The following is a 56666-nucleotide window of genomic DNA, read 5'->3' as shown; positions in this document are numbered from 1 at the left end:
GCGGGCCGGAGGCATCACCACCGTCAACGTGATGTCCGGCTCCGGGCATCTGCTCAGCGGCCAGACGGTCTACCTGAAACTCCGGAAGGGCCATACCATCGAAGACCTGCTCTACTGCAGGGATCCGCTGACGGAGGTCTGCGGCGGCCTGAAGATGGCCAACGGCACGAATCCGCAGGGCGATCCGCCGTTTCCGGGCACACGGGCCAAAGCGGCCGCGCTGGTCCGCCAGCAATTTCTGAAGGCACTGGCCTACCGGCGCAAGATCGAGCAGGCGAAGGGCGATCCCGAAAAGATGCCGGAGCGGGATCTGGACATGGAGGCGTTGCTGGAGGTGCTCGACGGCCGCCGCATTGTGCATTTCCACACGCATCGGCACGACGACATCCTGACCGTTTTGCGGCTCAAGCGGGAGTTCGGCTTCCGGGTCGTGCTGCACCATGTGAGCGAGGCCTGGAAGGTGGCCGACGAGATCGCCGCGGCCGGTGTGCCCTGCTCGATCATCATCCTGGATGCACCGGGCGGCAAGCTGGAGGCCGCCGAAATTCGCATGGAAAACGGGGCCGTGCTGGAGAAAGCGGGCGTCGATGTGGCCATTCACACGGACGACCTGATCACGGATTCGCGCTGGTTTCTGCGTTCGGCTGCGCTGGCCGTGCGGGCCGGCATGTCGCCCGAAAAAGCGCTGGAGGCGCTCACGCTGGCGGGCGCCCGGATGCTGGACCTGGCCGACCGGATCGGGTCGCTGGATCCCGGCAAGGACGCCGATTTCATCATTCTGTCGGGCGATCCTTTCAGCATCTACACGCACGTGGAGCAGACCTGGGTGGAAGGGCAAAAGGTGTTCGACCGGGCCGATCCGGAAGACCGCAGGTATGCGGTCGGTGGAACCGGTGTGTTCGATGATGGCGATACGTTCGTCCATGAAGCGCACTGAAAACAGCAGAAGTTGACCTATGAAGATCTGGAGCTTTTTGCTCACGCTGGGCCTGCTGGTTTCCTCGGCCCAGGCGCAGCTGGCCGTCCGGGCCGACACCCTCTACACGATGGCCGGCGCTCCAATCGAAAACGGCGTGGTGCTCATTCGTGATGGAAAAATCGAGCAGGTAGGGCCGGCGCAGGCGATTCGCATCCCGGAGGGCTATCGGGTGCTCGAAGCGGTGGTAGTGACGCCGGGGCTGATCGACGCGCACAGCGTGGTGGGCCTGGCCGGCATCCTGAACTACGACCACGATCAGGACCAGCTGGACACGTCCGATCCCATCCAGCCGGAACTCAGGGCCATCGATGCCTACAATGCGCGGGAACGGCTGGTCGAATGGGTGCGCAGCTTTGGCGTGACCACGCTGCACACCGGGCACGGCCCGGGCGCGGTCATCAGCGGCCAGACCATGCTGGTCAAAACGCGGGGCGAGACGGTCGAAGAAGCGCTCATCGATTCGGTGGCGACGGTGGCGGCCACGCTGGGACCCATGGTCGAACGCTACTTCCGCAGTCCGGGCACGCGGGCCAAGGCGGTGGCCATGCTCCGGGCCGAGCTGCTCAAGGCACAGGCCTATCGGCGCAAGTTGCAGGCTTCGGACCCGTCGCGGCGACCGGAGCCGGACCTGGGCATGGAAACGCTCGTGCGGGTGCTCGACGGCGAGATCCCGCTGATGATCACGGCGCAGCAGGTGCCCGAGATCATGGCCGCGCTGCGACTGCAGCGGGAATTTGGTTTCCGGTTGATTCTGGATGGTGCCGCCGAGGCCTACCTGGTGCTCGACGAGATCAAACAGGCCGGCGTGCCTGTGATCCTGCATCCGACAATGGTGCGACCGCGCGGCGAGACGGTCAACGCGACGCTGGAGACGGCCGCCCGCCTGCACGAGGCCGGCATTCCCTTCGCCTTCCAGAGTGGTTTTGAAAGCTATGTCCCGAAAACCCGGGTGGTGCTCTTCGAGGCGGCCATGGCTGTGGCGAACGGATTGCCCCGCACGGCCGCGCTGGAGGCGCTGACGATTCAGGCCGCCCGGATTCTGGGGATCGCCGACCGGGTGGGCTCGCTGGAGGCCGGCAAAGACGCCGACCTGGTGCTTTTCGACGGCGATCCCTTCGAGTACACCACGCACGTGTGCGGCGTGATCATCGAGGGTGAACTTGTTCACGAAACCTGTCGGTAACGATGCGCGCACTGGTTCTGTACAACGAAAACGGTTCGATTCAACCCCGTATCGAAACACTTCCGGAGGATCGTCTCCCGGAAGGCGATCTGCTGCTGGAGGTGCATTATTCCAGCCTGAATTACAAAGACGCGCTGGCGGTCACGGGCAAGGGAAAAATCATCCGGGGCGAATATCCCTTCGTGCCGGGCATCGACCTGGTGGGCACGGTGCTCGAATCGGAAAATCCGGACATCAAACCCGGGCAGACGGTAATCGTGACGGGCTGGGGGATTGGCGAGTCGCACTGGGGCGGCTATGCCACGCGGGCCCGGGTTCGTTCCGAGTGGGTGGTGCCGCTGCCGCGTCGCCTGACGCCGCTGGAGGCCATGGCCATCGGCACGGCCGGTTTTACGGCGATGCTTTCGGTGATGGCGCTCGAAGAGCATGGCCTGATCCCGGACCAGGGCGAGGTCGTGGTGACCGGTGCCAGCGGCGGGGTGGGCAGCCTGGCCGTGGCGATTCTGGCGCATCTGGGCTACGACGTGGTCGCCTCGACGGGCAAGACCTCGGCGCATGGGTTGCTGCAGGCGCTGGGAGCGGCCCGGGTGATCGACCGCCAGGAGCTGGGACAGGGGCCGAAGCGGCCGCTCGACTCAGGCCTATGGGCCGGCGCTGTCGATACGGTAGGCGGTCCGACGCTGGCGGCCCTGCTCAGCCAGCTCAAGCGCCACGGCAGTGTGGCTGCCTGTGGACTGGCGCAGAGCCATGAGTTCACGACTACCGTCTTCCCGTTCATCCTGCGCGGGATCAACCTGCTGGGCATCGACTCGAATACCTGTCCGCAGGAGCGGCGCCGCCGCGCCTGGCACCGCCTGACGCATGACCTGCCCAAAGACGCATTGCACCGGGTTACCCGGGTGATTCCGCTCTCCGAGGTGCCGGAGTGGAGCGAAGCCATGCTGGCCGGCAAAACGCAGGGACGGCTGGTGGTGGACGTGCAGACGTAACGAGCCGTGACGCGATCTTTCTGGCAACGGCGACATCAGGCGGCCGAACGCGCGGCCGACATCGCGATCGTCGGCGGCGGCGTGATCGGATGCGCCACGGCCTTCTGGTTGCACCGGCTGCGGCCGCAGCTGCGGCTGATCTTGCTGGAGGCCGGGGCGCTGGCCGACGGCGCCAGCGGGCGCAATGCGGGCTTTATTCTGCCCGGCGCCTCGGCCGACTTCCTGAAAGATTGTAGCCGCTATGGCGAGACCCGAGCACGTCGTCTCTGGCAGTTCACCCGGGAAAATCGCACACTGCTGGTGCGGGAGCTGGACCCGAGAGCCTTTGACTGGGAGGACAGCGGAGCGCTGATCGTGGCCGGCTCCGCCGAAGAGGAGAAGCGGCTGCAGGAGGCCGTCTCATGGCTTCGGAGCGACGGAGCCCCCGCGATTTTTCTATCCGCCGCCGAAATCAATCGTCGTCTCCACGCCCGCGGCTATCGGGGTGGTCTGTACCTGCCCGAGGGGGGCTGTCTGGATCCGGTAGCGCTGGTCCGCTACCTGGCCGACCGGAGCGAAGCGCTCGTACTGACGCATCACCCCGTACTGGCACTGGAGCCCTGCGGCGATGGCGTGCGTCTGGAGACGCCCTACGGCTCGGTGCGGGCCGGGCAGGTGCTGCTGGCCCTGAACGCCTACCTGCCGCGACTCCTGCCGGAGACGGCCGCCTACGTGCGGCCCGTACGGGCGCAGATGCTGGCCACCGAGCCGGCCGGCCGCCGCTGGGTGCCGTGCCCGGTCTATTCGCACGACGGCTTCTTTTACCTGCGTCAGCTCGCCGACGGCACCCTGCTGCTGGGCGGTGCCCGACACCTGCACCTGGAAGAAGAGGTGGGCTACGAGGACGCCACCACCGAGGCGCTGCAGGCCGACCTGGAACGCTACCTGCATGCCTACTTCCCCCAGACCGAAGGGCTCCGGATCCAATGTCGCTGGAGCGGCACGATGGGCTTTTCGCCGGACGGCCTGCCTGTCGTCGATCAGGTGCCGGGCCTGGACGGCAGCTACTGGGCGGCCGGATTCACCGGACACGGCATGGGCTACGGCTTTCGCATGGGACGCCTGCTGGCCGAACTCCTGCTGGGATACACCCCCGATGGCTACGATCTCTTTGCCCGAAGTCACCGTTCCGCTTTCGCACTGGAGCGCTTCGGGTGAAATACGCCGAAGAAGACGGAGGCGATGCGCCGGCAAGCGCATGACGATCGGCCGCTGGCCGGCGCTAATTTTCAAGCTAGTTGGTTTCCCTTCACGTAACAACAACGGACCATGCGGCGCTTCGCAGGACTGATCCTCTGGCTCATGCTGGTGCCTGGCGCCCGGGCACAGACGGCCTTTCAGGGCAGCGTCTATTTCCTGGCCGGCATTCCACAGGGAGAATTCCGGACGAACGTCGATAATGCCGGCTTCGGACTGGACTTCGACTTCGGCTGGCGGTTTCTGGAGGTGCCGGTGTTTCTGGGGGCAGAGGCCGGCTTCATGATCTATGGCGTGGAACGCCGCCGCGAGCCGTTCAGCCTGACGATCCCGGACGTGACGGTGGACGTCGAGACCGTCAACAACATGGCGATGGGGCACCTGCTGATGCGTCTGCAGCCAGGGCTGGACCGGCTCTGGCCGTTCGTGGAGGGGCTGATCGGCGGGCGCTACTTCTACACGCGCACCAAAATCGAAAGCGAGCAGCAACGAGAAATTGCCGCGTCCAACAACTACGAAGACGTGGCGCTGAGCTACGGCTACGGGGGTGGTCTGGAGATCGAACTCTATCGCAAGCCCACGCCGAAGCGTACGCAGCGGTTTTTGATCCACCTGGGCGGGCGCTACCTGTACGGTTCGGAGGCCGAGTATCTCCGAAAAGGCTCCATCCGACGCGAAAACGGCCGGGTAATGTACGACGTGTACCGCTCACGGACGAACGTGCTCATCTGGCGCTTTGGCGTGACGTTCCACTTCTGACGTTCAGTACCAGATCAAACCTTCGTCCGGGTCGCCCAGGCTGGCTGCCTGATGGTGGGCATAGCGCCAGGCGGTCCACCAGGCCAGCAGGGCGTCCACGTCGTGCCAGCTTGCCGGGGGCTCGGCGCAGGGCTGGGGCAGCAGGGGGAGCAGGTCGCGGGCGAAGGCCTCCGGGTCGTCGTGGCGGTAGCGGGCCTGGAGGTTTTCCGGCAGGCGGCGTTGCACCACGAGGCGGGGGTAGGTTTCCAGCACGGTGGCGCCGAGGCGACGGAGCCGGTGTGCCAGGGCAATGGCGCGGGCGGTCAGACCGCCCAGAAACAGCGGCGACATGGCACCGGCCAGGCGGTCGGCCGCGCGGAAGAAGAAGTCGGGCGCGTCGTCGGGGTTCGGGCCGCAGTAGGCGCGGGGCAGGCTGAGCGGCGCATCGATGGCGACGAGGCGGGGTGGGCGAGGCATTAGCAGGCCTTCGAGCCAGGCGTCGGCATCGGTCTGGCGCGGGCAGGCGCGCAGGTGGAGGCGGCCGTCGCGGCCGTTCCAGACCACCACGGTGGTGCCGGCGGTGCGGGCGCCGAAGTCGAGGCCGCAGAGGCTGTCGGCAGCGGGCGAGGGCATGGCGTTTCTGCAGGCGGTTTCGTAAGCTACACGATAATTTCGGAAGCAACCCACCGTCAAGTCGCCATGAGATCCGTTATTGCAACACTGATAACACTGGTCATCCTGAATGGCAGGGTAGGGCAGGCGCAGCCGCTGGCCGACACGCTCCGGGCACGCTACGAAGCCGTTGCGCAGCGCATTATCAAGGCGGCGCTGGCCGACAGCAGCGCCTTCGAGCGGCTGGCCTATCTGGTCGATACCTTCGGGCCGCGTTTCAGCGGCACGCCTCAGCTGGAGCGGGCCATCGACTGGGTGCTGGAAGCCATGCGGCAGGATGGCCTGGAAAACGTCCGGGGCGATACGGTGATGGTGCCCCGCTGGGTGCGGGGTAACGAAGCGCTGGAGCTGCGCCATCCCTATCGGAAGAAACTGGCCGTGCTGGGACTGGGCGGTAGCGTGGCCACCCCGCCGGAAGGCATCGAGGCCGAGGTGCTGGTCGTGCGCTCGTTCGACGAACTGGAGGCCCGGCGGGACGAGGCGCCCGGCCGTATTGTCGTCTTCAACGTGCCCTTCACCACCTACGGCGAGACAGTGCGCTACCGGGTGCTGGGGGCGGTAGCGGCGGCGCGGGCCGGTGCCGTGGCCAGTCTGGTCCGCTCGGTGACCCCGCACTCGCTCTACACGCCGCATACCGGCAGCATGCGCTACGAGGATGGCGTGCCGCGCATTCCGCACGCCGCGCTGACCGTCGAGGACGCCGAGCTGCTGCAACGCCTGCAGGATCGCGGCCAGCGACCCCGGCTCTGGCTCTACATGGAGGCGCAGACACTGCCCGACGTGCCCTCGCGCAACGTGGTGGCCGAGCTGGTGGGGCGGGAGCGTCCCGAAGAGATCGTGGTGGTGGGCGGACACATCGACTCCTGGGATGTGGGGCAGGGGGCCATGGACGACGCGGGCGGTTGTGTGGCCGCCTGGGAGGCCGTGCGGCTCCTGAAGCGCCTGGGTTTGCGGCCGCGCCGGACCATCCGCGTGGTGCTCTGGACCAACGAGGAGAACGGACTCCGGGGCGCGCTGGCCTACCGGGATCGCTACCGGGACGAACTGGATCGGCACGTGCTGGCCATCGAAACGGACGCCGGGGTTTTCAAGCCGGAAGGGTTCGGATTTACGGGATCGCCCGAAGCGCTCGCCATCGTTCGGGCCGTCGCCCGGCTGCTGGAGCCCATCGGGGCCGATCGGATCTGGGAAGGAGGTGGCGGCGCCGACATTTCACCACTTATGCGCGAAGGCGTGCCCGGCATGGGGCTTCGTGTGGATGGCACCCGCTACTTCTGGTACCACCACACCGACGCCGACACGATCGACAAGCTGGATCCCCACGAGCTGAACCTGTGCATTGCGGCCCTGGCCGTCATGGCCTACGTGATCGCCGACCTGCCCGAGCCGCTTCCGCGCGCCGCCGGAGGATGAATTTTTCATCCGGGGCACGATGCTTGCTCCTCCGGCTTAATCCCCACCGGTTCTGAACCGATACTTGAAGTAGTCTTCCGAGGAGTTCAAGCATCTGTTCCGGTATGAAAGCCGTCAACCCGCAGGCATCGGCCGGGAGCGCCGCCGAAAAAGAACCGATTCGGTCGTTGCTGAATGAGTTGCTGGCCGTGATCCAGCAGTTGCAGGTGCAGTTGCAAAAAGTACCTGTTGAGGAAAAAACCGCCGAGACGCTTCCGGTCGTGCAGCGCCTGCAGGTGTCCGATGCGCACTGGGTGGCTTCGCTCGTGGAGATCCACAGCGCGTTTTCCGGGCGGCTGCTGGTGCTGGAGGCCCGCCAGCCGCACCCGGACTGGACGCGCCTGATGCAGTTGCGACGGGAGTGGCCGCTGGCGGATGTGCCGCTGTTGGTCGTGCTTCAGGAAGACAATCCGCAGGTAATCGCCGAAGCCTATCAGATGGGCGCCGATGCCTGTCTGGTGCGGCCGGTGCATCCGGCCCATCTGCTTGGCATTGCGCTGTATCTGTTGCGCCAGGGACGCCGCCGCGCGGCGTAACGCTCAGTGTTCCAGATAGGTGGAAGTCCGGAAGACGCGCCGGTACAGCTCCAGCAATTCCACGCCTTCCCGTGGCCGCAGCGCGCCGGTTCGCACCTTTTCCTGAATGAGCCGGTTCATGCGACGCTCGAGGTCATTCGGGTAGTACTGCACCTGGGCGAGTTCTTCTTCGACGGTCGCGCCCGGCAGAATCAGTTCGACGTAGAAGTTTCCCGGCTCGTCTTCGTCCAGATAGATGTGTGCTTCGGTGACGCGCCCGAACAGGTTGTGCTGGTCGCCCATGATGTCCTGATAGGCACCCATCAGGAAAAAGCCCAGGTAGTAGGGCTCGCCCGGGCGCAGCGGATGGAGTTCGAGCGTGTGCTTTTCGCCGACCGGGGTGACGAAATCGCTGACCTGACCGTCGGAGTCGCAGGTCAGATCGATCAGGATGCCGTGACGCGTGGGCGGCTCATCCAGGCGATGAATGGGCATGATCGGGAAGTGCTGGCCGATGGCCCAGTGGTCGATCAGCGAGCGAAAGACGGAGAAGTTGCACAGATAATGATCGGCCAGTCGCGTGGGCAGCTGACGCAGGTTTTCAGGGAGAACCTCCAGGGCTTCGGGCGAGCGGGGCAGGCGTTCGCTCAGGCGGGCACAGGTAGCCCAGTAGAGCTGTTCAGCTTCTGCTTTCTGTTCCAGAGACAGGGCCCCTTCACGAAATGAGCGGTTGACCTGCTGCCGCACGGCTTCCAGCTGTTCGTACGTTGCGGACAGCGGCTCGGAGGCGGCCGCGTCGTAGAGCCGGCGCAATTCCTCCAGCAGGGGATGGATGCCTCCGTTGGCCCAGGCAGGCAATTCGTAATGGCGGGAGCGCGTGTCGAGCACTTCCGTCACGAAGATCGAGTGGTAGGCCGTCAGGGCCCGGCCGCTTTCGGAGATCAGAATGGGCGGGGGTACGCCTTCGGCTTCGCAGACTCGCTGCACCGTTGCCACGACTGTACGGGCATACTCGCCGAGCGAATAGTCGATGCTGCCGGGGGCGTCCGGGTTGCCCGCCTCGTAGGTGACGCCCAGGCCGCCGCCGATGTCCAGGTAGGTGATGCCCAGCCCACGCTTGCGCAGCCGGGCATAGATGCGCGCGGCCTCGGTGACCGCCTCGCGAATGTGCGCCAGATGGGCGATCTGGCTGCCCATGTGAAAGTGCAGCAGCTGCAGCGACACCCCCGAGTGACCGTCACCGATGCGGTCGAGCAGGCCCAGTAGCTCCGACAGCGACAGGCCGAACTTGGACGTCTCACCGCCGGACTCCGACCACAGGCCGGCGCCCGTCGCCGACAGCCGCAGGCGCACGCCAAAGATGGCCGGCACACTGGCCTGCGGTAGCGAGCGATCTTCCAGCGCCTCCAGCAGCAGCCGGAACTCAGCCATGCGTTCGATCACCGGGATCACCTTTTTGCCCAGGCGCTGCCCTGCCAGGATAAGCTGCATCATGGCCCGGTCTTTACAGCCGTTGCAGATCAGCAGCATGTCGTCCCGGTCCAGGTAGGGCAGTGTGGCCAGCAGTTCCGACTTGGAGCCGCATTCCAGCCCGAACGAGAAAGGCGCTCCGGCTTCGAGAATTTCTTCAACAACCTCGCGGAGCTGGTTTACCTTGATCGGATAGACGCCCCGGTAGGTGTTGGCGTAGCCCGTTTCGGCAATGGCACGACGGAAGGCCCGGTTGAGCTGCTGGACGCGGGTGCGCAGCAGATCCTGAAAGCGCAGCAGAACGGGCGGATGCACATGCTGCGCACGCAGGCGCTCGATCACTTCCAGCAGATCGATGGAGGGACCTTCCGGTCCCAGCGGGCGGACGGCTACGTGTCCGGCTTCGTTGACGTGGAAAAAGCCCGCGCCCCATGCCGGGACATGGTAGAGCACTTCGGCCGCCTGTGGCGTCCAGGCTTCGAGATCGATCTCCAGCGGTTGAGCCGTTTCGTCCAAGGATTTCCCGGCGGGTTTACGTGCCAGAATCGCGTTCCGAACGCAATGGATTTGGGAATAGTTTCGTGGCGGGAGGGCGCCCGGATTTTTTCAAAACGGGGTGGATGAAAACACTTCTTCAGGCGCGCGTACCCGGCGGATCGGACGAATGCCCTCGGCCGAGAAGCCGAACAGGTCGTCGGGGGAAAAAATGCGCCGGAAGTCGGCCGGGGTGAAGAAGGGCTCGAACTTGCGGGCAAATTCGTCCAGACGCCGCAGGTAGTACGCCGCGTTTTCGTCCGGATTGGCCGGATCCCATTCCTCGGCCAGGCGGCAGTTTTCGTAGGCGGCCACGTTGGGGTGCGTGCCCGTGATGTAGTAGGTGATGCGGTCTCCCTTGCGTACAGGACGTCCGGCTTCGCGCAGGCGAAGGGCCAGTTCGTAGGCGGCCGCGCGGGGACGCCGTCCGGCCGCCACATCGGCCAGGTAGTTGTCCAGCGTGTCTTTCAGCGTCTCGGTGCGGGCGAAGTCGTGGACGCTTTCCCAGTCGTGCTGCAGGATGCGGGCGCGGTAGCGCAGGTAGAGTTCGTGCAGTCCCTGAATATCTTCTTCCAGCAGCAGCGCAATGGCCTCGCGCACGAACTGGCGGCCGAAGCGCTCGACGGAGCGGGAAATCAGCGAGGAGCCTTTGAATTTCAGGCTGCCGTCGTAGCCCAGCAGCGCGTAGTTTTTCTTTTTGTAGGAAAGCATTTTTTTGAAACGGCCCTCGTAGCTCACGCGGATGCCGGATGGAAGGGCCTCGCCGAGCTGCTCGACGAAGGCGCGTTCGGCCGCTTCGTCCCGGACGTCCGGCGGGGGCACGAAGAGCACGCCGTCGGTATCCACTTCGACGACCTGTCCGCCGGCCTGCTGGATGGCCTGGATGAGCCGGCGCAACACCTCCTGACCGGTGGCCGCCACGCGATCGGCCGCCTCGAAGTCGTTGAACGCCGCCAGCGAAAAGCCCAGCATGCCGTAGAAGGAATTGATCAGGATCTTGTAGGAGTTCTGCCGGGCGTCGAGTTCGCGGCGCAGCGCTTCGGACTCGGCTTCACGCATCCGGCGCTTGGTTTCCAGGCGCAGCTCGGTCAGCCGACGCAACAGCTGCTGAAACAGCCCCAGCCGATCGGTGCGCGGCTGGATGCCGTAGGTGAGCATGATGGACGGGTAGAGGCTTTCGACGTCGGCATAGACGATGGGGCCGACCACGCCGGTCACGAAGACGTCCGTGTAGCCGCCCAGCGCCTGGCTGCCCCATTGGGGGCAGGGGATGCTGTGGCGACGCCGCAGGTACTCGCGCACCATGAGCGCTTCGATCTTGGCAGCGGGTCCCGTGCGCGCCACCTGTCCGTAGGGCATGGGCACCATTTGCGTCAGGTAGAAGGCCGAGCCCGAGAGCATGCGGGCCAGCCGCTCCGTTTCGATGGCGTCGTCGAGCACGTAAGCGCGCACGCGATCGGGATCTTCGCTCCAGGTGCGGGAAAGCTCGGTGCCGGCGATGTAGGTACGATCGCGCGTCGAAAGGCCGAAATAGCGGGCGACCGTCTTCAGCGTGTAGTCGGGAAGATCCCGCTTGAACACGTCGAAGGCCAGCACCTGAAAATACACGTCGATCACGTGCCGGCCGGCGATCTCGAAGGCCGTGTAGTCGATCGTGCGCTCGGCAAAGCGAATGCTGGCCGGAAACGTGCGGGGCTCGCTGCCGTCGCGGCCCAGTTGCAGGGGAATGTCGTAGCGCTGGCAACGCCGCTGCAGATAGGGCAGGTCGAAAGCCAGCAGGTTGTAGCCTTCCAGCACATCGGGGTCCCGCTCGCGCAGCACGTCCACAAACTGACGCAGCAGGGCCGCTTCGGAGCCTGCTTCGCGTACGTCCAGCACGCGATGCCAGCCGCGGTTGTCGTGCAACGCGATGAGCACGATCTGATCTTCGGGACGCTCCGCGTTCGGGAAACCCGATTCGGTGTAGACCTCGATGTCGAGCTGGAGGCGGTGCAGGTCGTCGAGCGTCATGCCTTTGAAGCAGGTGCGGCCCGACTGCATCAGGTACTGCTGGGCCGGGGTGTTGATCTGATAGACGGGCGGGCGCTCGGCACCGGCGGCCGCCTGCTCGATGTGCCGGAGCGCTTCGCGGTAGGCGGTCCAGCTTTCGAAGACGACCAGATAGCGGAAGTGCTCGCTTCCCGCCAGCGGGCGAAAGCGAAAACGCCGCCGCGGGTAGCCCCGGAGCAACCGAATGTCGGCCAGCAGGAAGAACGGATAGAACGGCTGCTCTTCGACGCACAGCGTACTGTCCGTGCTGCGCCAGTAAAGGCGCACGCGGGCCGGCGTGTCGGCGTCGCCGTCCAGCAGCGGCTGCACGTCCAGCAGACCCGGCGACGGATCCCGGCCGAACAGCGCGACGTCGTCGTACAGGTGCGTCGTCTCCGCCACGGCTGAAGTAAAACTTGAGCAAAAGGATATACCGCGGGAGCGGCGATGCGTTTCGGAGCGGTCCGGTTGCTTATCTTGCAGGCATGGACCGACTGGAAGTGATCGCGCTCGGCAAGCGCTTCGGTTACCGGCGTCTGTTTGCGGGGCTTTCGTTCACGATCGCGGCCGGCGAGACGCTGGCCGTGACGGGCCCGAACGGCTCGGGCAAGTCGACGCTTTTGCGCATACTGGCGGGCGTGCTGCGTCCCTCGGAGGGCGAGGTGCGGCTCCAGGTCAATGGCCGCCCGATCGAGCCTGCCGATCGTCCCTTCTACGTGGGACTGGCTGCACCCTACCTGCAGCTCTACGACGCTTTCACCGCGCGGGAGAACCTGACATTTATCGCCCGGGCCCGGGGCCTTTCTGACGGACGCCGGCGTGTGGAAAGCTGGCTGGAACGGGTGCAGCTCCGGGCGTTTGCCGACGAGCCCGTGGCGATTTTCTCCTCGGGCATGCGCCAGCGGCTCCGGCTGGCCGCCGCGCTGCTGGCCGATCCGCCGCTCTGGCTCCTGGACGAGCCGCGCTCGAACCTGGACGAGGCCGGCCGCCGGCTGGTTGAAGCATTGCTTGAAGAAGCCCGCGCGAAAGGCCGACTGGTGGTAGTGGCCACCAACGACGCCGACGAAGCGGCCGCCTGCATGCAGCAGGTGGATTTGCGGCGGTTTCGGTGAAGAAACTGATCGGGCTTATAAATCTTATAAATTTTGCAATTTAAAATCATGCAGCAAAGCATAGAAAAGTACCCAGGAGATGTATACTGAATCCGATAGCATACTTTATCACGATGAACAGGTGCTCAGCGACTGTTTTTGCCCGGGATGGAATCCTGACCAATCTGGAAGTGTTAAAAGAATGCATTTTTTTCATCCTGTCACAGCCGTACCTTCTGCATCGATCAAATAGCTTATGGATACGAATAAAACAAACGGCGCCAATCTGGGCTTTGAGAACAAGCTCTGGGAGATGGCCGACAAGTTACGCGGCCATATGGACGCCGCCGAGTACAAGCACGTGGTGCTGGGGCTGATTTTCCTCAAATACATTTCCGACGCCTTCGAGGAAAAGTACCAGGAGCTCAAGGCCAAGCAGGACACCGAGTTCACCGACCCCGAGGATCGCGACGAGTACCTGGCCGCCAACGTCTTCTGGGTGCCGCCCGAGGCGCGCTGGGAGAAAATTCAGGCGGCTGCGCCACAGCCCACCATCGGCCAGGTCATCGACGAGGCGATGGCGGCCATCGAGCGGGAGAACCCGTCGCTCAAGGGGGTGTTGCCCAAGGACTACGCCCGCCCGACGTTGGACAAGGTGCGCCTGGGTGAGCTGGTGAAGCTTGTCGGCGATATCAACCTGAAGGCGCAGGAATACGGCGTCCGAGACCCGCTTGGGCGGGTGTACGAATATTTTCTGGGCAAATTTGCCGAGAAGGAGGGCAAGCGCGGCGGCGAGTACTACACGCCCCAGTGCGTCGTGCAACTTCTGGTTGAGATGATCGAGCCGTACCGCGGGCGCGTGTACGACCCCTGTTGCGGCTCGGGTGGCATGTTCGTGCAGTCGGAGAAGTTCGTGGAAGCCCACGGGGGGAAGCTCGGCGACATCGCCATCTATGGCCAGGAGTCGAACCCCACCACCTGGCGGCTCTGCAAGATGAACCTGGCCATCCGCCGCATCGACGCCGACCTGGGCCCGCACCATGCCGACACCTTCCACAACGACCTGCACAAGGACCTGAAGGCCGACTACATCCTGGCCAATCCCCCCTTCAACATGAGCGACTGGGGCGGGGAGCGGCTCACGGACGACCCGCGCTGGAAATATGGCGTACCCCCTGCGAGCAACGCCAACTACGCCTGGATCCAGCACTTCATCTATCACCTGGCCCCCAACGGCATTGCCGGGTTCGTGATGGCCAACGGCTCGCTCTCTACATCCACGAAGGCCGAATTCGAGATTCGCAAGGGCATCATCGAGGACGACCTGGTGGATTGCATCGTCGCCCTGCCGGGACAGCTCTTCTACACCACGCAGATTCCGGTCTCGCTCTGGTTCCTCACCCGCAATAAGAAGGCCGACCCGAAGCGAGGCTATCGCGACCGCACCGGCGAAACCCTCTTCATCGACGCCCGGCGCATGGGCCGCCTGGTGGACCGTGTGCACCGGGAGCTGACCCAGGAGGAAATCCGCCAGATCGCAGACGTGTACCACGCCTGGAAGAAGGGCGAGGGTTACCAGGACAAACCCGGCTGGTGGAAGTCGGCCACCATCGAGGATATCCGCCAGCGCGACTACGTGCTCACGCCGGGACGCTACGTGGGCGTGGAGGAGCGAGAGGACGACGGCATTCCCTTTGAAGAGAAGATGGCCGAACTGACCGCCACGCTCTATGAGCAGTTCGAGGAAGCCCGCCGGCTGGAGGCGGAAATCAAGAAAAACCTGGAGGTGCTTGGATTCTATACGAAGGAGGATGAATTATGAAACTTGTAGCTTTTCGCGTCCAAAACTACAAGAAGATTCAAGATACAGGATGGGTTAGTGTCCGTGATCTCACCTGCTTCGTGGGAAAAAATGAAGCAGGTAAGTCAGCGTTGTTTCGAGGCCTCTCCAAGCTCAACCCATCCGACGGTGAAAGATACGATGGACTTAAAGAATTTCCACGACGGCGTTATACCGACGAATTCCAAAAGCAAGATTGGCCTGTAGCAAGCGGCAGGTTTGAGCTTGACGACATCGATCGCAAGAAGCTTGCCGAAATATGCTCTGCACTTGCGGACGTCAAGCAGGTGACATGTACGCGCCATTACTCTTGGGAATTGTCAGTAGAATTTGAACCCGCTCCTCCTACTTCTGTCTTGACTCGTACTGAATTCAAAACTGCCATTGGAGAGATTCGGCAAACGCTGAGTGATCTGACCGCCCCCGAAGGTAAGGGCGATGCTCTCGGTGCAATTAAGAATACCCTCCTTCAGACCCTCTATCAGCTTGAAAATCAACAATCCTCAACAAGGCCGGATGAAGTTGTACCGAAAGCCGAAGTTGAGAGACTCGTACACACCATCGCTACGCAATCAAACGAGCAATGGCAAAAAAAGCTTCTCCAGGATATAAGCAAAAAAGCCCAGAGCTTGCTTGAGCGCGCTTCCTTTGGTTATGAACTGGCGCAAGCCAAGCAATGGGTTGAAAACAATCTTCCAAAGTTCATCTACTTTGACCGCTACGACGTAATTGACAGCGCCGTTCATCTCCCAACTTTTGTGCAGCAGCTCAACCAAAATCCTACCGCGCCCCGCGTTCGCACAACGCGATGCTTATTTGAGCACGTGGGTCTCGATGTGGAAGAATTAGCAGCACTTGGGAAGAAGCACCAGCCAGGACAGCAAATGGATTCCCAGACTATTGAAAAGATCCGCCGTTACGTTGATGAGCGCGCTATAAAACTATCTTCAGCGTCAAATGCCATGACTACCAAATTCCAAGACTGGTGGGAGCAGCGCCGCCACAAGTTCCGCTATCAAGCAGACGGGGACTTTTTCCGTATTTGGGTTTCTGATGACCTTGATCCAAGCGAGATCGAACTGGACCAGCGCAGCTTGGGTATGCAGTATTTCTTCTCATTCTTTACCGTTTTCCTTGTTGAAGCGAAAGGGGCACATCAAAAGGCAATTCTCCTTCTGGACGAGCCCGGCTTGCACATGCATGGGACAGCCCAAGCAAAGGTGGTCAAGTTCCTTGAGAAGCTTTCCCAAGAAAATCAGACAATGTACACAACCCACTCCCCTTTTATGATAGATGCAGACCACTTGGAACGAGTCCGTATTGTCTATGAGGCAGAAGATGGAACGACCAAAGTATCAGAAGACATTTGGCCTCGTGACAAAGATGCTCTTTTCCCACTTCAGGCAGGCTTAGGGTATCAGCTTGTTCAATCTCTTTTTATCAGCAAGCGCCAACTAATCGTTGAAGGGATTACCGACTACTGGATTCTCAAGGCGTTTGACCAGTTGCTTCGACAGCGCGGTGAGTCAGCCCTTCGGGATGATGTGGTTATTGTTCCATCAGCTGGTTTGAGCAAATTATTTCCCCTGGCTAGTATGCTTATTGGCCATGACGTCGAGGTTGTAGCCCTCTTGGATGGTGACGAACCAGGTCGCAAGGAAGGCAAGAAGCTCACCGAAAACTTATTTGCAGGTGAAACAGGACGTTGCCTATTCATTGGGGATTTTTTGCCAGAAAAACCATATGCAGAGCTCGAAGATATTTTTCCTGAAGAGGTTTACCTGGAAGCAGTAAGGGAAGCCTACAATATCGACCAGCTAACGTTTGACGAGGACATAGAGACAACCGATGGCGTTGTAAACAAAGTGAAGGCGCTCTTTGAGTACAAGGGACTTGGTCGGTTCGAGAAGTGGCGACCCGCTGCGGTATTACGGGACTGGATTATGGATGGTTCAGAAAAAATCCCCACTGATGTTTTCAGGATAGCCAGTAATCTGTTTGAAGAGATAAATCGGGCCTTCTTGAATCCATGAAGGGGTGATCTATGGGAAGCGAGGTCGCATTTCGTGATGTGGCCCAACTTGTGCGGGATGTTGTCCAGCCTGAAGAAGCTGGAAAAATGCCCTATATTGGTCTTGAACACATTGAGCAGGGCACATTACGACTTGCTGGTTGGGGATATGCTTCCGATGTCAGTAGTGCAAAATTCCGATTTAGAAAAGGCGACATACTTTTTGGAAAACTGCGTCCATATTTCCGTAAGGTAATACGTGCACCATTTGATGGCATTTGCTCTACGGATATCTGGGTAGTGCGTGCAAAAGAGGGTTTTGATCAGAATTATCTTTTCTATTGGATGGCTGCTCACGATTTCATCGACTTTGCCAGCAAAGGTTCCGAAGGTACTCGAATGCCGCGGGCGAAATGGGAACATGTAGAAAGATTTAAGAGGCCTTATTTACCCCTTCCCGAACAACGCGCCATTGCCCACATCCTCGGCACCTTGGATGACAAGATCGAGCTGAACCGGCGGATGAACGAGACCCTGGAGGCCATGGCCCAGGCGCTCTTCAAGTCCTGGTTCGTGGACTTCGACCCGGTGGTGGTCAACGCCCTGCGCGCCGGAAACCCCATCCCCGAAAAGTTCGCCAAACGCGCCGCCCACTACCGCGACAACCCCGACGCCCTTGGCCTGCCCGAAGACATCCTACGCCTCTTCCCCGCCCGCTTCGTGGAGTCGGAACTGGGGCCGATTCCGGAGGGGTGGGAGATAAAACAGGTCAGGGAGTTTGCTGCTCTAAAAGGTGGCCAGCAGCTTTCCAAAAAGTACATCAAAGATCATGGTCCCGTGCCCGTTTTTGGAGGTGCGGGTATTATGGGCTACACAACTATTAGCAACGCAACTGGTTTTGTCATAACTGTTGGAAGAGTGGGAGCATATTGCGGGCAGTTTTTCCGACATATCGGCGAAGCTTGGATAAACAACAATGCTTCTTTGGTTAGAGTTCATGAACGCAAACTTGGAGAATGGTTATATCTTGCGCTACGCAATGCAAACATTGACGTAATCAAAAAAGGGGCAGCACAGCCTTTTGTAGCAAATAGCGATATTGAGTGCTTACCAATTCTCTGGCCAGGAAGCAACTTAGCTTCTAAACTTTCTGAATTTGTATCAAAGATGAGAGCTTTGCAGGATCATTATGTAGTGGAATCCCGCACCCTTGCTGCCCTGCGCGACACGCTGCTGCCCAAACTGATCTCTGGCGAGTTGCGGGTGAAGGATGTGGAGAAGATTCTGGAGGATGCGGTATGAACATGCGTCCTGTTACCGTTCATCGCGAGGGACTCAAGGCGGCGCGACTCCTGATGGTGCTCAGCAGCATCTCGCCGCTTTTTATCCTATGGGCTATCCGTGGAAACAGTCTTCTCCCCGATCCTTGGTTCGTCGGGTGTTGTGCGCTGATGGTAGTTGTTCCTAACGCCTTTCTATGGCTGCGCATTGCAACAGCGAAGAAGGAAAACGACAAACGCGAGCTGATTGTTGGCACTTCTGACGACCATCGCGACCACATTCTCGTTTACCTGTTCGCGATGCTGCTGCCGTTCTACTCGGAAGATCTTGGGAACTGGCGTGACCTTGGGGCTACTGTTGCCGCTTTGGCGTTTGTTGTATTCCTATTCTGGCACCTAAACCTGCACTACATGAATCTGGTCTTTGCTGCACGGGGCTACCGAGTGTTTACGGTCTATCCGCCGGATGACGGCAATCCACTTACCGGCAGGGTGCCCTTGGTTCTAATCACGCGCCGCGTGAGTCTCGCTTCTGGTGAAAAGCTTATAGCCTATCGCTTGAGCGATACAGTTTATTTAGAGCCTGAGACATGAGGTTAACCATAGACTTTGATTTCGAGAACGTGACCGTGACCACATTTGGCGTGGGCATTGATGCCGGCGACCACCAAACGTTCGTCGTTGTACCAGTAGATGTGGGCGTGCAGAGAGCGCTTCGCGAGATGGCGCAGGCAACGTGGAATGCATTGAACAATTGCGAGGACGGGCCGAGGGAGTACGAGCCGTCCGAGAAATACGAGAGTAGAGAGTGCCTCTATCTGCCACTAGACCACGAGATGGCAGCCGCAGTAAAAACGTTGCACGAAGCTGCCAATCTGCCCACCAATAGCGGTGCGTTGAATGATCCTTCGAACATATTCTGTTACTTCGCCCAGCTCACGGATAACAAGCATCGGCGTTTGACCGCCCTTCGGCGAGCTACGCAGTTCAAGGGGATTTTGAAGAGCCGCCTGATTCGATTAGTCTCGGACTCACTCAAGCTGATTGAAGACCGTGTGTTCAAGCTGGATATTGACTTCGACCTTCTCGCTGACTCGAAGAACGTCTACATCCTGCGGCCCAGTGGATTTGAGTTCGCAGGCAAGCTCCAGCAGGCCATTCTGGATGCGGTGCCGAAGAACATCAAAGCGATCCAAAGTGATCTTCCATTCGTAGAACTAGCCCCTATCGAGGAATATGCCAAAAAGCATACGAGGGCAGCCCGCTACCTTGCCTCGATCCGGAGTCAAGAGCTAACCAAGAATGTCGACAAATCCTTGCTCAAGGCTCTCTGCGAGCAGAATGGTGTCGAAGTCGAAGAATTAGACGGTAAACTCAAGGTCTCCGAAGGCCACGAGCTGGCGTTTCTGGAGCTTCTTGACCGTCGCCGGTATGAGCTGGAGTTTGTCAAAGGGCAGCCCGAGCGTTTTAAGGCAGGGAACAGGAGACGGATCAATGATAAGGGCTGATTTCGCTGAATCTATCACCAAAGCCGCTGTCTGTGTCTGGCTCGAGTCCATATGCTGGGCCGTGAGGTACGGCTCCGACATCGTGCCAGATGAAGAGAAGATTCAGGAGGATGCGGTATGACCTTGCGGGTGCCTGTTAAACCCGAACTCCTGTATTGGGCCATGCGGCGCTCTGGCCGCATGCCGGAGGAGTTGTCTCGTCGTTTCAAGAAGCTCGAAGACTGGTTAGAAGGGCAGGGGCAACCCACGCTCAGGCAGCTCGAGGACTTCGCCCGCGCCACCCATACCCCTATCGGTTATTTCTTTCTGGCCGAACCGCCGGAAGAGACATTGCCGATCCCCGATTTTCGCACCACGTCGAAGGCACGCCATAGCTCCCCCAGCGCCGACCTGCTGGAAACGATCTACATCTGTCAGCAGCGGCAGGCCTGGTACCGGGAGTTTGCCCGGCTATATGGCGAACCGCCGGTTGCCTTTGTGGGCTCGGCGACGCTTCAGGATGCCCCGGCGGAGGTGGCCGCTCGGATGCGCGAACAGCTCGGGTTCGATATAGAAGCCCGTTCCCGAATGACGACATGGACTGAAGCGCTGCGACAGTTCATCGGCTTGGCCGAAGATGCCGGGGTGCTGGTGATGGTCAGCGGCATTGTCGGCAGCAATACCCACCGCCCGCTCGATGTCTCCGAGTTTCGCGGATTCGCGCTGGCCGACGACCTGGCCCCGCTGGTGTTCATCAATGGCAGGGACAGCAAGGCGGGACAGATGTTCACCCTGGCCCATGAACTGGCGCACCTCTGGTTGGGACAATCTGGCGTAAGCGATAGCGACGCGCGCGTTCTTCCCGACGAGCGGACCGAGCGCTGGTGCAATGCGGTGGCGGCGGAATTCCTTGCTCCGCTTGAAGCCGTGCGAGCGAACCTGGTGGCAGGCGAACCTTTACCCGAGACGCTGGAGCGGCTGGCGCGGCGCTTCAAGGTCAGCACCCTGGTGATCCTGCGCCGTCTGTTCGATGCCGGGTGGATCAATTGGGAAACACTGGACAGCGCATGGCAACAAGAGTTACAGCGGTTGAAGCAGCTTTCGCCCGGAGGAAAGGGCGGGGATTTTTACAACACCCTGGGCGCTCATGTGGGCAAACGATTCGCCAGGGCGGTGATCGTGAGCGCGTTGGAGGGACAAACGCCCTTTACCGAGGCGTTTCGCCTTCTCGGCGTGCGAAAAAGCCGGACCTTTTATGAGCTGGCGCAACGTCTGGAGATTCCGGCATGAGATACCTGCTGGATGCCAACGTCTTCATAGCGGCCAAGAACCTGCATTACGGCATGGACTTCTGCCCAGCCTTCTGGGACTGGCTGGTCGAAAGCAACCAGGCCGGCAAGGTGTTCAGCATTGAGAAGGTCAAGGACGAACTCGAGGCGGGCGACGATGAACTGGCGGTTTGGGTGTCGTCTCAGCGGGATGGCTTCTTCTTGAAACCAGATCCGACTGTTCTCGAAGCGATGGGTGCGGTGAGCGAATGGGTGAACAGCAACGGATACACCCCGGCTGCCAAGAACGCTTTTTTCCAGGTGGCGGACTACTGGCTTATCGCCCATGCGCTGGCCGGTGGGTTTGTCGTTGTAACGCATGAGAAGCCTGCCGACACGCGGAATAAGGTCAAGATTCCGAACGTGTGTGTGGGACTGGGCATCAAGGTGATGACACCCTTCGAAATGTTGCGGCACGAGCGAGCTCGATTCGTTCTGGAGAGATAGACATGAGTGCCAACCGTCTCGACGACATCGCCCCGGCCTATCCTGCCGCTGTCGAGCGCTGGCCGGATGCCGCCAATCTTCAACAACACTATCGGGAGCTCGTCCGCGCCTGGGAGGGGGAAGGGAGCAGCGTCATCGAGTTGATCAAGTCCTTCCTGGAGTGCGTCTGCTGGACGGTGCTCAACGAGCTGGGGAGAGAGGGACCGGCTTCCTCCACGCCGACGACAACGGAGTTGCTTTCCTGCGTATTGGACGCCCTGGGATTGCGCAACCAGCGCGGCGTCGGACCACTGGGCAAGGTGATCTCGGGGCACAATAAACTGGTCGAGGGGCTGAACGAGCTGCGCAATCAGGACGGCAGCGTCGCGCATGGCAGGGATGGGTTTCTCGACACGATTGCGAACCGGCATATGAGGGTATATTTGCTCTCGGCCGACTCGGTCATTGCGCTCATTCTGAGCGCCTACGACGGCAGGGAGCCCAATCTTCGGACCACCAGAGAGCCGCCAGAGCGGTTTCGGCATCTCAACGAGCGCATCGATGCAGGCTGTGCGTTGGAGGCTGAGGTAGATGAGGAGGCTGGCGTGCTGGTGGTGCGGGTTCAGGCAGGCACGCAGACGCCTGAGGAAGCCATCGAACTGCGCGTGCCGCCCAGCGAATTGCTGTATCACCTGGACCGGCAGGCCTACATAAGCGTGCTTGATGTGTTACAAGGGGCAATGCCAGCCGAGGAGGAGGAAAGAACGGAATTGGTCGAGGAGGAAGCAGGGGAATCGGGCGAATTTGTTTCAGAAGAAGAGCCAGCGGTACCGTCGGAACCCGTCGCCGAGCCAGTAAGACAACAGCTCCTTGACGATTATCAGGGGCGGTTTCGGGAGAAGGTACATCTGCTTTACGAGTTCGTCGTCCATCGGCTGCTGGGTGGCAGGGGCGACCAGAAAGAGCAGGTGCACCGTTTCGCCAACACGCTGCTTGACGAAATGGAAGACCTCGCAGTCGTGGATTGGAGCAGGCGCGAGTCAAAACGGGCGGCGGTGCGTGTGACGTTGAAACGCCTGATCCAGATTGCCGCTATCGATGGCCTGGACGAGGAGGCGATTGAGCCGCTGCTGGATTGGTTGCGCCGTGAAATCGAAAACGGGAATGGCCATGGGTAATCTTGTGGAAGAGGACGTTGAACAAATGGCCCTGGACGAGCTCCAGGCGCTGGGCTGGCAGACCGCATACGGCCCCGACCTCGCCCCGGAGAGCTTACGGCCGGAACGTGAAACCTACGGCGATGTGGTGCTCAAGGGGCGGTTGCGGGAGGCGCTGGAGCGCATCAATCCGGACAGGCCCGCCGTGGCCATCGAAGAGGCCCTGCGCCAGGTGCTCACGCCCGAGAGTCCGGCGCTCATCGAGAACAACCGCCGCTTCCATCAGATGCTCACCGACGGCGTGGATGTTTCCTGGATGGGACCGGAAGGGGAGAAGCACGGCAAGGTGTGGCTGCTCGACCTCGAAAACCTGGACAACAACGACTGGCTGGCAGTCAACCAGTTCACGGTCATCGAGAACAAGCACGAGCGGCGGCCGGATATTGTGCTCTTCGTCAACGGTCTGCCGCTGGTCGTGATCGAGTTGAAAGACCCGGGCACGGTGCAGGCCACGCTACGGGCGGCCTTCAATCAGTTGCAGACCTACAAGCAGGAGATTCCTTCGCTCTTTACCTACAACGAGATCCTCGTCATTTCCGACGGCATGCAGGCCCGCTTCGGGACGCTGACGTCCGGTTGGGACCGATTCATGCCCTGGCGCACCATCGACGGGACCGACCTCTACCGCGAGCCGGGAAACGACAAGCAAAGCGAAGGTATGGTGCAGCCGGGGATGAAGACCCTGATCCGTGGTATGTTCGAGCGTCGGCGCTTTCTCGACTACGTGCTCAACTTCATCACCTTCGAACAGGTGGACAAGGGCACAGCAGGCATCGCCAAGAAGGCCGCCGGCTATCACCAGTACCATGCCGTCAATCAGGCGCTCGCTTCCACACTCGTCGCCTGTGGCATTGAAGCGGATGCCAGCACGCTATACGCTCGCTTTCAAGAAGCAGCGGCCGCTGATCCGTTTGCGGTCCGGGAACCAAAAGCCGAATATCGCCCGAAGTTCGGCGACCGGCGCGTCGGGGTCATCTGGCATACCCAGGGCTCGGGCAAAAGCCTTTCCATGGTCTTCTACGCCAGCAAAATCATCCGGCACCCCGCCATGCAAAACCCCACCATCGTGGTGCTAACCGACCGCAACGATTTGGACAATCAGCTTTTTGCCACCTTCAGCGCCAACCGTCAGATCTTGCGCCAAACCCCCGTGCAAGCCGAAAGCCGGGCGCACCTGAAAGAACTCCTCCAAGTTGCCTCTGGCGGCGTGATTTTCACCACCATCCAGAAATTCTTCCCCGAAACCAGGGGGGAACGCTACCCGACGTTGTCGGAGCGGAGCAACATCGTTGTCATCGCCGACGAAGCCCACCGCAGTCAATACGACTTCATTGACGGTTTCGCCCGCCACATGCGCGATGCGCTTCCCAACGCATCGTTCATTGGCTTTACCGGGACGCCCATCGAGAAGGAAGACAAAAACACCCGTGCAGTCTTCGGCGATTACATTTCCATCTACGATATCCAACGCGCAGTGGAAGACGGCGCTACAGTGCCGATCTACTACGAAAGCCGGTTGGCGAAGATCGAACTGGATGAGGCGGAGAAACCGCGGCTCGATGAGGAAATCGAGGAGATTACCGAAGCCGAAGAGGATGTCGTCCGCCGGGAACGCTTGAAGTCGAAATGGGCATCGCTGGAAGCTCTGGTGGGAGCGGAGAAGCGCATCCGGCTTGTGGCCGAGGACCTCGTGCAGCATTGGGAACGGCGGCGGGAAGCCCTGCTGGGCAAGGGCATGATCGTCTGCATGAGCCGTCGGATCTGCGTGGAGATGTACAAGGCCATTACGGCCCTGCGTCCTGAGTGGCACAGTGACGACGACGCCAGGGGGAAGATCAAGGTGGTGATGACCGGCTCTGCCTCGGATCCGCTCGATTGGCAGCCGCACATCCGCAACAAAGAACGCCGGGACTTTCTCGCCCGACGTTTCAAAGACCCAAACGATGAACTGGAACTGGTCATTGTGCGCGATATGTGGCTCACCGGCTTCGATGCGCCGCCCCTGCACACGATGTACATCGACAAGCCGATGAGCGGCCACAATCTGATGCAGGCCATCGCCCGCGTGAACCGCGTCTTTCGCGACAAGCCCGGCGGGCTGGTGGTGGACTACCTGGGCATTGCCGATTCCCTCAAGAAGGCGCTTGCCGTGTACGCTGAAAGCGGCGGTCGGGGCAAGGCGGCCATCGATCAGGCCGAAGCCGTGGCAGTGATGAAGGAGAAGTACGAGGTCGTCTGCGGCATCCTGCACGGATTCGACTATTGGCGCCTGCTGGCTGCTGCTCCCGATGAGCGCCTGCAGGGCATTGCCGAGGCCATGGACTTCATTCTGGGGCGGGAGGACGGTAAGAAGCGCTATCTGCAGGCCGTGGCGGCGCTGTCCAAGGCGTTTGCTTTGGCGGTGCCGCACGAGGAGGCCCTCGCTATTCGCGACGAGGTGGGTCTATTTCAGGAGATTCGGGCGGCTCTGATCAAGGCTACGGTGAGTTCGGCGGAGCGCGCCCCGGAGGAGGTTGAAGCGGCGGTTCGGCAGCTCGTTTCCCGGGCGATCTCGGGCTGCGAGGTAGTGGATATCTTCGCGGCGGCGGGATTGGAAAAGCCCGACATTTCCATTCTTTCCGATGAGTTTCTTGAAGAAGTGCGCAGCTTGCCGCAGAAAAATCTGGCCGTAGAGACGCTGAAAAAACTCCTTCAGGATGAGATCCAGGTTCGCCTGCGCAAAAACGTGGTGCAGTCGCGGGCGTTCTCGGAATTGCTCCAGCGGGCCCTGAACAAGTATCACAATCGCGCCATCGAAGCCGCGCAGGTGATTGAAGAACTGATCGCCATTGCCAGGCAGGTACGAGAAGCCACGCGCCGTGGTGAAGAGCTCGGCCTGTCCGAAGATGAAGTGGCGTTTTATGATGCGCTGGCGGTAAATGAAAGCGCTGTAGAAGTGCTCGGAGACGAAACCTTGAAGGAGATCGCCCGGGTACTGGTCGAAAGCGTACGCAAAAGTGTAACGGTAGATTGGAATAGACGTGAGAGCGCCCGCGCCCAGTTGCGCGTACTCGTCAAGCGTATCCTGCGCAAATATGGCTATCCGCCCGACAAACAGGAACAGGCTGTGGAGCTGGTTTTGAGTCAAACGGAGGTGTTGTGTGGCGAGTGGGTTGCTTGATCACGGGCATCATGGTGCATGTGCGTGGTATCCCATGACCACGCTTTATACCCCGGGCTGAAAGCACGAGCGCACACCTTGGGGCACCCCTATCGGACAGCTGACGGCATTTCCAGCACACAGAGACGGCCACTGTGTCCGCTTTTTGTGCCCGCGAGCCATGTCCAGTACATGGGGTGTGCCGTCATTCGTCGGTGAATCTGCAATCACACATTCCGGCAATTTGCAATTGCTTCATACCGCCAGGCCCAGCGTGATCAGCGTGACGCCAGAAGCGTGGGCTTCGTGCAGGGCCTGGGCGGCCCAGGCGGCCGTGGCGCCGGTGGTGAGCAGATCGTCCACCAGCAGCACGTGGCGTCCGGCCACACGCTCCGGGTAAGGCGCCGCAAAGGCGCGGGCCACGTTGGCGCGACGTGCTTCCCGACCCAGGTGGGTCTGGCTCCGCGTGGCGCGCACGCGCACCAGCAGTTCGGGGGCGACCGAGCGTCCCAGCACTTCGCCGACGCCTCGGGCCAGCCAGGCGCTCTGGTTGTAGCCGCGTTCCAGGAAACGGCGGCGGTGCAGCGGGACGGGCACGATTACATCAATCTCCTGCAGCTCATCTCGGAATGTCTCTCCCAGCAGCCGTCCCAGCCGCTGCGCATAGACCGGCCGGTTGCCGTACTTCAGAGCATGGTGCAGCGGGCGAAAGGGCCCCTCCGAGGTTTCGTACCACAGGCTGTAGGCGGCGCGGAAGCAGCCGATGGCCTCCGGCAACCGGTGCAGGCGACGAAGCGGCTCGCCGGGCGGCACGCGACGAAGCGTGGCCAGACAGTCTGTGCAGAGCGGAAGCGTCGGGTGCGTGGCCCGTGCGCCGCAGTGCAGACAGTGCCATGGATAGACCAGCGCCCGCAGGGCCCTTCCCAGACGGCGAAGCGTCTGCCTGTAAGAATCCGGTAAAACAGTCATGGGGCGGTCGGAACGGTTCGCATCGGCGTCGGAAATATTGTATACTTTAAAGAACATACCCCACGCATGTGCCCGCAAACAAACCATCCGGGGAGGGCAGCATGGCCAGTCGTAAACGTCGCGGCATGATCATCAAGAACACGAACGACGTGCCGGTTGAAATTCCCATGAGCACGCGCACCATTCGGCTCAAGCCCGGCGAAGAGGCGTTCGTTACGGCCGAGGAGGTGCGCGATCCGGTGCTGCGTGAAAAACTTCAGGTGCGGGCCGTCTCGATCGTGCGGCCGACGACCGAGGAGGAGGAAGAAATGCTCCGGCAACAGCTGGCACAGCAACAGAGCCATTAAAAAACGTCAGGACACATGCTGAACATTCTGGCACTGGAGCCCTGGTACGGAGGGTCTCACAGGAATTTTCTGGACGGGCTGATGCGCCACAGCCGGCATCGGTTTCATGCGGTAACGATGGCGCCGCGCTACCGGCGCTGGCGCATGCACGGCGGGGCCGTCACCATGGCGCGGAAGGCGTTGCAGGCCTGGGACGAAGGCTTTCGGCCCGATGTGATCTTCGCCACGAACATGGTGAACCTGCCCGCCTTCCTGTCGCTGACGCGCAGCAAACTGGCGCACGTGCCCGTCATCCTCTATTTCCATGAAAACGCGCTGACCTATCCGCTGCCCGAGGGCAAAGAGCGGGATCCGGCCTTCGGGTACATCAACTACCTGTCGTGCCTGGCGGCCGATCGGGTGCTGTTCAACACGCGCTTCCACATGGAAGAATTTCTGGAGGCATTGCCGCAGTTGCTCCGGGCTTTTCCGGATTACACGCACCTGGACGCCGTGCAGGAGATTCGCGCCAAGGCTTCGGTGCTCTATCCGGGCATCGATCTGTCGGCGCACGACCAGTACGCGGGGGATCGGCGGCCGCGCTACTGGGGTCCGGGCATGCCGCCGCCCATCATTCTCTGGAACCAGCGCTGGGAGTACGACAAGGCGCCCGAAGTTTTCCTGCGCGTGATGAACCGGCTGGACGACGCCGGCCACCGCTTCCGGCTGATTCTGGCCGGCGAGCGCTTCGAGGAACAGCCCTACGAACTGGACAAGGCCTTCGAGCGCTACGCCGACCGCATCCTGCACTACGGCTACGCCGAGGACTTCGAGGAATACAGCCGCCTGCTGCACCGGGCCGACATCATCGTCTCGACGGCCCGCCACGAGTTTTTCGGGGTGGCGGTGCTGGAGGCGATCTACTGTGGCTGCCATCCGCTGCTTCCCAACCGGCTGAGCTATCCGGAGCTGATTCCCGAGCCGCTGCATCGGCCGCTGCTGCACGCGCCCACGCTGTACGAGGACGAGGAGGAACTCTACCGGCTGCTGTCGGCCCTGCTGAAAGGTGAGGAGCGGCCGCTGCCGCCGGAACGGCTCCGCGAAATCCCCGCGCACCTCGACTGGAAACGACACGTGGAAGCTTACGATCGGCTTTTCGAGGAAGTGGCCGGCATGGCTTCTGCGCGTCCGGACGAAGCCATGGCCGCTACCGCCTGAACTACCCGATGATCATCAAAAACGCCCGTGGCGCAATGCTACGGGCGTTTTTCATTTGCGGCCGGGGTAAAATGACTATGGGGCCCGTACCCACCCGGAAAAGGCGCTTTCCCCTGATGGCACTATGCTTCGCTTCAGGCCTGGCCACAAGCACAAATGCGTTTGTAGTGCGCCACGAAGGCGCCGGCCGTAGGGGCTTTCCTTCGATGGCACTTCGCTTCGCTGCGTGTCTCACTACGAGCAGGTCAGGTACGGCACCTCATGCCGTGATGATCACAGGTGCCGCCCGGACGGAATGTTTTCAGTTGTTGGAAGCCTGGACGAAGCGAAGGGCGTCGGGTGGGGGTGGCTCGCCATCTACGGCGTAGGCGCGCGAGTCGTCTTCGGTGGTGAAGAGCAGGAGCACGGTCTGGTTGGGATCGTACCGGTCGAGCTGGTCCAGCAGCCACCGTAGCGGGGGAAGCTCCTGGGCGGGCGTGAGGACGTCCTGCGGGGCGTAAGCCAGGCGGTGGATCATGAAGCCGTGGCGGAGCGCCCGGCTGCGCGGAGGCGTGGCCTCGCCCACGACGAGCACGCCACGGCCAGCCTGACGATAGCCGGTCAGCGAGGCGGCGGCCAGCTCTTCCCAGTGGGTCAGAATGAACTGATGGTGGGAAGCCTCCAGCAGGTCGTCGGCGTCCGCTTCGGCCGGGGCGCGAATGACAAAGCGCCGGCCGTCTTCGTCCAGATGTTCGGTGATGCGATCGGGCATGCTGTAAGATAAGGCGGGGCGGCCCGTTCTGGCCGCCCCGCCTTCGGTTCAGTCCATATTTTCCACGATGGCCTGCCCGAACTCGCTCGTCCGGAGCAGCGTGGCGCCTTCCATGAGGCGGTGGAAGTCGTAGGTGACGCGCTTCTGCGCGATCGTGCGCTCGATGCCCCGGATGATCAGGTCGGCCGCCTCGTGCCAGCCCATGTAGCGCAGCATCATCTCGCCCGAGAGGATCACCGAGCTGGGGTTGACCTTGTCCTGCCCCGCGTACTTGGGCGCCGTGCCATGGGTGGCCTCGAAGACGGCGTGGCCGGTCTCGTAGTTGATGTTGGCCCCGGGCGCGATGCCGATGCCGCCCACCTGCGCCGCCAGCGCGTCGGAGATGTAATCGCCGTTCAGGTTCATCGTGGCGATCACGTCGTACTCGGCCGGGCGCGTCAGAATCTGCTGCAGGAAGGCGTCGGCGATCACGTCTTTGATGACGATTTCCCGACCGTCGTGCTCGATCACGTGCCAGGGGCCGCCGTCGAGCGGACGGGCGCCGAACTCCTCGCGGGCCAGCTCGTAGCCCCATTCGCGGAAGGCACCTTCCGTGAACTTCATGATGTTGCCTTTGTGCACGAGCGTGACGCTCTTCCGGCCCCGCTCGATGGCGTAGCGAATGGCGGCGCGTACCAGCCGACGCGTCCCGTCGCGCGAGATCGGCTTGATGCCGATGCCGCTGGTTTCCGGGAAGCGGATCTTCGTGACGCCCAGTTCTTCCTGCAGGAAGCGAATGAGCTTCTGTGCCTCGGGCGAGCCGGCCGGAAATTCGATGCCCGCATAGACGTCTTCCGAGTTTTCCCGGAAGATCACCATGTCGACCAGTTCGGGGTGTTTGACCGGCGAGGGCACGCCCGGGAAGTAGCGCACCGGCCGCACGCAGGCGTACAGGTCGAGCTGCTGGCGGAGCGCCACGTTCAGCGAGCGGATGCCGCCGCCCACCGGCGTGGTCAGCGGTCCCTTGATGGCCACCAGATAGTAGTCGATGGCCTTCAGCGTGTCTTCGGGCAGCCAGGTGCCGAGCTGGTTGTAGGCTTTCTCGCCGGCGAAGACCTCGAACCAGACGATCTTGCGGCGGCCGCCGTAGGCTTTCTCGACGGCCGCGTCGAAGACCAGTTTGGCCGCCCGCCAGATGTCGGGCCCGGTGCCGTCGCCCTCGATGAAGGGGATGATCGGTTGATCCGGCACCTCCAGCGTGCCGTCGGGACGTTTCTGGATGCGGACCCCTTCGGCCGGGGGCGTCAGGTGTTCGAAAGCAGGCGCTTCTGTCGATACCGGTTGTGCCATGATCCCTGTTTTTCGGTTTTTCGGGGAATGAATACCGGTCTAAATTAACACAAAAAAGGCTTTTTCGTCCGGTTTGGCAGAAGCTTCACGGTCGGGGCGGTCGCAGCTCCCGGGCCCGGATCGTGTGGCGCCAGCGTTCCTGGCCCTGGGCGTCGTAGGCGGTGATCGTCAGCACGCGGTCGGTGCGTGGCCCGGAGAAGGTGAGCAGCACCACGTTGCGCTCGCGTAGCAGGGTGCCTTCGACGCGCAGCGGATTATCTTCTTCCACGTTCGAGGGGCCTGCCGTCAGCGGCGAGGTGGTGATCTCGTAGAGCGGATAGAAGCCTTCCGGCTCGTAGCGCAGCAGCTCGGTGTGGTGGCGGTCGCCGCTCAGGAATACCACGCCGGAGATGCCGCGGCGTACGATTTCCCGGAGCAGCCGCTCGTAATCGCGCGGAAAGCGGGCGGCCACCGACTCGAAGCGGGTGGAGCGGTTGAGGATCTGGTTGCCGTTGGCGACGATCTTGAAGGGTGCGCGGCTGTAGGTGAGCGCGTCGATGAGCCAGGTGAGCTGGGCCTCGCCCCACATGGTCTTGGTGGAATCGTCCGGGGCGTCGTTGGGACTCCGGTAAAAGCGGTCGTCCAACAGGAAGAAGTCCACGTCGCCCCAGGTGAACTGGGTGAAGACGCCGGGCGTGCCGGGCAGGCCATAGGACGGATTGGCCCAGTACTGCTGGAAGAGGCGCAGTGCGGCGCCTTTGAGCACATAGCTCCGGTCGGCGTCGTTGGGGCCGTAGTCGTGGTCGTCCCAGATGGCGTAGTGGTGGGCCGTGGCGAGCAGCTCCTGCAGCAACGGATGGCTGCGGGTGTGCGCGTAGCGGTAAGACATCATGGTCGGGCTGCCGAAGTCCGCCTCGCGCAGGTAGGTGTTGTCGCCCAGCCAGATCATCACGTCGGGGCGGAGGCGCGTCAGGTGCGTGAGGATCTGGAAGTCGCCGCCGTAGGGCTGGCCGGGGCGGTCGTAGGGCGGATCGTTCACGTAGAAGCAGGACGCCGCGGCCACGGTGAACGTGGGCGGATCGGTGCGCCACTGCCAGAGCGGTTGCGTCTGGAAGCGTGGCTGGTAGGGGAGCGCCAGGATCGTGTCGTTGAGCACCACGTCGTAAACGTAGCGGCGGCCCGGCTCCAGATAGGGCACGGAGATGTGCACGGTGTAGTCCGTCTCAGGGCCGGCAAAGTACGGCGGGGTGATGCGTGCGCTGTCTTCGGGCTGGCCCTCTTCGCGGTAGAGCAGCTGCACCTGAGCCGGCGCCCACGTCTGCAGCCAGACGACGACCTCGCGTTGCGTGGCGTAGCCGTTCATCGGACCCGAGCGCAGCAGCTCGGCTACGGGAAGCGTCTCGGGTAGCCGGACGGGCACCTGGGCCACGGCCACTCCGAGGAGCCCCCAGAGCCCGCAGAGGAAAAGCAGGCAGCGTCGCATGGCACGTGCAGGAATGGTGGTTGGCAGATCCGCTCCGGACTAAACTACAAAAAGCGGTGGTGCGACGGGACGGTATGCGCATTTTTTAAAGCAGGCCGAGCAGGTCGCGCAGGCGCAGTTCCCAGACCTTCCAGGCCGCTTCCCAGACGATGGCCTTGTTCATTTTGGAGGAACCCTCCTGACGATCGGTGAAGATGATCGGCACTTCGAGCAGCCGGAAGCCCTTGCGCCAGGCGCGGTATTTCATTTCGATCTGAAACGAATAGCCGTTGGATCGGATGCGGTCCAGGTCGATGGCTTCGAGCACGCGCCGGTGGTAGCACTTGAAGCCCGAGGTGACGTCGTAGACGGGGATACAGGTGATCATCCGGGTGTAGAGGCTGGCACTGTAAGAGAGGATCAGGCGCGAGAGCGGCCAGTTGATGATGCGCACGCCGCCGATGTAGCGCGAGCCGATGACCAGATCGGCCTCGTCGCGGCGCAGCGGTTCGAGCAGGCGGGGGAGGTCGTCCGGGTTGTGCGACAGGTCGGCGTCCATTTCGGCCAGATAGGTGTAGCCGTGTTCCAACCCAAAGCGAAAACCTGTCAGGTAGGCCGAGCCCAGGCCCAGCTTGCCGGTGCGCTCGATAAGAAAGAGGCGGTCCGGGTAGCGGTCCTGCAGCTTCCGCACACGTTCGGCAGTGCCGTCGGGCGAGGCGTCGTCCACGACCAGCACGGAGACCCGGCAGGGCAGTTCCAGCACGCGGGGAAGCAGGCGCTCGACGTTTTGCGCCTCGTTGTAGGTCGGGATGACCACGAGCGTGCCTGAGTGGCCGGATGTAGCGGGCGTGGTAGTCACTGATTGCCCTCGGTTACGGATCGTTGCAGGCAAAACGGTCCCTTAAACTACGATGGGCACAAAAAAGACCCCGACTCGTTTCTTTCCAAGTTCACGGTCCTCTCAAGAAAAAGCAGCAATTTGTATGCGCTTTCGGGGCTGCTTTGTTGTATTTTTAAAAGCTACCTTTGCCGGCGGTTTTTCGCCGGTTGTAAAATAGAAGCCACGTATAACCACGAACGACACGTTGCTATGGCCAGCAAGACCAGAAAGAAGCAGCAGGCGACGCAGGTAGATCAGGCCGCCAGCCAGGCCAACGGGCAGGCGGTGCAGTTGCAGGTGCCGTCCAAGCCGATTCACTTTGAGCAGACCTTCGAGACCTACCCGGCCGGTGCCTATACGCACGAAGAGCTCGGCTTGAGCCGGGAAGATCTCCTGGCTATTTACCGTAACATGCTGCTGCAGCGCCGCTTCGAAGAGCGGGCGGCCCAGATGTACGGCAAGCAGAAGATCGCCGGCTTTCTGCACCTGTACATCGGAGAAGAGGCCGTCTCGACCGGCGCCGCCTGGTCGATCAAGATCGGACACGACTCAGTCATCACGGCCTACCGCGATCACGGCATCGCGCTGGCGCTGGGCATGACGGCCAACGAGTGTATGGCTGAGCTGTTCGGCAAGATCGACGGCTGCTCGCGCGGCAAAGGCGGCTCGATGCACTTCTTCAAGGCCGAAAAGAAGTTTTTCGGCGGCCATGGGATCGTCGGGGGACATGTGCCGCTGGGCGTCGGGATTGCCTTTGCCCACAAGTACAAGGAGGACGGCGGTGTATGCCTGACATTCTTCGGTGACGGTGCCATGGGGCAGGGTACCGTCCACGAATCCATGAATCTGGCTGCGCTCTACAAGCTGCCCATCGTCTTCATCATTGAGAACAATCAGTATGCGATGGGCACGGCCGTCTGGCGGGCCTTTGCCAACACGGAATTCTACCGATATGCGGCCAACTACAACATGCCGGGGGCGCTGGTGGACGGCATGGACGTCTTCAGTGTGATGAAGGCCCTGCGCAAGTACGTGGCGCTGGCGCGCGAGTATCAGCCCTCGGTGCTTGAGGTGCGCACCTATCGCTACCGCGGGCACTCGATGAGCGACCCGGCCAAGTACCGTACCAAAGAGGAGCTGGAAGCCAAGAAGAAAGAAGACCCGATCATTCGGTTGAAGAGCTACATGCTCCAGCACGGACTCTCGACGAACGAAGAGCTGGACGCCATCGACGACGATGTGAAGAAAGAGGTGCAGGCGTCCGTGGAGTTCGCCGAGAAGAGTCCGTATCCGCCGCTGGAGTCCATCTACGAGGACGTCTACGCACAGCCGGACTATCCCTTCCTGGCCTGATTTCGTGTATCCCCGAGAACCTAACCGAGACGATAGACCATGGCCATCATGCAGTTTCGCGAGGCCATCCGGGCCGCGATGATCGAAGAAATGGAGCGCGACGAGCGCGTCTTTCTCATCGGCGAAGAGGTCGGACAGTACGACGGGGCCTACAAGGTGAGCGAGGGTATGCTCAAGCGCTTCGGCCCCAAGCGGGTGATCGATACCCCGATCAGCGAAGCCGGCTTTGCCGGACTGGGCATCGGCGCCGCAATGAACGGCCTGCGCCCGATCGTGGAATTCATGACGTTCAACTTTTCCTTTGTGGCCTTCGACCAGCTCGTCAACAATGCGGCCAAGATCCGCTACATGTCGGGCGGTCAGTTCAAGATCCCGATCGTTTTCCGAGGACCCAACGGCGCGGCCGGTCAGCTGGCGGCCACGCACAGCACCTCGGTCGAGTCGATCTACTCCTACTTCCCGGGCCTGAAGGTCGTCGCTCCTTCGAATCCGGACGACGCCAAGGGGCTGCTCAAGTCGGCCATCCGGGACGACGACCCGGTGATCTTCCTGGAAAGCGAGCTGATGTACAGCATGCGGGGGGAGGTCAACGAGGATCCGGAATATCTCATCCCGCTCGGAAAGGCCCGTATCGCCCGGGAAGGCGAGGACGTGACGATCGTGGCGCACTCGAAGAGCTACTGGATCGCCCTGGAGGTGGCCGATCGGCTGGCCGAAGAAGGCTACAGCGCCGAGGTGATCGATCCGCGGACGATCCGACCCTTCGACTTCGACACGGTTGTGCAGTCCATCAAAAAGACGAACCGCTGCGTGATCATCGACGAAAGCAATCCGTTTGCCAGCGTCTCGTCGGAAGTGGCCTTCCAGATTCAGCAGCGGGCCTTCGACTACCTGGACGCGCCTGTGCTGCGCGTGACGGCTAAAGACACACCGGCGCCGTATGCGAAGAACCTGATCGAGTACTACATGCCCAGTGTCGACGCGGCCTACGAGGCCTGCAAGAAGGTCATGTACGTGGACTGATTCCCCCGAAACCATCAAAGCAATAAGCGACCATGGCAATTCCCATTGAAATGCCCAAGATGAGCGACACGATGGAGGAGGGGGTGCTGGTGGCATGGCTGGTGGAAGAAGGGCAGCGCGTGTCGGCCGGGGACGTGATCGCTCAGGTGGAAACGGATAAAGCAACAATGGACCTCGAAGTGTACGACGACGGGGTCTTGCTGAAGAAAGTGGTCAAAGAGGGCGAGTCGGTCCCCATCGGCGGGCTGATCGCTGTGCTGGGGGAGGAAGGCGAGGATATTTCGGAGATTCTGGAACGCTATAGCGGCAAAAAGGAGGCGCCCGCGAAGGCGGAGCCGACGGCGGAGGCTGCCCCGGCCGAATCGGCGCCACAGGCCGAGCAGCCGGCGCGTGCAGGAGATGGCGCTCCGGCTCCCGCGGTGACGGCCGGCGATGGCGCCGAGACACGCATCAAGGCCTCGCCGCTGGCCCGCAAACTGGCCAGGGAGTACGGACTGGACCTGCGCACCATTCAGGGGACGGGTCCGGAGGGACGCATTGTGCGCCGTGACATCGAGGCAGCGCTGGCCCGTCAGCGTCCGCCCGTCGAGGTGGCCGCACCGGCGCCCGAAGCCGCGCCCGCACCGGCTCCGGCCCCGACGCCCACGCCGGCGCCCGAGCTGCCCTACGAGTCGGTGCCCATTACGCCCATGCGCCGTACGATTGCGCGGCGTCTGGCGCAGAGCAAGTTCACGGCGCCGCACTTCTATCTGACCGTCGACGTGGACGTCGAGAAAGCCGTTGCCTTCCGCCAGCAGCTCAACGAGCTGGCCGAAGCGCAGGGGCGGCCCAAGATCTCCTTCAACGACCTGATCACGAAGGCCTGCGCGCTGGCGCTGCGCCAGCATCCCGAGATCAATGCCTCCTACCTGGAGCAGGAAGGCGAAATCCGGCGCTGGAAAGAGATCCACATCGGGATCGCCGTGGCGCTGGAGGACGGGCTGGTGACGCCGGTCATCCGCAACGCCGACCAGAAGGGGCTGGGCCAGATCGCCGAGGAGACGCGCGCGCTAGCCGAAAAAGCACGCCAGCGCAAACTGCAACCCCAGGAAATGGAAGGGGCGACCTTCACCACGAGCAACCTGGGGATGTACGGGATCGAGGAGTTCACGGCCATCATCAACCCGCCGAACGCCTGCATCCTGGCCATCGGCGCCATCCGCGATGTGCCCGTGGTGAAGAACGGCATGATCGTGCCCGGTAAGCGGATGCGGCTGACGCTCTCGTGCGACCACCGGATCGTCGACGGCGCTACGGGCGCCCGTTTCCTCAAGACCGTTCAGCAGTACCTGGAAGAGCCGCTGAACCTGCTGCTGTAGTCGGGCACCTGCAGCCATAGCCATGCGTTCAGGGCAGGCGGTTCACCGGACCGCCTGTCTGTTTTTCTGGTCATGGTGATTGCGCATCTTTCTGATCTACACTTCGGACGGCTGGCCTCCGGGGCCGTCGTCGAGGATCTGCTGGCGGAAGTGCGTCGCCAGGCGCCGGATCTGGTGGTCATCAGCGGTGACCTGACGCAACGTGCGCGTCCACGCCAGTTCCGGGCTGCCCGGGCGTTTCTGGAGGCGCTGCCCGCGACAACGCTGGTGGTGCCCGGCAACCACGATGTCTACCCCTGGTGGCGGCCGCTGAGCCGACTGGTGCGGCCGCTGGCCCGCTATCGGCGGTACATCACCACCGATTTACGGCCGTCGTTCGTCAACGATGAGGTGGCCGTGCTGGGCCTGAATACGGCGTACGGCGCCACCGTTAAAGGTGGCCGTCTTACCGCCGAAGATTTAGCCTACCTGCAGGCATTCTTTGCCACGGTGCCGCCCTCGGCCGTGCGCATGCTGGTGATTCACCACCACCTGGTGCAACTGCAGGCGGTGGGACCGCACGACGTGGCGCGGGGCGCCCGCCGGGCGCTGGAAGTGATCGCCCGTGCCGGGATCGAATTCATCCTGTGCGGGCACCTGCACGTGGCCCACGTGGAGCCGGTCGTGGTGCAGCCCGACGGCCACCGCGTGGTCATCGTCAGTGCCGGAACGGCCACAAGCAGCCGGGGACGTGGTCCCCATCGCGAGAAGAACTTCTACAACATCATTCGCATCGAAAAAGAAACAGTGCAGGTTGAAGAGCACTGCTATGAAGCGGCCACCCACCGTTTTATTGATTTTCGACAACACCGTTTTTCCAGAAAAACACTTCCCCGTAAATGCAGCCGTGCTTAAATTTGAGCAAGCAGAGAGGTTGGGGAATTGCGCCGAAGATAACGCCAGGGGATGCGCCGTTGGCGCATGTTTGCTGAGCCAACAGTTTTTGTCAACCGAGCCGAACTTTTCGGACACTATCTGTAAAGCATGCATGAAAGACTCCGATGGCGCGTAGCCCGGATCTTGCACGCGGTAGTCCCGGAGGGGAATCGCTCTCGATGCCGTTGGACCCGAAAGACTTCATTGCCTATGTACAGGAACGGTTAGCCTGGCTTCAGCGGGAGGTTGAGCGCCTGATCGAGGAAAACGAACGGCTTCGAGAAGAAAATCGGCGGCTTCGAGAAGAGGTAACGCTGTATCGGCTGTTTCAGGAGCTTCAACCTTCCGCCGAAGAGGGGCTGCCGGAACTGTCGGCCGAGGTGCTTCAGCAGGCCATGGCCTTCCTGGCACAGTTACCCGACGAGCTGAGCTTTGCCGAGTTTTTCGATCGGGCCGAACAGGCCGGAATCGAAAGCCAGGTGGCCCGCGACTACCTGCTCATTTTTCTACGGGAAGATCTGCTGCGTCAGCGTGGCGGTCGGTTGATCAAAACGCCCCGGGCTACACGCCCTTCTGCACAATAGAGCTGCAGCTTGTTGATGGGTGCGTAAAATGAAAAGGGGCGGTGTAAGAACCGCCCCTTTTTGTACTTTTTGTATTCACGGGCGCTTCCATTGCTCGCGGAGCTTGCGACGCTGCTCGCGCACCTGACGCTCAACGGAGTCCAGCGCGCGGAGCAGCGACTCCTCTACGGTCGGAGCTACTTCGGTTGCCACGACATTCTCGGGTTTGTGGTAGACGACCACCCGTGCCCGGTAAGCATGGGGCGTATGGGTATGCTCGACCCGCTGGATGGCGACCGACACGCCCGTAATGTCGTGGTGTTTTTTCGCCAGCTTCTGAATGCGCTGCTCGACCTTGGCCTTCAGCGCGTCGGTCAGCTCGTGATTTTCGCTGTAGTACTCAAAGGCGATTTCCGGGATCTCCATAGAGGCTCTCTCGGCTGGTGATTGAACTACGACAAAGATACGGACGCTGCGGGATACAGCGCCTGGTACTTTTTGCGTATATACGTCAGCCAGGGTTCCGCATCGAGCGGATGGCCCGTGGCCTGCTCAAGCAGGACCGGCGCCTTCCAGGCGCGGCCGTGCCGGTGGATTTGCGTGCGCAACCAGGTAAGAATCGGGCGAAAATCTCCCTGTTGCATGAAGGCTGCTACGTCCGGGATCTCCTGCTCGATGGCCCGCCAGAGCTGGGCCGACATCAGGTTCCCTAAAGTATAGGTCGGAAAGTACCCGAAAGCTCCCTGCGACCAGTGAATATCCTGCAACACCCCTTCGCGAAGCGTCTCCGGCCGTAGCCCGAGGTAGCGTTGCATGCCCTCGTCCCAGGCGGCCGGAAGATCCTGCACCGAAAGATTCCCCTCGATCAGGGCGACTTCCAGTTCGAAGCGAAGCAGGATGTGCAGGTTGTAGGTGACCTCGTCGGCCTCGACGCGGATGAGCGAGGGCTGCACGCGGTTGATGGCCCGGTAGAAGGCATCCAGCGGCACGTCGTCGAGCACGCCCGGAAAATACTCCCGAAGCCGGGGATAGAAATACTCCCAGAAAGGCAGACTCCGGCCGATCAGGTTTTCCCAGAGACGTGATTGTGATTCGTGCAGGCCCAGCGAGGCGCCGTCGGCCAGCGGCGTGCGCTCAAGTACGGGATCGATCCCCTGCTCGTAGAGTCCGTGTCCGGCCTCGTGCAGCGTGGCGAACAGCCCGCTGGCGAAGTCGTGCGGATCGATGCGGGTGGTCAGCCGCACGTCCGCAATGGCAATCCCGGTGCTGAACGGGTGGACCGAGGCGTCCAGCCGCCCGCGCTGCAGATCGAAGCCAATGGCTTCCAGCACCATGCGGTTCAGGGCCCACTGGCGCTCGGGCTCGACGTAGCGGTGGAGGAAGGCCGCTTCGGGTTGGGGTTGGTCGGCAAGCGCCCGAACGAGCGGGACCAGCTCGGCGCGCAACTGCTCGAAAAGGACGCGCACCGCCTCGGTGGTCATGCCCGGCTCGTACTGGTCCAGCAGGGCGTCGTAGGGATGTTTTTCGTACCCCAGCGCCTCGGCCTTTTCCCGGTTGAGCGCCAGCAGCCGCTCCAGATAGGGCGCAAACACCGCGTAATGATTCTCCTGGCGGGCCTGCTTCCAGGCCTCGCGGGCCTCCGACTCGGTGCGGGCCAGCGCGGCCACCAGCTCGGGCGGTACCCGTCGCGCTTTGTCGTAATCCTCGCGCACGACCTCGACAAGCCGTACGGCCAGGTGCTCCGGAGGAAGCTCACGCACGGAGGCCGCGGCCGCTTCCAGCAGCTCGCCCGTCCGCTCTGCGATGAACCACTCGTGGGCCAGGCGATGCAACGTGCCGAGCTGCTCGGCCCGCACGGCGGTTGCTCCGGCGGGCATGTAGGTCTCCTGATCCCATTCCAGCAGGGCGGCCGCCGCCCGGAGGTCCATCATGCGCGCCAGGTGCGCACGCAGCTCGGCCAGCGCCGGATGGATCGCAAAGGGGCTTGTTTTATCCATCGTTTTTATGTATTGTCTGATAAATTGTAACCTGTAAACGAAACGCCATGAACGTCCTGCTGCTTACGCTGAGCCTGTTGTTTGCGGCCCCACAAGATACGACCGTCAGCGACTCGACGCTGCTGGCGCTCTGTGAAGGTTTGCGCGTGGCCGACGTGGTCGATGCCATGGACGTGGTCGGCCTGCGCAATGTGGGGCTGGTCGATACGCGCATTCAGCCGCTCTGGCGCGATCTGGAGGATTTTCGACACCGTTTCTGCGGGATTGCGCTGACAGTTCGCTACGTGCCGACCAACAAAATCGTCCCGAATCCGATCCCCGAGGAAGCATTCGACGCCTGGAGCGGCCGCTGGTACAACGAACTGTCGCCCGAGCCGTTCGTGGACCTGATCCGGCCCGGTACGGTGATCGTCATCGACGCCAGCGGCAACGGCGATACGGGCTCGATCGGTTCCTACAACTCGCTGCTCTGGTATGCCCGGGGCGCCCGTGGCATTGTGACTACCGGAAGCGTGCGCGACACCGATGAGATCATCAAGCAGCAGATCCCGCTCTACATGGACCCGCTGCAGCGCGGACGCGGCATTCGTCCGGGACGCAACGAACTGGAATCGGTCAACCGGCCCGTCGAGATCGGCGGGGCGCTGGTGCGTCCCGGCGACGTGATCGTGGCCGACGGCGATGGCGTGGTGGTCGTCCCTCGCGAACATGCCGCACGGGTGTTCCGGCTGGCCCGGCGCGTGCTGGAAGCCGACAAACAGGGGCGTCGCCAACTCTACGAGCAGCTCGGATTGCCGCTGGATAAAACCGTACAGCAGTAGGGCTGCTTGAAGAAATGTTAAGGTTGGCGTCGGCGGCCGTTGGATGGGATCCTGCGGCTTGACGCGGCGTGAAATGGCTCGCTAACTTACTTGCGCCTTACGAGCCAACGTAGCTCAGCTGGTAGAGCGGCTCACTCGTAATGAGCAGGTCGCCGGTTCGAGTCCGGCCGTTGGCTCTCAAACCCCGGCTTCGTGCCGGGGTTTTTTGTTGGATTTCTGTTCGAAGCGCACCGTGTTGCTCAGGTCTGCGCACCAGCGGGACGACGCTGCTTCTGCAAAGCCTGTCCGTTCATGCACAAGCTGAGGCTTTTCCCGTCCGCGCGTGGCGCCCTCTTTCAAATCTGGGCTCAGGGATCTTGACAATGTGTGTTTTGTTTGTTATATAACAATAAAGTTAATTAACCAATCTGTTAAGAATTATGAAGCGGCGCGAGGTGACCGACCGCACGTGCGTGCGGGTGGCCGTCGATCCGGAGAAGCTGGCCCGATTGCGCGAAGAGGCGCTCAGGAATGATCACCTGGTGGCACTGGCGGCCTTCATGCAGGCGGCCGGCAACGAGACGCGGCTGCGCATGCTCTACGTGTTGCACCGGACCGGGGAGCTGTGCGTGTGCGACCTGGCCGACATTTTCGAGATCTCGCAGCCGGCCGTCTCGCGGCACCTGAAAATCCTGCGCGAAAAGGCGCTCGTCGAAGCGCGGCGGGAGGCGCAGACGATCTACTACCGGGTCTGCACGGCCAATCCGTTTGCCCGACTGCTTGTGCGACTGTTCGACGAGCTGGAGCTGGACCGCATTCAGTTGAACCTCAACCTGAAGGAGGAAGCGCAATGAGCACGAACAGGACGGAAAAGCCGGACTGAATTGCCCGTTCGAGCCTGCTGGCGGCCATAGGTGCGGGCGTGCTGGCTTCGGTCTGTTGCGTTGGCCCGCTGGCGGCTGTGGCCGTCGGTGTGGGGGGTGCCTGGGTGAGCCGGCTTTCGGCGCTGGAGCCCTACCGGCCGTTTTTTGTGGCGCTGGCGCTGGGAGCTCTGGGACTGGCCTGGTACCGGGAAGCGCGACGTGTTCGGGAACCCGACTGCGACTGCGAGACCGGCTTGCGCCCGAAGATGCGCCGGTTGCTGCTGGGACTGGGCACGGTGCTGGTGCTGGGGCTGCTGGCCGCGCCGTCGCTGATCGGACGCACGCATCCGACCGCGATGGCGCAGCAGGTCCGTAGCGAGCCGGTGCAGGAGGTGGTGCTGGAGGTGCAGGGGATGACATGCGAGGCGTGCAGTCAGGCCGTGGTCTATGCGCTGCGTCGCCTGGAAGGCGTGCAGGCAGCCGAGGTAACGCTGGAGCCGCCGGAGGCGCGCGTGCGCTTCGACGCGGAGAAGGTTTCGGTGGCGCAGCTTATTGAGGCCATTCGCGGCGCCGGATTCGATGCAAAACTGAAAAATGGAGTATGATTATGAAAAAGATCCTGGAACTGCGTATCGGGGGAATGACCTGCGCGCATTGCGCGCGCACGATCGAACAGGCGCTCATGCGGGTGCCCGGTGTGGAGCGCGCGCAGGTGCCCGGCTGGCAGAGCGGCCGGGCTGTAGTAACCTGGGAAGGCGACGCTGTCGATGCCGAAGCGCTCAAGAAGGCTGTCGCACAGGCCGGCCACGGATACCGACTGGAGGCCTGGGAGGTAGTGCGTGAAATCGGCGGCGAAACGCCGGCAGGAGACGGTTTGGATCGGGTCGATTACGATCTGCTGATCATCGGCGGTGGCTCGGCGGCGTTTGCGGCGGCGTTGCGGGCGCGGGAGCTGGGCTTCCGGAGCTTGATCGTCAACGACGGCCTGCCGCCGGGCGGCACGTGCGTGAACGTTGGCTGTGTGCCCTCGAAGGCGCTCATTCGGGCGGCCGAAGCCCACCACCGGGCGGCGCATCATCCCTTTGCAGGGATTCGTTCCACCAGTCGGGTGGAGGATTTCGGCGCCGTAATCGGCCAGGTGCAGGCGCTGACCGACGAACTGCGTCAGCACAAGTACCTGGATCTCATCGACGGTCAGCAGATCGTCTTTCGCGAAGGGCGAGCGCGGCTGGCCGGTCCGACTGCCATTCAGGTGGGCGACGAAACGATCACGGGTCGGGCCGTGCTGATCGCGACAGGTTCGCGCACGGCACTGCCGCCCGTGCCGGGTCTGGCCGACGGCCCTTATCTCACCAACGAAACACTCTATCGGCTATCTGTGCTACCCGAGCACCTGATCGTACTGGGCAGCGGCTACATCGGACTGGAAAACGCTCAGGCCTTTGCCCGGCTGGGCAGCCGAGTGACGGTGCTGGAGCTATTGTCGCAGATCCTGCCACAGGAAGACGCCGACGTGGCTGAGGCGCTCACAACGTACCTGCAGGCGGAGGGAATCGACGTTCAGACCGAGGCGCGTGTCGTGGAGGTAGCCTGGCAGGAGGGCAGCGTGGTGGTCACATATGAACGAGATGGCGCGACGCATCGGCTGGAGGGCTCGCATTTGCTGGTGGCGACCGGCCGCCGGGGCAACACGGACGATCTGGGCCTGGAGGCACTGGGCATAGCCGCCGACCGCCAGGGTTTTCTGCAGGTGGACGAAACGCTGCGGACGGCGGTGCCGACCGTGCTGGGGGCCGGCGACGTGATCGGCAATCCGCCGTTCGTGTACACGGCCGCCTACGAAGGCCAGCTGGCCGCCGAAAATGCCCTGATGAATCGGCACGAGATGCGAGACTACAGCGCGCTACCCTGGGTGGTATTCACCGATCCCCAGGTGGCCGGGGTGGGCCTGAGCGAGCGCGAGGCGCAGGCAGCCGGCGTGGATTATGAAACTTCGGTACTACCGCTTTCGGAGGTGCCGCGGGCGCTGGTGGGCCGCGATACGCGCGGGTTCATCAAGCTGCTGCGCGATCCGGTGACAGACCGGCTGCTGGGCGCGCGGATCGTGGCGCCCGAAGGCGGCGAACTGGTCATGGAGCTGTCGCTGGCGCTGCGCTACGAGATCCCGGTCTCGGAGCTGGCCCGCCGGTTTCATCCCTATCTGACCTGGTCCGAGGCCGTCAAACTGGCCGCGCTGGGCTTTACCAAGGATGTGCGCCAGCTCAGCTGCTGTGCTGTGTGAAACTCGGGTAAACAACAGGTCAGCCGGAATCACGCGGGCGCTCGGGCGTTTATCGACGGACGGCTGCTAACCGAACGCGTTGCCGTGAACCTGCTCGCTTCGCCCGAACGCCGCTACACGCTGGCCGGGGTGCTGCTGGCGCTGTTTCTGGGCGCACTGGACCAGACCATCGTGGCGACGGCCCTCCCGCGCATCGTGGCCGACCTGCAGGGACTGGACCGCTACGCCTGGATCGTTACGATCTACCTGCTCACGTTCACCGTCGCGACCCCTATCTACGGCAAACTGGCCGATCTCTACAGCCGTAAAGCTATCGAACTGGCGGCCATCGGCATTTTCCTGGGCGGCTCGTTTCTGTGCGGGCTGGCCGGAGAGTTCGGGCCGCTGCCGCTTCTGGGCGACGGGATGAATCAGCTCATCGTCTTTCGGGCACTGCAGGGACTGGGCGGCGGCGGACTGTTTTCGCTGGCCTTCATCATCATCGCCGATCTGTTTCCTCCGGCCGAACGCGGACGCTACCAGGGCTTCGTGGGGGCCGTCTTTGCGCTGGCGAGCGTGCTGGGCCCGTTCATCGGGGGCGTGCTGACCGACCATGGTGACGTGCTGGTGCCGGGCATCGAAGGCTGGCGCTGGGTCTTTTACGTGAACCTTCCGTTCGGCCTGCTCGCGCTTGGCTTCATCTGGAGCAAGATGCCGACGCTTCAGCCGCCGGCTACGCATCGCGTGCTGGACTGGAACTCGACGGTGCTGTTTTCCGGGGCGCTGGCCGCGCTCGTACTGGCCCTGCAACTCGACAAACAGGCGCATCCCTGGGACGCGCCGGAGACCATCGGCCTGTTCGTGCTGGCCGCGCTGCTTCTGGTGCTGTTCGTGCGGCAGGCCCGGCGCTCGCCTTCGCCAATCTTGGACCTGGAGCTGTTCCGCGAGCGCGTCTTCACGACTTCGGTCATTGCGCTGTTTCTGATGGGCGCGGCCTTTCTGAACATCGTGCTGTTCGCGCCGCTATTTCTGATCAACGTGGCCGGCGTTTCGGCCACGGTGGCCGGGCTCAGCATGATCCCTTTCTCGCTGGGCGTGGCCACGGGTTCGACCGTCTCCGGTCAGCTGGTCTCGCGCTTCGGACACTACCGGCGCTTCATGCTGGGCGGTGAGCTGCTCGTGCTGGTGGCCGTGGGGCTGCTGACGACGCTCACACCGGAGACGCCGCCCGGGCTTGTGGCGCTCTACCTGGCGCTGTGCGGGCTGGGACTGGGACCGACCATGCCGCTGTTTCCGCTGGCCATTCAGAACGCCGTGGACGTGCGCAGGCTGGGACAGGCCACCAGCGCGGCCATGCTTGCCCGTCAGATCGGCGGGGTGGTGGGAACGGCCGTCATGGGTACCGTGCTGGCCGCTTCGCTGGCGGCGTATGTGCCGCAGGAGGCGACTGCACAGCTCGGATTTCAGGAAGGGCAGCGGGGTGGGCTGGAGGCCGTTCAGGCCCGGTTCGATTCGCTGGCCGTGCAGATCGAAACCGCGCTGGCATCCCACGACGACGGCCGGCTGGCGCGGACGCTTCAGGCTGCACCGCTGCCGCCTACCGTGAAGGCACGTCTGCAGGAGGCGGCCCGCCGCGAAGCTTCGACCGAGGCCCTGCAGGCGCTGATTCAGCGGGAGATCGGCCAGGCTCGGGAGCAGGTGCTCCAGCAGTTGCGTCGGGCGTTCGCCGAAGCCATCGGCCGCATCTATCGCTACGTGCTGGCGCTGGTTGTGGCCGGACTGATCGCCACCTGGTTCGTACCCGAGCTCCCCCTCAGGCGCTCGTATGCATAGAGCCCGCGCAGGCACCGCCGTACTTTTTTATCCTATCTGTAGCAATTGCGTCGTTGACCTGCTTTCGGGTTGCGCGTAAGATCATTGAAAGCCTGTGGTGAAAAACATAAAGCGCAACCGCCATGCAGATCACCCGTGTTTATACCGGCCCGGATGGGCGGGCCGTTTTCGGCCGATGGGAACTGAAGCTTCGGGATGCCGGTGCCGATGGATTGCTTTCCAAGCGCTGGTCGGCCGGGCATATTCAATTCCTGGAAGCGCCGGCCGGGCATGCGCACGACTGGCGTACGGTGGGCACCCGGCAGTTACTGGTGGTGCTGGAAGGGGAGATCGACGTGATCGTACCCGATCAGGCCCCCCGGCGCTTCGGTCCGGGCGAAGCCGTCCTTTTCGAGGATACGTCAGGAAGCGGACACCGTCTGCATATTCCGGGCACGACGGCCTGCCGGGCTCTCCTGGTAACGCTGCCCGCCGATGAACCGCTGGACGAAGTGCAGGAGGCCGGCGAGGAGTCGTTCCCGGCCAGCGACCCGCCGTCCTGGACCGGCACGACCGCCACTTGAGCCTGCTGTTACTTGTCTGTTGCAACAAGTGTGCGATCCGGCCGGTTCTAACCGGAAAGGAGAGCCACTTCCGGAGCGACCATGGGCGTGCACGGAATTCATCACGTGACGGCAATCTGCGGTCCGGCTCAGGAGAACCTTGATTTCTACGTCGGGGTGCTGGGGCTGCGACTGGTGAAGCGGTCGGTCAATCAGGACGATCCCACCACCTATCATCTGTTCTATGCGGACGGGGCCGGGACGCCAGGTACCGACCTGACGTTCTTCCCGTGGCCGGACCTGCCGCCCGCTCGTGAGGGGACGGGACGCGTGATGACGGTGGCGTTCGCCGTGCACCCCGAGAGTCTGGATTACTGGCAGCAGCGCCTGACCCGCTATGGGGTGGCCTTCGAGCCGACCACCTCGCCCTTTGGGGAGGCGGTGTTGCGCTTTCAGGATCCACACGGGCTCCGGCTGGCGCTGGTGGCGACCGAGCAGGAGCGGCCGTTCGTGCCCTGGGACGACAGTCCGGTGCCGCCCGCGCATCAACTGCGGGGCTTTCACTCGGTGCAGCTCTGGGAGCGGGAGCTGGCGCCCACCGAGCAGGTGCTGACCGAACACCTGGGCTTCCGGCGCCTTGCAGCAGAAGGAGTCTGGTATCGCTACGCCGTCGAGGAAGGTGCGCCGGGGCAGCTGGTGGACGTGCAGGTGCTGCCCGGCGCCATGTCGGGGCGTGATGGGCGAGGCGGTGTGCATCACGTGGCCTGGCGCACGCGCGACGTAGCCGAGGAGGACGGGTTACGGCGGGCGCTGGCCGAGGCCGGTCTTCGGCCGACCGGGCTGATCGACCGGTTCTGGTTCACCTCGGTTTATTTCCGGGAGCCGGGTGGTGTGCTCTTCGAGCTGGCCACCGACGGACCCGGTTTTGCCCGCGACGAGGAGCCGGCCCACCTGGGCGAAAAGCTGGTGCTGCCGCCCTGGCTGGAGCCGCACCGGGCCGACATCGAAGCGGCGCTGCCGCCACTTCGGGTGCCCGAACCGGCGGCGTGGACCTGATCAGGCGCGGTAGCGGACTTCGCGGGCCATGCCGCTTTCGAGGTGGTAGAGGTTGTGGCAGTGGAAGAACCAGCGTCCGGGGTTGTCGGCCACAAAGTCGAACACGACACGTCCTATATGCGGCGGCACCAGCACGGTATCTTTCAGGGCATCGCCCACGCGGAAGAAGTGGCCGTGCAGGTGCATCGGGTGCAGCATCATGCTGTGGTTGACCATGCGGAAGCGCACGCGCTCGCCCCGGGCGATTTCCAGCGGCTCAGCGTCCGGATAGGCCTGGCCGTTGATTGTCCAGCGCGGGTCCATCATCATGCCGCCTGAAAGCAGCAGATCGAAGGAGCGATCCGGCCGCTGTGCCGGTAGCATTTCGAGGCATTTCAGATCGCTGTAGTCGAGCGGACGGCCGCGGAGTGTTTCGGGCAGGCCGAAGAGCAGGCCGCGTGCCCGGCTTTCCCGGTAGTGGAGCACGGCCCGGGCCGGCGGGTGCGTGCCCTCGACCGGAACGGCCACAATGGCCCAGCGACCGGGGTTGTCGGCTTCGATGATTACGTCGTAGCGTTCGCCCATTCCGATGAGCAGGTTGTCGACGCGGACGGGTTCGACCGGGCGGCCATCGGCATGGGTGACGAGCATCGCATGGCCGTCGATGGCAAAGCGAAAGGTGCTGGCCCCGGAGGGATTCAGCAGGCGGAGGCGCACCCGCTCGCCACGCCGCACTTCGAAGACCGGAGCCGCCTCGGGCAGGCGGCCGTTGATGAGTGAACCGGCGTACGGGGGCACCTGCACACCCATCATGCCGCCCATCATCCCGCGTCCCATCATGCCCCGGCCCCGCATACCGGGCGTCGCAGCGGTGAGCGGCCGGGGTTCACCCGGTAGGAAGTCGTCCAGCACCAGCGTGTACTCCCGGTCGTAGGAGACATGGGGAGTCGTTTCTTCGATAATTAAAGCGCCGAGCAGACCGCGATCGAGCTGCAGGCCCACGTGGCTGTGGTAAAGATAGCTACCGGAGGGAGCGGCCACGAACGTATAGGTGAACGTCTGGCCCGGCGCGATGGGGTCCTGCGTCAGACCGGGCACGCCGTCCATGGCATTGGGGACCGGCACGCCGTGCCAGTGGATGGTAGTCCCTTCAGGCAGGTGGTTCTCGACCACGACCTGCAGCTGTTCGCCCTCGCGCACCCGAAGCTCCGGCCCGGGGAAGGCGCCGTTGTAGCCCCAGGTGCGGTAGACGTGCCCCGGTGCGACCTCGACTTCGATCTCCTCCGCTCGAAGTCGAACGGTGCGGGTGGGACCGGTCGGCGTATCTCGGCGTAGCGAGGGCGCGATGGTGGCGGCGTCGGCCGGCTCCCGACGGCACCCGGCCGTCCATAGACCGGGCACCGCCAGGGCAGCCGTCGTGCCCAGCAACGCGCGTAGAAACGTGCGGCGGTCGGGCATAGCAGGGCCAGGTCAGGGATTTCCAGGGATGGCAATCCAGAAGGGACCGTTGCCCGGCTCCAGATAGCGGTCTACGGTAAGCGTAGTCAGATCGAGGATGGCCACGCGGTTCTGGGGCACCAGGGCCACGTAGGCGGTTCGACCGTCCCGGCTGGCCCGCACTCCATGGGGGCCGATGCCTACTTCAATCTGCTTGACCACCTCCAGTTTTCGGGCATCAATGACCGTGACAACCTGGCCGGCAATGCCGGTGACCAGCACATACCGTCCGTCCGGGGTAGCATCGACGCCATGGTGTGGCGGAGCCAGGGGGATCCGGCGGATGATGCGACGTGTCGGCAGGTCGATCACGGTCAGGTCCCGGCTGCCGATGTTCGAAACGTACAGCCGACGGCCGTCGGGGGAAAGGTCGACGTTGTGGGGCGCACGTCCGGCCGGCAGGCGATCGATCACGGTGCGCCGTACCACATCTACCACGGCAACGCTGCTGTCGCCCTGTAGCGTCACATACAACAGACTGTCGTCGGGAGAAAAGACACTGTTGTGTGGGGTGGGGCCCACCCGGATGGTGTCTACCACCGTCAGGGTGGCCAGGTCAATCAGTGACAATGTCCCATCTCCCTCGTTTGCGACCGCCGCCCACCGGCCGGCGTGATCGATTTTGACCCCCTTGGGTGTCCGGCCGACCGGGATCCGGGCCAGCAGACGTCCCTCGCGGGCGTCAAAGGCATAAACCCGGTTTTCTCGGCTGCTGGTGGCCAGTACAAGACGGCCTTCCGGATCGACCGTGAGGTAGGTCATCTGCTCCCCGGCCGGCCAGACAGCATGTTGTGGTAGTACGGCCACGCCCTGCTGGGCCGAGAGCGTAACAAATACCTGATTGTCGGCAACCGGTGGGGTTTCGGTACACCCGGCCAGCAGGCCGAGTGTCAGCAGGATCGACCCCATGAGGAGAAACCGCATGTTTTTTGGGCTAAAGTTTTTCAATGATGCGCTGCAGGCGCTCGCGCACCTGCTCGGCGATCGGACGCAGCGCCGGGTTGTCGACGGCCTGCATGGAGGCCACCGGGTCGATGGCAGCCACTTCGGTCTGGCCGTCGTCGGTCTGGCGTACGATCACGTTGCAGGGCAGCATCGTGCCGATGTGCGGCTCGGCCTGCAGGGCCTGGTGGGCAAAATGCGGATTGCAGGCGCCCAGGATCTTGTAGGGGCGCACCTCGACGTTCAGCTTCTTTTTCAGCGTGGCCTGCACGTCGATTTCGGTCAGCACGCCGAACCCTTCCTGCTGCAACAGTTCGCGCACGCGGGCTTCGGCCTCTTCGAGGCTGACCGGAAGCGTGCGGGCGAAGTAGTAGGCCGTTTTCGTTTCGCTCATGGCTCCTGCTGGTTGGTTGGTTTACGGGCTACCAGATGACGAACGAGGCCGCCGGGTGCCAGATCCACTTCCTGTTCCAGCACCCAGTCGGCCTTCCGTACATTTTCCGTGGTGCGACGGGCGATATGCACGCCCGTCAGGCGATAGATCAGGGGATCGAGCCGATCCATCCACCGGCCGATACGTTCGGAGCGCACACGCATGTGTTCGAGCAGGTGGAGCCGGCCGCCCGGCCGGGTGACGCGCAGCGCCTCCCGGAGTCCTCGCACCGGATCGGGGACGGAGCAGAAGACGAACGTAGCGGCGACGTCATCGAACGTGTCGTCCGGGAAGGTCAGCGCCTGCGCGTCCATTTCCAGCAGCTCGACGCTCCGGTCCGGAAAGCGGGCGGCCCGGCGACGTGCCCGCTCGAGCATGCGGGGGGAGAGGTCGATGGCCGTCACCGTGACCTCTGGCGGGTAGTACGGGATGTTCTTGCCGGTGCCGACGCCGAGTTCAAGTACACGCGGCCCCCGGACGCCCTCCCAGAGACGACGCCGCCAGCGCCGGAAGGCCAGCCATTCCATCGGCAGCTCCAGCAGATCGTAGCAGGCGGCCACACGGTCGTAGGCCCGCCGCGCAAACGCCGTGGCCTCCGGCTCGACGGATACCCGGTTTTGAGTGAACGAGCTCATTCCAACCGGTCGCGTTCCAGGCGGGCCCGACGCTCCTCGTACTCTTCGGTCGAGATTTCTCCCGCCGCGTAGCGGCGCTGAAGCAGCTCCAGCGGCGATTCTTTCCGGGGTGGGGGCGGCGCGCCGGTCCGGCGCTGGCTGAGCAGCCAGACCAGCGCGATGATCACCACGATCCAGAAGATCCACCACCCCCAGTGCATGCCCCAGAACATGTGTGGTCCGTACATGGTCTTCTCCGTTTAATCAACGGGGACGATGGTGGTGATGGCCGTCCTGATCGTGCCCGTGTTGTCCTTCCATCTGTCGGTGCATGGGCATGCCGCCCTGCATCATCTGCATCATGCCTTCGCGGCCGTGCATCATGTGCATCATCGGCATCATCTCCATCATGGGCAGCCGCATCATGTAGGCCATCAGCTGATGGGGCTGCATGCCGCGCAGGCGCTCGCGCTGCGCGTCGTTGAGCACCTGGAGCATCTGGCGGAAGGTTTCGTAGGGGGCCAGCCGGTCATCTACCTCCAGCCGGGCGATTGCCTGCAGGTGCTCGCGCAGGGCGGCCGGATCGGGCTGCTGCTCGCTCTGAAAGAGCGCCTGCAGGGCCTGCTGGTGCTGCCGGATCTCCTGCTGGCGGGCGCGATGCGCCTGCAGCATGCGTTGTTTGAGTTCACCAAGCTGGCGCTGCTGCTGCTCGGAAAGGCCCAGCGTATCGGCCATCGCCGGAAGCACAAAGGCCATCATGGTGGCATGGTGCAGCGGGTTCTGCATCATCATGCCCTGCTGCATGATGCCCATCATGCGGGGCATCATCTGCATCATCATGCCCATCTGGCCCATCATGCCGCCCTGCATCATTCCGCGGGCGGTGTCCGGACGCATCATTTGATGGCCGTGTTGCTGGGCCAGGGCCGGCATGCTCAGCAAGGTCAGGCCCAGCACCAGTCGCTTTATCACCGTATACATGGCGTTACCTCCTCGGGTTGGTTGCAGGTTCAGAATACGCTCTCAAGCTACTGAACCCTTTATTTAAAACGACTGAGCGGCGGCTGAAAAGCTTTTAAGGCACGCAACGAAGCGGTTACAGTGACGGCAATGGGTGCTTAAGGAACGCGTATGCAGGCAGAAAGGGGGGCACTTCGCTAAAACGCCTTCACGGCTTACCCTACAAACAGACTCTGTTCGTAGTCAGGCACGGAGCGCAGCGAAGTGCCGAACGGGAAACGTCATTTCGGCCGGCGCCTTCGTGGTTTACTATAAACCCGTGCTTCCGACACGCGACGCGAAGTGCCGGCTTACCGGATCTCCTCTTGTTTTCCGGATAAGTTCTACAAACAGGCTCTGTGCCAGGCATGAAGCGGGGCTTCCCGAAGCGTACTGCCAAGAGGCGGAAACCTGCTTATTCCAGATAGGGCAACACCGCCGCTTCGAACTGGGCAAAGTCGGCGGCGCCGGGCCAGGTCTCGCGGATGATGCCGTCGCGATCGATCACGAACGTGGTGGGGCGGGCCTGTTCGACCCGGTTGTAGGGCCAGGGCCAGCGGGCGTCTTCAGGCAGATAGCCGCTGACGGCTTCTAAGGGACGTTCTTTCGTGAATTCCAGAATGGTCTGGCGGGGTTCGTCTGAGATCATGATTACCACGACACCCCGGTCCTGATAGGCCTGCTGGAAACGATTGAGTTCGGGAATTTCGGCCAGGCAGGGGCCGCACCAGGTGGCCCAGAGGTTCAGCAGAATCACCTTCCCCCGGTAATCGGCCAGCGTGCGAGGCTCGTCGGTGTCTACCAGACGAAAGACCAGCTCCGGTGCGGGGCGCCCAACCACCCCCGGCGGTTGAACGATCTCGGGCTGCTGCTGGCGCAGGTAGGCCAGCGCGCCCAGGGCCAGTCCCGAAAGCATCACCACGCCGCCGAACAGCGCGCCGGTCCAGGCCGCCGCGCCTTCCAGACGGCGACGCGGGCTGAGGCGTGGCGCCAACCAGAGCAGCGCCAGGCCGCCGACCACCAGCAATCCCGCCAGCGCGTACAGCAGCGATGGACTGAGCGGCAGGCTCTCCTGCATCGCCTATTCCTGTCCGTAGCGGGCGAAGACCCGTGTCTGACCGTCCGTCGTAAACGCCAGCACGTCGTAGGGATCCACGCGGAAGCCCTGCTCCATGCCGGGCGAACCGATCGGCATGCCCGGGACCGCCAGACCGGTTACGTCCGGCTTTTCCCGGAGCAGGCGCCACACGTCGGCCGCCGGCACATGGCCTTCGATCACGTAGCCTTCGACGATGGCCGTGTGGCAGGAATGCAGCGTGCCGGGCACGTGGAAGCGGGCTTTGATCGCGCTCAGGTCCTGCACGTCCTCGACGCGCACGTTAAAGCCGGCCGCTTTCATGTGCTCCACCCACTTGCCGCAGCAGCCGCAGGTGGGGCTTTTGAAGACGGTCAGGGTGGGCTGGGCCGAAGCCTGCTGCTGGCTGCTGTAGAGGGCCAGACCAATGGCAGCCAGGGCCGCGCCCAGCAGAAAGCCCAGCACGTAGGTTTTGCGGGTGATGCGCATGAGATTCGGGGGTAAGGTGAAGCAGGGTTGCAGGCATTACGGCCAAAGTCGGGCAGAGGCTCCCGTTCTCGGCATTTTTTCAATACCAGAGCCGCACGCCGGCTACAAACCCGGACGTGCGCGTCGCTTCGCCTTCTGCGCGGGCCAGGTCGGCCGCACCTCCGTAGAGGCGGCTCCAGTTGAAGCCAATGTACGGGGCAAACTCGCGCACCAGCTCGAAGCGCAGCCGCAGACCGAAGTCCACGCGGTTCAGTCCACGTCCGACGCCCCACTCAGGCACCTCCTGCACGGCCACCAGCGCCTCCAGCCGGGGTTGCAGAATCAGCCGCTGCGTGACGAACAGGTCATGCGAGGCCACCAGGGAGGCGGAGACGTCTCCGTCCTGGCTGACGAACAGGATCGGTTCCAGCTCGAACCAGTAGGGAGCCAGGCCTTCCAGTCCCAGGGCCAGGTGGGCGCGTGTGCGGGTCTGCTCGCCGTAGGCTACCTCGAAGCGGGCACCGACCTGCAGGTCCCAGTAAGGCGCTACGACCCGACTGTAGAGCGCCTGAAACTCCGCTTCGCCGCCGCGCTGCGCGGTCAGCAGTTCGCCTTCGCTGCGGATCCAGAGTCGGTTGTACATCTTTCCGACCCAGGCGTCCATGTCCCACTGCAGCGGGCGGCCGTCCAGGGCGGGTGAGGTCTCCAGCAGGTCGAAAAGCACGAAGGCCAGCGTGTTTTCGTTCATGAAGTGGACCAGCGGCTGCGCCTGGGCCCGAAGCTGGCGGGCAGGCAGCACCGCAAGTGCGGCGAGCAACAGAAAGACTCCTATCCGACGCATCATGACGAGGTTCGGGTTGCCGTTTCAGGTTCGGATACTTCGAAGACGCGAAACATCCCCATCTCCATGTGATAGAGGATGTGGCAGTGGAAGACAAAGGGGCCGGGCTCGTCCGGCGTGATCAGCACGGAGAGCCGCTCGGCCGGCTTGACCAGAATCGTGTGTTTGCGTGGAATGTGCCGGCCGTGGCCGTTTTCGAGTTCCATCCACATCCCGTGCAGGTGCATGGGGTGTTCCATCATCGTGTCGTTGACGAGCACGAGCCGCACCCGCTCGCCGTAGCGCAGGCGAATCGGCTCGGGCGCTTCCGAATAGGTTTTGCCGTCGATGCCCCACAGGAAGCGCTCCATGTTGCCGGTCAGGTGCAGCTCGATCTCGCGGGTAGGCGGACGGAAGTCCTCGCGGGGATGCAGGCTCTTGAGATCGGTATAGACCAGCACGCGCCAGCCGTCTTCGCCCAGGCCCACGCCCGGCTCGTGCAGGCGGCTGCGCGTGATCATCGGCACGGCCGCGTTGCCCGGGCCGTGCGTGTCGTCCCCGTGGGGCTGCGGTTCCGGCGGCATGCCCGGTGGCTGGCCCACGCCGCTCATCATACCCGCCATCATGGCATGTCCGGTATGGTGGTCATGCCCGCCGTGCATGTGATGTCCGGTCGTGTCGGCGGGCATCCGGTGCTCCTGGTGGTGGGTGGGCATGGCTTCATGGCTCATCCCCGCGTGACCCTCGTGCACCATGCCCATGTCGGCATGCGTGCGCAGCGGACGCTTCCGGAGCGGCGGGATGGGACCTTCCATGCCCTCGCGCGGGGCCAGCGTGGCACGGGCGTAGCCGCTGCGATCCATCGACTCGGCAAAGATCGTGTAGGCCTGCTCTTCTTTCGGCTCGACGATCACGTCGTAGGTTTCCGCAATGCCGATTCGGAATTCGTCCACCGTGACCGCCTGCACGTACTGGCCGTCGGCCTGAATCACGGTCATCGGCAGCCCCGGAATGCGCACGTCGAAGATACTTCCGGCCGCCGCGTTGATGAACCGCAGGCGCACGCGCTCGCCTGGGCGGAACAGCGCCGTCCAGTTGTCTTCGGGCGCGTGGCCGTTCATCAGGTACGTGTAGGTGGCGCCGGTGATATCCACGATGTCCGTGGCGCCCATGCGCATGCGCCCCCAGCTCAGCCGATCCTTCAGCGCCTTCCAGAAGCCCATCTCTCTGGCTTCTTCGAACAGATTGGCCAGCGTGCGCCGCTGGAAGTTGTAATAGCCGGGGTACTTGCGGAGCCGGGCCAGCACGCGATGCGGATTCTCGAAGGTCCAGTCGCTCAACACGATCACGTACTCGCGATCGTAGGGATAGGGCTCTTCGGCCGGATCGATGATGAGCGGGCCGTAGATGCCCGTCTGCTCCTGCAGCCCGCTGTGGCTGTGGTACCAGTAGGTGCCGTGCTGGCGCAACCGGAACCGGTACGTGAAGGTCTCGCCGGGTTTGATGCCCGGAAAGCTCACGCCCGGCACGCCGTCCATGTCGAAAGGCACCAGCAGGCCATGCCAGTGAATGGACGTATCTTCCTTCAGGCGGTTGGTGACGCGGATGATCACCTCGTCGCCTTCGCGGAAGCGCAGCAGCGGTCCCGGTACCGTGCCGTTGATGGTGGTGGCCTTCGCCTTACGGCCGCCGATGCGGATCGGCGTCTCGGCAATGGTCAGGTCGTAGGTCACCGGACCGCGGCCTGAACGACGGGGAGCAGCCACGCGTGGACGCGGCCGCGCGTAGGCCGGAAGGAGCGCCTCGATCCCCGTCGAAATGCCCAGCACCGCCAGCGTCTGCAGAAAGTCACGACGTGTGAAGCGCTTCATGTTGGCTTCGGTGGATCGGTGTTTCAGTTAACCGGCCGTAATTTTTTTCCCGGGATCTAAAACCTGACTGGGCCGTGGCTTAAAACCTTTTAAGGAAGAAACTGAACGTCCGGACGGGTCTTTCATGCAACAAAAAGCGCGGCTACCATGTGGATTCTGCTGGTGGAAGACGATGAGCGGCTGGCGCGGGCGTTGGCCCGGGGGCTTCGTGAAGAAGGATACCAGGTGGATCGGGTGGCCGACGGGGTGGAAGCGGAGGCCCGTGTGCAGGCCAGCCATTACGATGCGCTGATCGTGGACTGGCGGTTGCCCCGGATGGACGGCCAGACGCTGGTGCGGCGCCTGCGGGAGGCCGGCTATCAGATGCCGATCCTGATGCTGACGGCGCTGGACGACCTCGAACACCGGGTGGCCGGACTGGACGCCGGAGCCGACGACTATCTGGGAAAACCTTTCGCCTTCGAGGAGTTGCTGGCCCGGTTGCGGGCGCTGCTGCGCCGTTCGCCCGTCTGGCAGGCAACCGACGTGATCCGCCTGGGGCCGCTGGAGATCAACGAGCGGCGCCGCCAGGTCCGGGTGGGTGAGTACGTCCTGCCGCTGCGGCCCAAGGAGTACGATCTGCTGCGCTTTCTGGCGCGTCATCCGGGCGAGGTGCTCTCGCGCACGCGGATTGCCGAGCAGGTCTGGGGCGACCCATTCTACGTGAGCGACAACACGATCGACGTGACCGTTTCCGGATTGCGCCAGAAGCTGAGCGACGCTTCTCCGGCGCTGCAGATCGAAACCGTCCGGGGGGTCGGCTACGCCCTGCGGCTTGAACCGTCCGCCACGGAAACGCCATGACGTGGCTTCGTCGCCTTCCGCACCGCTGGTCGA

Annotated in this window: 53 protein-coding genes and 1 tRNA gene (2 of these 54 cut by a window edge); 34 read left to right on the top strand and 20 right to left on the bottom strand. The window is 62.8% G+C overall.

The window, feature by feature from the left end:
- The 5 genes from GYH26_RS07945 to GYH26_RS07925 all read left to right on the top strand — a co-directional run.
- Positions 1–937, top strand: the 3' portion of a protein-coding gene (locus GYH26_RS07945; protein ID WP_161541195.1) for an amidohydrolase family protein. The gene continues 353 nt to the left of window position 1, outside the view; the window shows 937 of its 1290 coding nt (coding positions 354–1290); its start codon lies beyond the left edge, outside the window; the stop codon is at positions 935–937.
- A 19-nt stretch (positions 938–956) separates the two neighbouring features.
- Complete coding sequence (locus tag GYH26_RS07940; RefSeq protein ID WP_161541194.1) at positions 957–2162, top strand: amidohydrolase family protein; 1206 nt, start codon at positions 957–959, stop codon at positions 2160–2162.
- A gap of 2 nt (positions 2163–2164) precedes the next feature.
- Complete coding sequence (locus tag GYH26_RS07935; protein ID WP_161541193.1) at positions 2165–3151, top strand: MDR family oxidoreductase; 987 nt, start codon at positions 2165–2167, stop codon at positions 3149–3151.
- Between the two features lie 6 nt (positions 3152–3157).
- A complete protein-coding gene (locus GYH26_RS07930) occupies positions 3158–4348 on the top strand; it encodes an NAD(P)/FAD-dependent oxidoreductase (RefSeq protein WP_161541192.1) in 1191 nt (396 codons plus the stop codon).
- 111 nt (positions 4349–4459) lie between these two features.
- Positions 4460–5146 carry a hypothetical protein gene (locus GYH26_RS07925; protein WP_161541191.1) on the top strand — a complete coding sequence of 229 codons (687 nt, stop codon included), beginning with the start codon at positions 4460–4462 and terminating at the stop codon, positions 5144–5146.
- Between the two features lie 3 nt (positions 5147–5149).
- On the opposite strand, the gene GYH26_RS07920 is transcribed toward GYH26_RS07925, so the two are convergent.
- Positions 5150–5758 carry a DUF429 domain-containing protein gene (locus tag GYH26_RS07920; RefSeq protein ID WP_161541190.1) on the bottom strand — a complete coding sequence of 203 codons (609 nt, stop codon included), beginning with the start codon at positions 5756–5758 and terminating at the stop codon, positions 5150–5152.
- Positions 5759–5824: 66 nt separating this feature from the next.
- On the opposite strand from GYH26_RS07920, the gene GYH26_RS07915 reads away from it, so the two are divergent.
- Positions 5825–7210: a M28 family metallopeptidase gene (locus GYH26_RS07915; RefSeq protein WP_161541189.1), complete on the top strand. Its 1386-nt coding sequence runs from the start codon at positions 5825–5827 to the stop codon at positions 7208–7210.
- Positions 7211–7314: 104 nt separating this feature from the next.
- Positions 7315–7785, top strand: a complete 471-nt coding sequence (locus tag GYH26_RS07910) for a response regulator transcription factor (RefSeq protein WP_161541188.1) — start codon at positions 7315–7317, stop codon at positions 7783–7785.
- Positions 7786–7788: 3 nt separating this feature from the next.
- On the opposite strand, the gene speA is transcribed toward GYH26_RS07910, so the two are convergent.
- Together speA and GYH26_RS07900 are read right to left on the bottom strand one after the other, a co-directional pair.
- Positions 7789–9750 carry a biosynthetic arginine decarboxylase gene (gene speA / locus GYH26_RS07905; RefSeq protein WP_161541187.1) on the bottom strand — a complete coding sequence of 654 codons (1962 nt, stop codon included), beginning with the start codon at positions 9748–9750 and terminating at the stop codon, positions 7789–7791.
- Positions 9751–9840: 90 nt separating this feature from the next.
- Positions 9841–12198 carry a DNA polymerase domain-containing protein gene (locus GYH26_RS07900; RefSeq protein ID WP_161541186.1) on the bottom strand — a complete coding sequence of 786 codons (2358 nt, stop codon included), beginning with the start codon at positions 12196–12198 and terminating at the stop codon, positions 9841–9843.
- A gap of 83 nt (positions 12199–12281) precedes the next feature.
- Here GYH26_RS07900 and ccmA point away from each other — a divergent pair, with 83 nt between their 5' ends.
- The 10 genes from ccmA (at position 12282) to GYH26_RS07850 (ending at position 25636) form a co-directional block, all read left to right on the top strand.
- On the top strand, positions 12282–12908 hold the full coding sequence (gene ccmA / locus GYH26_RS07895) for a heme ABC exporter ATP-binding protein CcmA (protein ID WP_161541185.1): 627 nt from the start codon (positions 12282–12284) through the stop codon (positions 12906–12908).
- Between the two features lie 235 nt (positions 12909–13143).
- Positions 13144–14709 (top strand): type I restriction-modification system subunit M, encoded by a 1566-nt coding sequence (locus tag GYH26_RS07890; RefSeq protein WP_161541184.1) that lies wholly within the window; start codon positions 13144–13146, stop codon positions 14707–14709.
- Positions 14706–16760, top strand: a complete 2055-nt coding sequence (locus GYH26_RS07885; protein WP_161541183.1) for an AAA family ATPase — start codon at positions 14706–14708, stop codon at positions 16758–16760. The genes GYH26_RS07890 and GYH26_RS07885 overlap by 4 nt, the downstream gene beginning before the upstream one ends.
- An 11-nt stretch (positions 16761–16771) precedes the next feature.
- On the top strand, positions 16772–18040 hold the full coding sequence (locus GYH26_RS07880) for a restriction endonuclease subunit S (RefSeq protein WP_161541182.1): 1269 nt from the start codon (positions 16772–16774) through the stop codon (positions 18038–18040).
- The gene (locus GYH26_RS07875; RefSeq protein WP_161541181.1) at positions 18037–18612 is read left to right on the top strand and encodes a hypothetical protein; all 576 of its coding nucleotides are present in this window, start codon (positions 18037–18039) and stop codon (positions 18610–18612) included. Before GYH26_RS07880 ends, GYH26_RS07875 begins: the two co-directional genes overlap by 4 nt.
- Positions 18609–19526, top strand: coding sequence for a Kiwa anti-phage protein KwaB-like domain-containing protein (locus tag GYH26_RS07870; protein ID WP_161541180.1), 918 nt, complete (start codon positions 18609–18611; stop codon positions 19524–19526). Before GYH26_RS07875 ends, GYH26_RS07870 begins: the two co-directional genes overlap by 4 nt.
- Positions 19527–19643: 117 nt before the next feature.
- Positions 19644–20795: an ImmA/IrrE family metallo-endopeptidase gene (locus GYH26_RS07865; RefSeq protein ID WP_161541179.1), complete on the top strand. Its 1152-nt coding sequence runs from the start codon at positions 19644–19646 to the stop codon at positions 20793–20795.
- The gene (locus GYH26_RS07860; RefSeq protein ID WP_161541178.1) at positions 20792–21280 is read left to right on the top strand and encodes a DUF4411 family protein; all 489 of its coding nucleotides are present in this window, start codon (positions 20792–20794) and stop codon (positions 21278–21280) included. The genes GYH26_RS07865 and GYH26_RS07860 overlap by 4 nt, the downstream gene beginning before the upstream one ends.
- Before the next feature lie 2 nt (positions 21281–21282).
- The gene (locus GYH26_RS07855; RefSeq protein WP_161541177.1) at positions 21283–22437 is read left to right on the top strand and encodes an abortive infection family protein; all 1155 of its coding nucleotides are present in this window, start codon (positions 21283–21285) and stop codon (positions 22435–22437) included.
- Positions 22424–25636: a type I restriction endonuclease subunit R gene (locus tag GYH26_RS07850; RefSeq protein WP_197738563.1), complete on the top strand. Its 3213-nt coding sequence runs from the start codon at positions 22424–22426 to the stop codon at positions 25634–25636. Before GYH26_RS07855 ends, GYH26_RS07850 begins: the two co-directional genes overlap by 14 nt.
- Before the next feature lie 234 nt (positions 25637–25870).
- Here the strand turns inward: GYH26_RS07850 and GYH26_RS07845 are convergent, their stop codons facing one another.
- Complete coding sequence (locus GYH26_RS07845) at positions 25871–26584, bottom strand: ComF family protein (RefSeq protein ID WP_242006314.1); 714 nt, start codon at positions 26582–26584, stop codon at positions 25871–25873.
- Between the two features lie 101 nt (positions 26585–26685).
- On the opposite strand from GYH26_RS07845, the gene GYH26_RS07840 reads away from it, so the two are divergent.
- Together GYH26_RS07840 and GYH26_RS07835 are read left to right on the top strand one after the other, a co-directional pair.
- Positions 26686–26931 (top strand): hypothetical protein, encoded by a 246-nt coding sequence (locus GYH26_RS07840; protein ID WP_012843904.1) that lies wholly within the window; start codon positions 26686–26688, stop codon positions 26929–26931.
- Positions 26932–26946: 15 nt separating this feature from the next.
- Positions 26947–28128 carry a tRNA-queuosine alpha-mannosyltransferase domain-containing protein gene (locus tag GYH26_RS07835; protein ID WP_174238077.1) on the top strand — a complete coding sequence of 394 codons (1182 nt, stop codon included), beginning with the start codon at positions 26947–26949 and terminating at the stop codon, positions 28126–28128.
- 301 nt (positions 28129–28429) lie between these two features.
- Here GYH26_RS07835 and GYH26_RS07830 read toward each other — a convergent pair whose 3' ends face one another.
- The 4 genes from GYH26_RS07830 to GYH26_RS07815 all read right to left on the bottom strand — a co-directional run bounded on the left by GYH26_RS07830 (position 28430) and on the right by GYH26_RS07815 (position 32508).
- Positions 28430–28879 (bottom strand): hypothetical protein, encoded by a 450-nt coding sequence (locus GYH26_RS07830; protein ID WP_161541175.1) that lies wholly within the window; start codon positions 28877–28879, stop codon positions 28430–28432.
- A 48-nt stretch (positions 28880–28927) separates the two neighbouring features.
- Positions 28928–30208 (bottom strand): NADP-dependent isocitrate dehydrogenase, encoded by a 1281-nt coding sequence (icd, locus tag GYH26_RS07825; RefSeq protein ID WP_014067040.1) that lies wholly within the window; start codon positions 30206–30208, stop codon positions 28928–28930.
- An 85-nt stretch (positions 30209–30293) separates the two neighbouring features.
- Positions 30294–31670 carry an alkaline phosphatase D family protein gene (locus GYH26_RS07820; protein WP_014067039.1) on the bottom strand — a complete coding sequence of 459 codons (1377 nt, stop codon included), beginning with the start codon at positions 31668–31670 and terminating at the stop codon, positions 30294–30296.
- Positions 31671–31755: 85 nt separating this feature from the next.
- Positions 31756–32508 (bottom strand): polyprenol monophosphomannose synthase, encoded by a 753-nt coding sequence (locus GYH26_RS07815; RefSeq protein ID WP_242006312.1) that lies wholly within the window; start codon positions 32506–32508, stop codon positions 31756–31758.
- A gap of 231 nt (positions 32509–32739) precedes the next feature.
- On the opposite strand from GYH26_RS07815, the gene pdhA reads away from it, so the two are divergent.
- From pdhA to GYH26_RS07790, 5 genes are all read left to right on the top strand, one after another.
- Positions 32740–33882, top strand: coding sequence for a pyruvate dehydrogenase (acetyl-transferring) E1 component subunit alpha (gene pdhA / locus GYH26_RS07810; protein ID WP_161541174.1), 1143 nt, complete (start codon positions 32740–32742; stop codon positions 33880–33882).
- Between the two features lie 39 nt (positions 33883–33921).
- Positions 33922–34905 carry a pyruvate dehydrogenase complex E1 component subunit beta gene (locus GYH26_RS07805; protein WP_161541173.1) on the top strand — a complete coding sequence of 328 codons (984 nt, stop codon included), beginning with the start codon at positions 33922–33924 and terminating at the stop codon, positions 34903–34905.
- A 32-nt stretch (positions 34906–34937) separates the two neighbouring features.
- Positions 34938–36263 carry a pyruvate dehydrogenase complex dihydrolipoamide acetyltransferase gene (locus tag GYH26_RS07800; protein WP_161541172.1) on the top strand — a complete coding sequence of 442 codons (1326 nt, stop codon included), beginning with the start codon at positions 34938–34940 and terminating at the stop codon, positions 36261–36263.
- Positions 36264–36335: 72 nt separating this feature from the next.
- Entirely contained in the window at positions 36336–37157 is an 822-nt protein-coding gene (locus tag GYH26_RS07795) for a metallophosphoesterase family protein (RefSeq protein ID WP_161541171.1), read from the top strand.
- 146 nt (positions 37158–37303) lie between these two features.
- Positions 37304–37762, top strand: coding sequence for a hypothetical protein (locus GYH26_RS07790; RefSeq protein ID WP_161541170.1), 459 nt, complete (start codon positions 37304–37306; stop codon positions 37760–37762).
- Between the two features lie 75 nt (positions 37763–37837).
- Here GYH26_RS07790 and GYH26_RS07785 read toward each other — a convergent pair whose 3' ends face one another.
- Positions 37838–38167 (bottom strand): HPF/RaiA family ribosome-associated protein, encoded by a 330-nt coding sequence (locus tag GYH26_RS07785; RefSeq protein WP_012843893.1) that lies wholly within the window; start codon positions 38165–38167, stop codon positions 37838–37840.
- 26 nt (positions 38168–38193) lie between these two features.
- A complete protein-coding gene (locus GYH26_RS07780) occupies positions 38194–39738 on the bottom strand; it encodes a carboxypeptidase M32 (protein WP_161541169.1) in 1545 nt (514 codons plus the stop codon).
- Positions 39739–39785: 47 nt separating this feature from the next.
- On the opposite strand from GYH26_RS07780, the gene GYH26_RS07775 reads away from it, so the two are divergent.
- The 8 genes from GYH26_RS07775 to GYH26_RS07740 all read left to right on the top strand — a co-directional run bounded on the left by GYH26_RS07775 (position 39786) and on the right by GYH26_RS07740 (position 47092).
- On the top strand, positions 39786–40559 hold the full coding sequence (locus GYH26_RS07775) for an RraA family protein (RefSeq protein WP_054684314.1): 774 nt from the start codon (positions 39786–39788) through the stop codon (positions 40557–40559).
- Between the two features lie 103 nt (positions 40560–40662).
- Positions 40663–40735, top strand: a tRNA-Thr gene (locus GYH26_RS07770).
- Between the two features lie 243 nt (positions 40736–40978).
- Complete coding sequence (locus GYH26_RS07765) at positions 40979–41392, top strand: ArsR/SmtB family transcription factor (protein ID WP_161541168.1); 414 nt, start codon at positions 40979–40981, stop codon at positions 41390–41392.
- A gap of 29 nt (positions 41393–41421) precedes the next feature.
- The gene (locus tag GYH26_RS07760) at positions 41422–42006 is read left to right on the top strand and encodes a mercuric transporter MerT family protein (RefSeq protein ID WP_431768144.1); all 585 of its coding nucleotides are present in this window, start codon (positions 41422–41424) and stop codon (positions 42004–42006) included.
- A gap of 2 nt (positions 42007–42008) precedes the next feature.
- Positions 42009–43682: a mercury(II) reductase gene (gene merA / locus GYH26_RS07755; RefSeq protein ID WP_161541167.1), complete on the top strand. Its 1674-nt coding sequence runs from the start codon at positions 42009–42011 to the stop codon at positions 43680–43682.
- A gap of 84 nt (positions 43683–43766) precedes the next feature.
- Positions 43767–45494 (top strand): MDR family MFS transporter, encoded by a 1728-nt coding sequence (locus tag GYH26_RS07750; RefSeq protein WP_161541166.1) that lies wholly within the window; start codon positions 43767–43769, stop codon positions 45492–45494.
- A gap of 122 nt (positions 45495–45616) precedes the next feature.
- On the top strand, positions 45617–46057 hold the full coding sequence (locus GYH26_RS07745) for a cupin domain-containing protein (protein WP_161541165.1): 441 nt from the start codon (positions 45617–45619) through the stop codon (positions 46055–46057).
- An 81-nt stretch (positions 46058–46138) separates the two neighbouring features.
- Positions 46139–47092 carry a ring-cleaving dioxygenase gene (locus GYH26_RS07740; RefSeq protein WP_161541164.1) on the top strand — a complete coding sequence of 318 codons (954 nt, stop codon included), beginning with the start codon at positions 46139–46141 and terminating at the stop codon, positions 47090–47092.
- Here the strand turns inward: GYH26_RS07740 and GYH26_RS07735 are convergent, their stop codons facing one another.
- The 10 genes from GYH26_RS07735 to GYH26_RS07690 all read right to left on the bottom strand — a co-directional run bounded on the left by GYH26_RS07735 (position 47093) and on the right by GYH26_RS07690 (position 55790).
- The gene (locus GYH26_RS07735; protein ID WP_161541163.1) at positions 47093–48529 is read right to left on the bottom strand and encodes a multicopper oxidase family protein; all 1437 of its coding nucleotides are present in this window, start codon (positions 48527–48529) and stop codon (positions 47093–47095) included.
- Between the two features lie 12 nt (positions 48530–48541).
- Complete coding sequence (locus tag GYH26_RS07730; RefSeq protein WP_161541162.1) at positions 48542–49492, bottom strand: cytochrome D1 domain-containing protein; 951 nt, start codon at positions 49490–49492, stop codon at positions 48542–48544.
- Between the two features lie 10 nt (positions 49493–49502).
- On the bottom strand, positions 49503–49904 hold the full coding sequence (locus tag GYH26_RS07725) for a DUF302 domain-containing protein (RefSeq protein ID WP_161541161.1): 402 nt from the start codon (positions 49902–49904) through the stop codon (positions 49503–49505).
- The gene (locus GYH26_RS07720; protein WP_161541160.1) at positions 49901–50578 is read right to left on the bottom strand and encodes a class I SAM-dependent methyltransferase; all 678 of its coding nucleotides are present in this window, start codon (positions 50576–50578) and stop codon (positions 49901–49903) included. Before GYH26_RS07720 ends, GYH26_RS07725 begins: the two co-directional genes overlap by 4 nt.
- Complete coding sequence (locus GYH26_RS07715) at positions 50575–50805, bottom strand: SHOCT domain-containing protein (protein ID WP_161541159.1); 231 nt, start codon at positions 50803–50805, stop codon at positions 50575–50577. The genes GYH26_RS07720 and GYH26_RS07715 overlap by 4 nt, the downstream gene beginning before the upstream one ends.
- Before the next feature lie 16 nt (positions 50806–50821).
- Positions 50822–51538 (bottom strand): Spy/CpxP family protein refolding chaperone, encoded by a 717-nt coding sequence (locus tag GYH26_RS07710; protein ID WP_161541158.1) that lies wholly within the window; start codon positions 51536–51538, stop codon positions 50822–50824.
- A 433-nt stretch (positions 51539–51971) separates the two neighbouring features.
- The gene (locus GYH26_RS07705) at positions 51972–52634 is read right to left on the bottom strand and encodes a TlpA family protein disulfide reductase (protein ID WP_161541157.1); all 663 of its coding nucleotides are present in this window, start codon (positions 52632–52634) and stop codon (positions 51972–51974) included.
- Positions 52635–52637: 3 nt separating this feature from the next.
- A complete protein-coding gene (locus tag GYH26_RS07700) occupies positions 52638–53120 on the bottom strand; it encodes a DUF411 domain-containing protein (protein WP_161541156.1) in 483 nt (160 codons plus the stop codon).
- A gap of 79 nt (positions 53121–53199) precedes the next feature.
- Positions 53200–53940 (bottom strand): copper resistance protein B, encoded by a 741-nt coding sequence (locus GYH26_RS07695; RefSeq protein WP_242006310.1) that lies wholly within the window; start codon positions 53938–53940, stop codon positions 53200–53202.
- Positions 53940–55790 (bottom strand): copper resistance system multicopper oxidase, encoded by a 1851-nt coding sequence (locus GYH26_RS07690; RefSeq protein WP_161541154.1) that lies wholly within the window; start codon positions 55788–55790, stop codon positions 53940–53942. Before GYH26_RS07690 ends, GYH26_RS07695 begins: the two co-directional genes overlap by 1 nt.
- Positions 55791–55937: 147 nt before the next feature.
- Here GYH26_RS07690 and GYH26_RS07685 point away from each other — a divergent pair, with 147 nt between their 5' ends.
- On the top strand, positions 55938–56633 hold the full coding sequence (locus tag GYH26_RS07685; protein ID WP_014067013.1) for a response regulator transcription factor: 696 nt from the start codon (positions 55938–55940) through the stop codon (positions 56631–56633).
- Positions 56630–56666: the beginning of a sensor histidine kinase gene (locus GYH26_RS07680; protein ID WP_161541153.1), read on the top strand. Its footprint extends 1400 nt past the window's final position; the window shows 37 of its 1437 coding nt (coding positions 1–37); its start codon is at positions 56630–56632; its stop codon lies off the right edge, out of view. The genes GYH26_RS07685 and GYH26_RS07680 overlap by 4 nt, the downstream gene beginning before the upstream one ends.

The organism is Rhodothermus marinus (assembly GCF_009936275.1).
GTDB lineage: Bacteria > Bacteroidota > Rhodothermia > Rhodothermales > Rhodothermaceae > Rhodothermus > Rhodothermus marinus_A.
The sequence above is the reverse complement of the archived record's forward strand: the minus strand, read 5'-3'. Positions and strand labels throughout refer to the sequence as shown.

Bases quoted from the DNA above. Each gene is read 5' to 3' on its own strand.
- GYH26_RS07805 (WP_161541173.1), top strand. From the start codon at position 33,922: ATGGCCATCATGCAGTTTCGCGAGGCCATCCGGGCCGCGATGATCGAA.
- GYH26_RS07690 (WP_161541154.1), bottom strand. From the start codon at position 55,790: ATGAAGCGCTTCACACGTCGTGACTTTCTGCAGACGCTGGCGGTGCTG.
- pdhA (WP_161541174.1), top strand. From the start codon at position 32,740: ATGGCCAGCAAGACCAGAAAGAAGCAGCAGGCGACGCAGGTAGATCAG.
- GYH26_RS07765 (WP_161541168.1), top strand. From the start codon at position 40,979: ATGAAGCGGCGCGAGGTGACCGACCGCACGTGCGTGCGGGTGGCCGTC.
- GYH26_RS07890 (WP_161541184.1), top strand. From the start codon at position 13,144: ATGGATACGAATAAAACAAACGGCGCCAATCTGGGCTTTGAGAACAAG.
- GYH26_RS07745 (WP_161541165.1), top strand. From the start codon at position 45,617: ATGCAGATCACCCGTGTTTATACCGGCCCGGATGGGCGGGCCGTTTTC.
- ccmA (WP_161541185.1), top strand. From the start codon at position 12,282: ATGGACCGACTGGAAGTGATCGCGCTCGGCAAGCGCTTCGGTTACCGG.
- GYH26_RS07840 (WP_012843904.1), top strand. From the start codon at position 26,686: ATGGCCAGTCGTAAACGTCGCGGCATGATCATCAAGAACACGAACGAC.
- GYH26_RS07860 (WP_161541178.1), top strand. From the start codon at position 20,792: ATGAGATACCTGCTGGATGCCAACGTCTTCATAGCGGCCAAGAACCTG.
- icd (WP_014067040.1), bottom strand. From the start codon at position 30,208: ATGGCACAACCGGTATCGACAGAAGCGCCTGCTTTCGAACACCTGACG.
- GYH26_RS07705 (WP_161541157.1), bottom strand. From the start codon at position 52,634: ATGCAGGAGAGCCTGCCGCTCAGTCCATCGCTGCTGTACGCGCTGGCG.
- GYH26_RS07850 (WP_197738563.1), top strand. From the start codon at position 22,424: ATGGCCATGGGTAATCTTGTGGAAGAGGACGTTGAACAAATGGCCCTG.
- GYH26_RS07780 (WP_161541169.1), bottom strand. From the start codon at position 39,738: ATGGATAAAACAAGCCCCTTTGCGATCCATCCGGCGCTGGCCGAGCTG.
- merA (WP_161541167.1), top strand. From the start codon at position 42,009: ATGAAAAAGATCCTGGAACTGCGTATCGGGGGAATGACCTGCGCGCAT.
- GYH26_RS07880 (WP_161541182.1), top strand. From the start codon at position 16,772: ATGGGAAGCGAGGTCGCATTTCGTGATGTGGCCCAACTTGTGCGGGAT.
- GYH26_RS07685 (WP_014067013.1), top strand. From the start codon at position 55,938: ATGTGGATTCTGCTGGTGGAAGACGATGAGCGGCTGGCGCGGGCGTTG.
- GYH26_RS07845 (WP_242006314.1), bottom strand. From the start codon at position 26,584: ATGACTGTTTTACCGGATTCTTACAGGCAGACGCTTCGCCGTCTGGGA.
- GYH26_RS07855 (WP_161541177.1), top strand. From the start codon at position 21,283: ATGAGTGCCAACCGTCTCGACGACATCGCCCCGGCCTATCCTGCCGCT.
- GYH26_RS07910 (WP_161541188.1), top strand. From the start codon at position 7,315: ATGAAAGCCGTCAACCCGCAGGCATCGGCCGGGAGCGCCGCCGAAAAA.
- GYH26_RS07920 (WP_161541190.1), bottom strand. From the start codon at position 5,758: ATGCCCTCGCCCGCTGCCGACAGCCTCTGCGGCCTCGACTTCGGCGCC.
- GYH26_RS07830 (WP_161541175.1), bottom strand. From the start codon at position 28,879: ATGCCCGATCGCATCACCGAACATCTGGACGAAGACGGCCGGCGCTTT.
- GYH26_RS07925 (WP_161541191.1), top strand. From the start codon at position 4,460: ATGCGGCGCTTCGCAGGACTGATCCTCTGGCTCATGCTGGTGCCTGGC.
- GYH26_RS07740 (WP_161541164.1), top strand. From the start codon at position 46,139: ATGGGCGTGCACGGAATTCATCACGTGACGGCAATCTGCGGTCCGGCT.
- GYH26_RS07820 (WP_014067039.1), bottom strand. From the start codon at position 31,670: ATGCGACGCTGCCTGCTTTTCCTCTGCGGGCTCTGGGGGCTCCTCGGA.
- GYH26_RS07720 (WP_161541160.1), bottom strand. From the start codon at position 50,578: ATGAGCTCGTTCACTCAAAACCGGGTATCCGTCGAGCCGGAGGCCACG.
- GYH26_RS07935 (WP_161541193.1), top strand. From the start codon at position 2,165: ATGCGCGCACTGGTTCTGTACAACGAAAACGGTTCGATTCAACCCCGT.
- GYH26_RS07940 (WP_161541194.1), top strand. From the start codon at position 957: ATGAAGATCTGGAGCTTTTTGCTCACGCTGGGCCTGCTGGTTTCCTCG.
- GYH26_RS07885 (WP_161541183.1), top strand. From the start codon at position 14,706: ATGAAACTTGTAGCTTTTCGCGTCCAAAACTACAAGAAGATTCAAGAT.
- GYH26_RS07875 (WP_161541181.1), top strand. From the start codon at position 18,037: ATGAACATGCGTCCTGTTACCGTTCATCGCGAGGGACTCAAGGCGGCG.
- GYH26_RS07725 (WP_161541161.1), bottom strand. From the start codon at position 49,904: ATGAGCGAAACGAAAACGGCCTACTACTTCGCCCGCACGCTTCCGGTC.
- GYH26_RS07865 (WP_161541179.1), top strand. From the start codon at position 19,644: ATGACCTTGCGGGTGCCTGTTAAACCCGAACTCCTGTATTGGGCCATG.
- GYH26_RS07695 (WP_242006310.1), bottom strand. From the start codon at position 53,940: ATGCGTCGGATAGGAGTCTTTCTGTTGCTCGCCGCACTTGCGGTGCTG.
- GYH26_RS07710 (WP_161541158.1), bottom strand. From the start codon at position 51,538: ATGTATACGGTGATAAAGCGACTGGTGCTGGGCCTGACCTTGCTGAGC.
- GYH26_RS07735 (WP_161541163.1), bottom strand. From the start codon at position 48,529: ATGCCCGACCGCCGCACGTTTCTACGCGCGTTGCTGGGCACGACGGCT.
- GYH26_RS07775 (WP_054684314.1), top strand. From the start codon at position 39,786: ATGAACGTCCTGCTGCTTACGCTGAGCCTGTTGTTTGCGGCCCCACAA.
- GYH26_RS07730 (WP_161541162.1), bottom strand. From the start codon at position 49,492: ATGCGGTTTCTCCTCATGGGGTCGATCCTGCTGACACTCGGCCTGCTG.
- GYH26_RS07785 (WP_012843893.1), bottom strand. From the start codon at position 38,167: ATGGAGATCCCGGAAATCGCCTTTGAGTACTACAGCGAAAATCACGAG.
- GYH26_RS07800 (WP_161541172.1), top strand. From the start codon at position 34,938: ATGGCAATTCCCATTGAAATGCCCAAGATGAGCGACACGATGGAGGAG.
- GYH26_RS07915 (WP_161541189.1), top strand. From the start codon at position 5,825: ATGAGATCCGTTATTGCAACACTGATAACACTGGTCATCCTGAATGGC.
- GYH26_RS07835 (WP_174238077.1), top strand. From the start codon at position 26,947: ATGCTGAACATTCTGGCACTGGAGCCCTGGTACGGAGGGTCTCACAGG.
- GYH26_RS07790 (WP_161541170.1), top strand. From the start codon at position 37,304: ATGGCGCGTAGCCCGGATCTTGCACGCGGTAGTCCCGGAGGGGAATCG.
- GYH26_RS07795 (WP_161541171.1), top strand. From the start codon at position 36,336: ATGGTGATTGCGCATCTTTCTGATCTACACTTCGGACGGCTGGCCTCC.
- GYH26_RS07700 (WP_161541156.1), bottom strand. From the start codon at position 53,120: ATGCGCATCACCCGCAAAACCTACGTGCTGGGCTTTCTGCTGGGCGCG.
- GYH26_RS07715 (WP_161541159.1), bottom strand. From the start codon at position 50,805: ATGTACGGACCACACATGTTCTGGGGCATGCACTGGGGGTGGTGGATC.
- GYH26_RS07870 (WP_161541180.1), top strand. From the start codon at position 18,609: ATGAGGTTAACCATAGACTTTGATTTCGAGAACGTGACCGTGACCACA.